General features: G+C 40.6%; 63 protein-coding genes, 1 other RNA gene and 1 riboswitch (2 of these 65 only partly in view). Of the genes, 17 read left to right on the forward strand and 47 right to left on the reverse strand.

What is annotated here, in order from left to right:
• From LS684_RS22825 to LS684_RS22870, 10 genes are all read right to left on the reverse strand, one after another.
• Nucleotides 1–309, reverse strand: partial view of an energy-coupling factor transporter transmembrane component T family protein gene (locus LS684_RS22825; protein WP_233811998.1) — the 5' end (the start) only. 486 nt of this gene lie to the left of the window's left edge; the window shows 309 of its 795 coding nt (coding positions 1–309); the start codon lies at nt 307–309; its stop codon lies beyond the left edge, outside the window.
• Complete coding sequence (locus LS684_RS22830; RefSeq protein ID WP_169215002.1) at nt 306–1,733, reverse strand: ABC transporter ATP-binding protein; 1,428 nt, start codon at nt 1,731–1,733, stop codon at nt 306–308. Before LS684_RS22830 ends, LS684_RS22825 begins: the two co-directional genes overlap by 4 nt.
• Nucleotides 1,734–1,748: 15 nt before the next feature.
• Nucleotides 1,749–2,333, reverse strand: coding sequence for an ECF transporter S component (locus tag LS684_RS22835; protein ID WP_432418843.1), 585 nt, complete (start codon nt 2,331–2,333; stop codon nt 1,749–1,751).
• Nucleotides 2,320–3,024 (reverse strand): thiaminase II, encoded by a 705-nt coding sequence (tenA, locus tag LS684_RS22840; RefSeq protein ID WP_169215004.1) that lies wholly within the window; start codon nt 3,022–3,024, stop codon nt 2,320–2,322. The genes LS684_RS22835 and tenA overlap by 14 nt, the downstream gene beginning before the upstream one ends.
• Nucleotides 3,025–3,141: 117 nt before the next feature.
• A riboswitch (TPP riboswitch) is annotated at nt 3,142–3,249 on the reverse strand.
• Between the two features lie 277 nt (nt 3,250–3,526).
• Complete coding sequence (locus LS684_RS22845) at nt 3,527–4,126, reverse strand: response regulator transcription factor (RefSeq protein WP_169215005.1); 600 nt, start codon at nt 4,124–4,126, stop codon at nt 3,527–3,529.
• Complete coding sequence (locus LS684_RS22850; RefSeq protein ID WP_233812149.1) at nt 4,123–5,259, reverse strand: sensor histidine kinase; 1,137 nt, start codon at nt 5,257–5,259, stop codon at nt 4,123–4,125. The genes LS684_RS22845 and LS684_RS22850 overlap by 4 nt, the downstream gene beginning before the upstream one ends.
• Nucleotides 5,260–5,474: 215 nt before the next feature.
• Nucleotides 5,475–5,672, reverse strand: coding sequence for a hypothetical protein (locus LS684_RS22855; RefSeq protein WP_225003293.1), 198 nt, complete (start codon nt 5,670–5,672; stop codon nt 5,475–5,477).
• A 162-nt stretch (nt 5,673–5,834) separates the two neighbouring features.
• Complete coding sequence (locus tag LS684_RS22860) at nt 5,835–7,901, reverse strand: cyanophycinase (RefSeq protein WP_233812150.1); 2,067 nt, start codon at nt 7,899–7,901, stop codon at nt 5,835–5,837.
• Between the two features lie 6 nt (nt 7,902–7,907).
• Nucleotides 7,908–8,363 (reverse strand): type 1 glutamine amidotransferase family protein, encoded by a 456-nt coding sequence (locus LS684_RS22865; RefSeq protein ID WP_233811999.1) that lies wholly within the window; start codon nt 8,361–8,363, stop codon nt 7,908–7,910.
• 193 nt (nt 8,364–8,556) lie between these two features.
• The gene (locus tag LS684_RS22870) at nt 8,557–8,838 is read right to left on the reverse strand and encodes a DUF6509 family protein (protein ID WP_169215010.1); all 282 of its coding nucleotides are present in this window, start codon (nt 8,836–8,838) and stop codon (nt 8,557–8,559) included.
• A 169-nt stretch (nt 8,839–9,007) separates the two neighbouring features.
• Here LS684_RS22870 and LS684_RS22875 point away from each other — a divergent pair, with 169 nt between their 5' ends.
• Complete coding sequence (locus LS684_RS22875; RefSeq protein ID WP_225003295.1) at nt 9,008–9,304, forward strand: protein YxiS; 297 nt, start codon at nt 9,008–9,010, stop codon at nt 9,302–9,304.
• A 141-nt stretch (nt 9,305–9,445) separates the two neighbouring features.
• On the opposite strand, the gene LS684_RS22880 is transcribed toward LS684_RS22875, so the two are convergent.
• The 6 genes from LS684_RS22880 to speD all read right to left on the reverse strand — a co-directional run bounded on the left by LS684_RS22880 (nt 9,446) and on the right by speD (nt 15,227).
• Nucleotides 9,446–9,802, reverse strand: coding sequence for a hypothetical protein (locus tag LS684_RS22880; RefSeq protein ID WP_233812000.1), 357 nt, complete (start codon nt 9,800–9,802; stop codon nt 9,446–9,448).
• 183 nt (nt 9,803–9,985) lie between these two features.
• On the reverse strand, nt 9,986–10,567 hold the full coding sequence (locus tag LS684_RS22885; protein ID WP_233812001.1) for a branched-chain amino acid aminotransferase: 582 nt from the start codon (nt 10,565–10,567) through the stop codon (nt 9,986–9,988).
• A 41-nt stretch (nt 10,568–10,608) separates the two neighbouring features.
• Nucleotides 10,609–11,358 carry an exodeoxyribonuclease III gene (locus LS684_RS22890; protein ID WP_225003298.1) on the reverse strand — a complete coding sequence of 250 codons (750 nt, stop codon included), beginning with the start codon at nt 11,356–11,358 and terminating at the stop codon, nt 10,609–10,611.
• An 830-nt stretch (nt 11,359–12,188) separates the two neighbouring features.
• The gene (locus LS684_RS22895) at nt 12,189–13,283 is read right to left on the reverse strand and encodes a PRK06851 family protein (RefSeq protein WP_225003299.1); all 1,095 of its coding nucleotides are present in this window, start codon (nt 13,281–13,283) and stop codon (nt 12,189–12,191) included.
• Between the two features lie 127 nt (nt 13,284–13,410).
• On the reverse strand, nt 13,411–14,211 hold the full coding sequence (locus LS684_RS22900) for a TIGR00266 family protein (RefSeq protein WP_169215014.1): 801 nt from the start codon (nt 14,209–14,211) through the stop codon (nt 13,411–13,413).
• Between the two features lie 203 nt (nt 14,212–14,414).
• Entirely contained in the window at nt 14,415–15,227 is an 813-nt protein-coding gene (gene speD, locus LS684_RS22905; protein WP_169215015.1) for an adenosylmethionine decarboxylase, read from the reverse strand.
• A 182-nt stretch (nt 15,228–15,409) separates the two neighbouring features.
• Here speD and LS684_RS22910 point away from each other — a divergent pair, with 182 nt between their 5' ends.
• On the forward strand, nt 15,410–16,552 hold the full coding sequence (locus tag LS684_RS22910) for a CAP domain-containing protein (protein WP_349293149.1): 1,143 nt from the start codon (nt 15,410–15,412) through the stop codon (nt 16,550–16,552).
• Between the two features lie 62 nt (nt 16,553–16,614).
• On the opposite strand, the gene LS684_RS22915 is transcribed toward LS684_RS22910, so the two are convergent.
• The 4 genes from LS684_RS22915 to LS684_RS22930 form a co-directional block, all read right to left on the reverse strand.
• Nucleotides 16,615–17,328, reverse strand: coding sequence for a DsbA family oxidoreductase (locus LS684_RS22915; protein ID WP_225003301.1), 714 nt, complete (start codon nt 17,326–17,328; stop codon nt 16,615–16,617).
• 83 nt (nt 17,329–17,411) lie between these two features.
• The gene (locus LS684_RS22920) at nt 17,412–19,994 is read right to left on the reverse strand and encodes a helicase-related protein (RefSeq protein WP_233812003.1); all 2,583 of its coding nucleotides are present in this window, start codon (nt 19,992–19,994) and stop codon (nt 17,412–17,414) included.
• A gap of 181 nt (nt 19,995–20,175) precedes the next feature.
• The gene (locus tag LS684_RS22925; RefSeq protein ID WP_169215020.1) at nt 20,176–20,625 is read right to left on the reverse strand and encodes an SRPBCC family protein; all 450 of its coding nucleotides are present in this window, start codon (nt 20,623–20,625) and stop codon (nt 20,176–20,178) included.
• Between the two features lie 109 nt (nt 20,626–20,734).
• The gene (locus LS684_RS22930) at nt 20,735–21,523 is read right to left on the reverse strand and encodes an HAD family hydrolase (RefSeq protein ID WP_233812004.1); all 789 of its coding nucleotides are present in this window, start codon (nt 21,521–21,523) and stop codon (nt 20,735–20,737) included.
• 155 nt (nt 21,524–21,678) lie between these two features.
• On the opposite strand from LS684_RS22930, the gene LS684_RS22935 reads away from it, so the two are divergent.
• Both LS684_RS22935 and LS684_RS22940 read left to right on the forward strand, forming a co-directional pair.
• On the forward strand, nt 21,679–21,975 hold the full coding sequence (locus LS684_RS22935; protein ID WP_169215022.1) for a DUF948 domain-containing protein: 297 nt from the start codon (nt 21,679–21,681) through the stop codon (nt 21,973–21,975).
• Nucleotides 21,976–22,120: 145 nt separating this feature from the next.
• On the forward strand, nt 22,121–22,771 hold the full coding sequence (locus LS684_RS22940; protein WP_169215023.1) for an MtnX-like HAD-IB family phosphatase: 651 nt from the start codon (nt 22,121–22,123) through the stop codon (nt 22,769–22,771).
• Nucleotides 22,772–22,988: 217 nt separating this feature from the next.
• Here LS684_RS22940 and ssrS read toward each other — a convergent pair.
• Nucleotides 22,989–23,177: non-coding RNA, 6S RNA (gene ssrS, locus LS684_RS22945), on the reverse strand.
• A 92-nt stretch (nt 23,178–23,269) separates the two neighbouring features.
• Nucleotides 23,270–23,707: a peptidylprolyl isomerase gene (locus tag LS684_RS22950; protein ID WP_169215024.1), complete on the reverse strand. Its 438-nt coding sequence runs from the start codon at nt 23,705–23,707 to the stop codon at nt 23,270–23,272.
• A 266-nt stretch (nt 23,708–23,973) separates the two neighbouring features.
• Between LS684_RS22950 and LS684_RS22955 the strand changes: the two genes are divergently transcribed.
• Nucleotides 23,974–24,270, forward strand: a complete 297-nt coding sequence (locus tag LS684_RS22955; RefSeq protein ID WP_233812005.1) for a phage holin family protein — start codon at nt 23,974–23,976, stop codon at nt 24,268–24,270.
• A 70-nt stretch (nt 24,271–24,340) separates the two neighbouring features.
• Here LS684_RS22955 and LS684_RS22960 read toward each other — a convergent pair whose 3' ends face one another.
• Both LS684_RS22960 and LS684_RS22965 read right to left on the reverse strand, forming a co-directional pair.
• On the reverse strand, nt 24,341–24,862 hold the full coding sequence (locus tag LS684_RS22960) for a type 1 glutamine amidotransferase domain-containing protein (protein ID WP_169215028.1): 522 nt from the start codon (nt 24,860–24,862) through the stop codon (nt 24,341–24,343).
• Nucleotides 24,863–24,931: 69 nt separating this feature from the next.
• Nucleotides 24,932–25,072: a hypothetical protein gene (locus LS684_RS22965; RefSeq protein ID WP_233812006.1), complete on the reverse strand. Its 141-nt coding sequence runs from the start codon at nt 25,070–25,072 to the stop codon at nt 24,932–24,934.
• A gap of 187 nt (nt 25,073–25,259) precedes the next feature.
• Here LS684_RS22965 and LS684_RS22970 point away from each other — a divergent pair, with 187 nt between their 5' ends.
• On the forward strand, nt 25,260–25,856 hold the full coding sequence (locus LS684_RS22970; RefSeq protein ID WP_225003809.1) for a peroxiredoxin: 597 nt from the start codon (nt 25,260–25,262) through the stop codon (nt 25,854–25,856).
• Between the two features lie 297 nt (nt 25,857–26,153).
• On the opposite strand, the gene LS684_RS22975 is transcribed toward LS684_RS22970, so the two are convergent.
• Nucleotides 26,154–27,047, reverse strand: a complete 894-nt coding sequence (locus LS684_RS22975) for an NAD(P)-dependent oxidoreductase (RefSeq protein WP_169215029.1) — start codon at nt 27,045–27,047, stop codon at nt 26,154–26,156.
• A 157-nt stretch (nt 27,048–27,204) separates the two neighbouring features.
• Between LS684_RS22975 and LS684_RS22980 the strand changes: the two genes are divergently transcribed.
• The gene (locus tag LS684_RS22980; protein ID WP_169215031.1) at nt 27,205–27,465 is read left to right on the forward strand and encodes a hypothetical protein; all 261 of its coding nucleotides are present in this window, start codon (nt 27,205–27,207) and stop codon (nt 27,463–27,465) included.
• 44 nt (nt 27,466–27,509) lie between these two features.
• On the opposite strand, the gene LS684_RS22985 is transcribed toward LS684_RS22980, so the two are convergent.
• The 5 genes from LS684_RS22985 to LS684_RS23005 all read right to left on the reverse strand — a co-directional run bounded on the left by LS684_RS22985 (nt 27,510) and on the right by LS684_RS23005 (nt 30,358).
• Nucleotides 27,510–27,866 (reverse strand): YidH family protein, encoded by a 357-nt coding sequence (locus LS684_RS22985; protein ID WP_225003308.1) that lies wholly within the window; start codon nt 27,864–27,866, stop codon nt 27,510–27,512.
• A gap of 108 nt (nt 27,867–27,974) precedes the next feature.
• A complete protein-coding gene (locus LS684_RS22990; RefSeq protein WP_169215299.1) occupies nt 27,975–29,099 on the reverse strand; it encodes an MBL fold metallo-hydrolase in 1,125 nt (374 codons plus the stop codon).
• A gap of 122 nt (nt 29,100–29,221) precedes the next feature.
• Nucleotides 29,222–29,518 carry a rhodanese-like domain-containing protein gene (locus LS684_RS22995; protein WP_225003309.1) on the reverse strand — a complete coding sequence of 99 codons (297 nt, stop codon included), beginning with the start codon at nt 29,516–29,518 and terminating at the stop codon, nt 29,222–29,224.
• A gap of 43 nt (nt 29,519–29,561) precedes the next feature.
• Nucleotides 29,562–29,921: a rhodanese-like domain-containing protein gene (locus LS684_RS23000; protein WP_205832347.1), complete on the reverse strand. Its 360-nt coding sequence runs from the start codon at nt 29,919–29,921 to the stop codon at nt 29,562–29,564.
• A gap of 179 nt (nt 29,922–30,100) precedes the next feature.
• The gene (locus LS684_RS23005) at nt 30,101–30,358 is read right to left on the reverse strand and encodes a hypothetical protein (RefSeq protein ID WP_169214917.1); all 258 of its coding nucleotides are present in this window, start codon (nt 30,356–30,358) and stop codon (nt 30,101–30,103) included.
• Nucleotides 30,359–30,755: 397 nt separating this feature from the next.
• Here LS684_RS23005 and LS684_RS23010 point away from each other — a divergent pair, with 397 nt between their 5' ends.
• Nucleotides 30,756–31,442, forward strand: coding sequence for a response regulator transcription factor (locus tag LS684_RS23010; protein ID WP_169215033.1), 687 nt, complete (start codon nt 30,756–30,758; stop codon nt 31,440–31,442).
• Nucleotides 31,439–32,842 (forward strand): sensor histidine kinase, encoded by a 1,404-nt coding sequence (locus LS684_RS23015; protein WP_169215035.1) that lies wholly within the window; start codon nt 31,439–31,441, stop codon nt 32,840–32,842. Before LS684_RS23010 ends, LS684_RS23015 begins: the two co-directional genes overlap by 4 nt.
• 55 nt (nt 32,843–32,897) lie before the next feature.
• On the opposite strand, the gene LS684_RS23020 is transcribed toward LS684_RS23015, so the two are convergent.
• The 13 genes from LS684_RS23020 to LS684_RS23080 all read right to left on the reverse strand — a co-directional run bounded on the left by LS684_RS23020 (nt 32,898) and on the right by LS684_RS23080 (nt 43,479).
• Nucleotides 32,898–33,818, reverse strand: a complete 921-nt coding sequence (locus LS684_RS23020; RefSeq protein ID WP_169215036.1) for a DUF1002 domain-containing protein — start codon at nt 33,816–33,818, stop codon at nt 32,898–32,900.
• Between the two features lie 295 nt (nt 33,819–34,113).
• Nucleotides 34,114–34,890 (reverse strand): sulfite exporter TauE/SafE family protein, encoded by a 777-nt coding sequence (locus LS684_RS23025; protein WP_169215037.1) that lies wholly within the window; start codon nt 34,888–34,890, stop codon nt 34,114–34,116.
• 75 nt (nt 34,891–34,965) lie between these two features.
• Entirely contained in the window at nt 34,966–36,093 is a 1,128-nt protein-coding gene (locus tag LS684_RS23030; RefSeq protein ID WP_233812007.1) for an MBL fold metallo-hydrolase, read from the reverse strand.
• A 45-nt stretch (nt 36,094–36,138) separates the two neighbouring features.
• A complete protein-coding gene (locus LS684_RS23035) occupies nt 36,139–36,711 on the reverse strand; it encodes a sulfurtransferase TusA family protein (protein WP_169215039.1) in 573 nt (190 codons plus the stop codon).
• 48 nt (nt 36,712–36,759) lie between these two features.
• Nucleotides 36,760–37,239: a DsrE/DsrF/DrsH-like family protein gene (locus LS684_RS23040; protein ID WP_169215040.1), complete on the reverse strand. Its 480-nt coding sequence runs from the start codon at nt 37,237–37,239 to the stop codon at nt 36,760–36,762.
• 49 nt (nt 37,240–37,288) lie between these two features.
• Complete coding sequence (locus tag LS684_RS23045; protein WP_169215301.1) at nt 37,289–37,516, reverse strand: sulfurtransferase TusA family protein; 228 nt, start codon at nt 37,514–37,516, stop codon at nt 37,289–37,291.
• 80 nt (nt 37,517–37,596) lie between these two features.
• A complete protein-coding gene (locus LS684_RS23050) occupies nt 37,597–37,857 on the reverse strand; it encodes a metal-sensitive transcriptional regulator (RefSeq protein WP_233812008.1) in 261 nt (86 codons plus the stop codon).
• 215 nt (nt 37,858–38,072) lie between these two features.
• The gene (locus tag LS684_RS23055; protein ID WP_225003311.1) at nt 38,073–39,326 is read right to left on the reverse strand and encodes a M24 family metallopeptidase; all 1,254 of its coding nucleotides are present in this window, start codon (nt 39,324–39,326) and stop codon (nt 38,073–38,075) included.
• A gap of 127 nt (nt 39,327–39,453) precedes the next feature.
• A complete protein-coding gene (locus LS684_RS23060; protein WP_233812009.1) occupies nt 39,454–40,413 on the reverse strand; it encodes an ArsA family ATPase in 960 nt (319 codons plus the stop codon).
• 22 nt (nt 40,414–40,435) lie between these two features.
• The gene (locus tag LS684_RS23065; RefSeq protein ID WP_432418844.1) at nt 40,436–40,705 is read right to left on the reverse strand and encodes a cory-CC-star protein; all 270 of its coding nucleotides are present in this window, start codon (nt 40,703–40,705) and stop codon (nt 40,436–40,438) included.
• Nucleotides 40,706–40,719: 14 nt separating this feature from the next.
• Nucleotides 40,720–41,007, reverse strand: a complete 288-nt coding sequence (locus tag LS684_RS23070; RefSeq protein ID WP_233812010.1) for a hypothetical protein — start codon at nt 41,005–41,007, stop codon at nt 40,720–40,722.
• Between the two features lie 148 nt (nt 41,008–41,155).
• A complete protein-coding gene (locus tag LS684_RS23075; RefSeq protein WP_233812011.1) occupies nt 41,156–42,895 on the reverse strand; it encodes a carbon starvation CstA family protein in 1,740 nt (579 codons plus the stop codon).
• Nucleotides 42,896–43,074: 179 nt separating this feature from the next.
• The gene (locus tag LS684_RS23080; RefSeq protein WP_169215046.1) at nt 43,075–43,479 is read right to left on the reverse strand and encodes a sporulation protein; all 405 of its coding nucleotides are present in this window, start codon (nt 43,477–43,479) and stop codon (nt 43,075–43,077) included.
• A 125-nt stretch (nt 43,480–43,604) separates the two neighbouring features.
• Here LS684_RS23080 and LS684_RS23085 point away from each other — a divergent pair, with 125 nt between their 5' ends.
• Nucleotides 43,605–43,943, forward strand: a complete 339-nt coding sequence (locus LS684_RS23085) for a YckD family protein (RefSeq protein ID WP_169215047.1) — start codon at nt 43,605–43,607, stop codon at nt 43,941–43,943.
• A 56-nt stretch (nt 43,944–43,999) separates the two neighbouring features.
• Here LS684_RS23085 and ltaE read toward each other — a convergent pair whose 3' ends face one another.
• Nucleotides 44,000–45,019 carry a low-specificity L-threonine aldolase gene (gene ltaE, locus LS684_RS23090; protein ID WP_233812012.1) on the reverse strand — a complete coding sequence of 340 codons (1,020 nt, stop codon included), beginning with the start codon at nt 45,017–45,019 and terminating at the stop codon, nt 44,000–44,002.
• A gap of 218 nt (nt 45,020–45,237) precedes the next feature.
• Between ltaE and LS684_RS23095 the strand changes: the two genes are divergently transcribed.
• The 7 genes from LS684_RS23095 to LS684_RS23125 all read left to right on the forward strand — a co-directional run bounded on the left by LS684_RS23095 (nt 45,238) and on the right by LS684_RS23125 (nt 54,125).
• Entirely contained in the window at nt 45,238–46,494 is a 1,257-nt protein-coding gene (locus LS684_RS23095; RefSeq protein ID WP_225003315.1) for a helix-turn-helix transcriptional regulator, read from the forward strand.
• Between the two features lie 452 nt (nt 46,495–46,946).
• Nucleotides 46,947–48,185, forward strand: coding sequence for an aminopeptidase (locus LS684_RS23100; RefSeq protein WP_233812013.1), 1,239 nt, complete (start codon nt 46,947–46,949; stop codon nt 48,183–48,185).
• Between the two features lie 206 nt (nt 48,186–48,391).
• The gene (locus tag LS684_RS23105; RefSeq protein WP_233812014.1) at nt 48,392–49,225 is read left to right on the forward strand and encodes an alpha/beta hydrolase; all 834 of its coding nucleotides are present in this window, start codon (nt 48,392–48,394) and stop codon (nt 49,223–49,225) included.
• Nucleotides 49,226–49,341: 116 nt separating this feature from the next.
• Nucleotides 49,342–50,532, forward strand: coding sequence for a class I SAM-dependent rRNA methyltransferase (locus tag LS684_RS23110; protein ID WP_233812015.1), 1,191 nt, complete (start codon nt 49,342–49,344; stop codon nt 50,530–50,532).
• Nucleotides 50,533–50,715: 183 nt separating this feature from the next.
• Nucleotides 50,716–51,246: a D-glycero-alpha-D-manno-heptose-1,7-bisphosphate 7-phosphatase gene (locus LS684_RS23115; RefSeq protein ID WP_169215053.1), complete on the forward strand. Its 531-nt coding sequence runs from the start codon at nt 50,716–50,718 to the stop codon at nt 51,244–51,246.
• A 207-nt stretch (nt 51,247–51,453) separates the two neighbouring features.
• Entirely contained in the window at nt 51,454–53,370 is a 1,917-nt protein-coding gene (locus tag LS684_RS23120) for a DUF294 nucleotidyltransferase-like domain-containing protein (RefSeq protein ID WP_169215303.1), read from the forward strand.
• Nucleotides 53,370–54,125, forward strand: coding sequence for a 3'-5' exonuclease (locus tag LS684_RS23125; RefSeq protein WP_233812016.1), 756 nt, complete (start codon nt 53,370–53,372; stop codon nt 54,123–54,125). The genes LS684_RS23120 and LS684_RS23125 overlap by 1 nt, the downstream gene beginning before the upstream one ends.
• A 107-nt stretch (nt 54,126–54,232) precedes the next feature.
• Here the strand turns inward: LS684_RS23125 and LS684_RS23130 are convergent, their stop codons facing one another.
• The 3 genes from LS684_RS23130 to proC form a co-directional block, all read right to left on the reverse strand.
• On the reverse strand, nt 54,233–55,495 hold the full coding sequence (locus tag LS684_RS23130; RefSeq protein ID WP_233812017.1) for a glutamate-5-semialdehyde dehydrogenase: 1,263 nt from the start codon (nt 55,493–55,495) through the stop codon (nt 54,233–54,235).
• 112 nt (nt 55,496–55,607) lie between these two features.
• Nucleotides 55,608–56,723 (reverse strand): glutamate 5-kinase, encoded by a 1,116-nt coding sequence (gene proB, locus LS684_RS23135; RefSeq protein WP_169215056.1) that lies wholly within the window; start codon nt 56,721–56,723, stop codon nt 55,608–55,610.
• Between the two features lie 119 nt (nt 56,724–56,842).
• A protein-coding gene (gene proC / locus LS684_RS23140) for a pyrroline-5-carboxylate reductase (protein ID WP_169215057.1) crosses the window boundary here: on the reverse strand, nt 56,843–57,671 show its 3' portion. It continues 17 nt past the right edge of the window; only the last 829 of its 846 coding nucleotides appear in the window; its start codon lies off the right edge, out of view; it ends in the stop codon at nt 56,843–56,845.

The raw sequence follows: 57,671 nt of genomic DNA on the forward strand, positions 1-57,671 counted from the left end.
AAAGCTTTCTTCCGTTACCTGTATCAATCCCCACTTCAGCCATATCGTCTCCCCTTTACCGAAAAGGATCATCGATGAAGAAGTGGAAAGAAAAACAAACAGAAATGGCAGGATCATAAGTATCATGATCCTTCTAGGAAGCCCTGAGAAGAACCAGAGCATGAAAGAAATAAGCAGGGTCAAATAAACCAGCCAGTTGAGGTGATGAACAAATAGAATGAAAAGAAACACTCCGCTCAAGGCCAATAACTTGAAGCTTGGATTTAAGTGATGCAGCCATGTATCCTTATAGTTGATTTCTAGATTCATAGTGCTTTTCTCCTAACAACTTCATTATCAAGATCTTGAACAAGCTTTCCTTTCTCAATCACCCATTTTCTTGTTGCATAGTGGTCCATAATCATCTGATCGTGCGTTACCATTAGAATGGTATATCCTTCTTTTTGGTATACCTGGAGCATGTCAAGGAGGGCGAATGTATTGCTGGCATCCTGACCGAAAGTTGGCTCATCCAACAATAAAATTCCTTTGTCCATGACGATGGATGCTGCGACGCTTAATCTCCGCTTTTGGCCCATGGATAAATGATAGGGATGGTGAAATTTATAAGATAAGAGCTTGAATCGTTTCAGAAGTCTGTGAACCTTTCTCTTGACAGTTTCTTCCTCCATCCCCTGTAATCGATAGGTATACGCCACCTCTTCAAAAACAGAGTTTGTGACGAACTGAAATTCAGGGTTCTGGAATACAAACGCACAATCTGGAGGCAAATCCCTTCCCCCTACCTGTATTCCATCCACTTCATAAGTTCCGGTCGTTCGAATAAAATGCATGAGACTATGCAGGAATGTTGACTTGCCTGCGCCGTTCTCCCCCTTGATGGCAATCCAGTCCCCAACATGGATTGTCGCTTTTGGGATATGTATTTTCACTTCTTTTTTCACATATCCCCTGAAGTCTTCCAAGTTTAATTTTATAGGTCCCGGAACCTTTAGCACCGAAGGGGGGCGGGATGACAAGTGGTCCTCCCACGCTTCGGGATACCAAACCCCGAGCTCCTTCAATGTGTCCCTGTATTTGGATAAAATGTTTTCCTTGGATCCATCCGCCAGGATATTCCCATGTTCATTGAACAGGATGATGCGATCAATGATTTCCAATACGTGATCCAGCTTGTGCTCAATGATAAGCAGTGTCTTATCCTGACATGTTTCCTTGACGATATCCCAAATGGATTTCGTACTTTCCACGTCTAACATCGAAGTGGGCTCATCTAGGAACAGAGTATCAGGCTCAAGGGCCAATACTGAGGCTATGGCCAATTTCTGCTTCATTCCTCCAGAGAGTGTGGAGATTTTCGTATGTGGATCTTGTAGCTTTAACTTTACGCTATCCAACAGCAAATCAATCTTCCCCGGCATTTCTTCACGGGGAACTTGTACATTTTCTAAAACAAAGGCGAGTTCCTCATCTGCATAAGGCATGCAAAATTGAGAGTCTGGATCTTGAAATACAAATCCCCATGAATCCGGATGTTCAATGGAAGAGCATTTCATCGGGACATCAACTGCTTGTGGGATTATTCCTGCCAATACATGAAGAAAGGTTGATTTCCCTGATCCAGATGGTCCTAAAAGCAAAACTTTTTCTCCACTGCGAATAGCCAAATCTAAATCGTTAAACAACAATTTTTCTGATTTTGGGAATTTCAAGCGCAAATTTTCCACATGCATTACATCATCTCTCCCTTATCCATCCAATGCATCGAACTCTTTCTGATCCGCTCTTCTGACCAGGTTTGTGACGCCTGTGTTCTCCAATGCCCTTACCAGATAATAGGAACCAATCCCCGCAATGACAATGGAGCCTATCAGTCTTGCAGCAATGAACAGGGATAAATTCCATACTGCCAAATCCCCCATATACCCTTTAAAGTAGTCCAAGAGTATGGAGCCGAAAGCAGAGCCCACGGCTGCAGCACAGATCACCAGAAGGTCATACCGTTTATAACGGGTCAATAGAAAGACCAATTCTGCAAACAACCCCTGTATCATGCCGAACAGGAGTACTTCAAGGCCCCATTCAGAACCCATCAAAAATTCTCCGGAAGACGCTGCAATCTCAGCTAATAGTGCCACACCGGGCTTTCTTAGGATCAAAAATGCGACAGTTGCGGCCATAAACCACATCCCGTAAATAAGTTGATCAGCATGTATCCCCAATGGTTTTAACACATTATAGAGAGGTCCCCAAAGCTTGTAAATAATCCCGAAACCAATTGAAATGACCACTGTTATTAAGATGTCCGTCAATTTTAATCTAGACATGTACATCACCTTCGCTTCCCGAAGTCAGTACAGATTGAAATGACCACTCTTCCATGGTGTATGCCATTTCCCAAAACTGCAGCTCATAGATGCTGCTTACGATAAAATTCTCTCTCATTCTTACTTTGTCTGATTCAGACATCGTTTCCGCTAATTCATCGAGTCGGATGATTTGCTCCTCCACCAATTCCCTGAACCACTCCCCGCCATAAGCTGCAATCCATTCCTGGTAGATGGTCTCTTCTGGAGTACACGCCTTCAGCCTTTCTCCTATTTCGTAATAGAGCCAGTAACAAGGAAGGATGGTGGCCAGTATGTCTGCGAGACCTCCAAGCTGTGCGGAACGATACATATGAGATGTGTATGCATAAGCCGTGGGAGAAGGTTTAAATTCCCTTTTTTCTACTTCCGTGATTCCTAATCGTTCAGAAAAATTCTTATGAAGGGAGAGCTCTGCTTCATTCGTTCCCACAGCATGTGCTGCCATTCGTGATGTAGTATGTAAATCCATTGCCTTCGCAGCTCCCAGAGCCTGCACTTTGGAAAAATGAGTGAGGTAATAGGCATCCTGCAGGATGTAGTATCTGAAGTTCTCAATGGGGAGTGTTCCGTCACCGATTCCTTTGACGAAGGGATGTTGAAAGCTTGCTTCCCAGATTTCTTTCACTTCATTTCTTAAAAACATAGAAAATGACATTGTCTCTTACTCCTTTTCCAGACGACCCGAACAGGCAATAAAAAAAGCCACTTCCCGCTATGCATACAGCATACAGAAAGTGGCTTGAGATCATAGGAATAAACGGATATTCTACGTGACCATCAAACACCACTTCCCTCCGCTGGTCTCAACCAGATCAGGTTCAAAGGGTCTTAAAGTCACACTTTAATCTCAGCCTTTTACAAGGCACCCCTAGTGGATCGTCCAATTAAATTTTGTATTCGAAGCTATCGTACCATGATTCTTTTACTTGTCAACACTTTTTATCTATCTCTCACTGATTGATCATGAGTAAAAACCCATTGATATCATAGAACAGACCAACAAAAAACCCTATTTAAAATCCATAAAAAAATTTCTTCAGCAAATAAATTCACGACTCTGAAAAAAATGTATAAATATAATAAATAATGAATTAAAATTGATGATTTCCATGCTAAAACAGGACGAACCTCCATCATCAAGGTTCGTCCCTGTCCCATTATTTAAACCATCCCTTTTCTCTTGATTGGGTGATGGCTTCGATTCGATTTTTGACTTCCAATTTGTCCAGGATGGTTGAGATGTAGTTACGGACGGTACCCGTTTTAAGGCTGAGTTCGTCGGCGATTTCCTTAGTGTTTTTTCCGTCGGCAACAAGTTCCAGCACTTCTTTTTCCCGGTCAGTCAGGGGGTTTTCTTCCCCATACACATCATCCATTAGTTCAGGGGCATATATACGCTTTCCGTCCATCACAAGTCGGATGGAATTGGCCAGTTCCTCACTTGGGCTATCTTTTAATAGATACCCTTTAACCCCACCCTTTAATGCACGCTGAAAATAACCTGACCGGGCAAAGGTGGTGAGGATAATGACTTTGCACTCTTCTCCCTTCAATTCCTCTGCTGCTTCGAGCCCCGTTTTTTCAGGCATTTCGATGTCCATGATACAGATATCGGGTTTAAGCTCGTGTACGAGAGCAATGGCTTCTTCACCATTGCCCGCTTTTCCGACAACCTCCATATCATCTTCCAGGCTCAGCAGCGAGCCCAGGGCACCTAACAGCATCCTCTGATCTTCAGCGATTACAATCCGAATCATTCCATTCCCTCCCTGTCAGTCTGTTTAATCACTTTAGGGACCCTCATAACCAAAGTGGTACCCTTATCTGAAATAATCTCCAAACTTCCATTCACAAACTCCAGCCGTTCCCTCATTCCGATCAGGCCGCTGCCTTTAGAGTGTGTATATTCTTCTCCAATCCCAACACCGTCATCCTTCACCACGATGGTCATCTCTTTGTCTGTTTCTTCGATGGTGAGCTCACAGTATGATGCCTTGCTGTGTTTAACCACATTTGTAACGGCTTCTTTTAGGCACATGCTTAAAATGTTTTCCAGAAACAGGGAAGTATGAGGAAAGATAAAGTCCTTTTCCACAACGAATTCGATTTCCGCGGCCTTTAACAACTGCCTGATACGGACGATTTCATCCTTCAGCCTAATCCCCCTCATTTGAGAAACCATTGTCCTGACTTCACTCAAGGCGGTTCTTGCCGTTTGTTGTACATCCTTTAATTCACTTCGGGCCTGCTCAGGATCTTTGTATACTAATTTCCGTGCCAAATCACTCTTCAAACCAATAAGAGAAAGCTTTTGCCCTAACGTATCATGCAGATCCCTGGCAATTCTCTGACGTTCCTCCTGCTTGACCAGGTCAGAAATGCGTTTATTTGCATCTTCCAACTGATCCTCCAGCAATACCTGTTTGTTCCGATTATAAATATTGAAGGGTAATAGAATGACACTGATCCAGATAATAAGAATAAATGGGAATTGTGATAAAAACAATTCATCCTGTAAGACGAAATTATAATTGATAGATGCCGTGGTCAGTACCAGATGAATGATATAGAGGGTTAGAAACGCAACCCTGTTTTTGATATTTCCATTGTAGTAAGCAATGTAAAAAGCAAAATAGATAAAATTAAACTGAATGGTCATAATGATGGATATCCCGATCAAGATCGAGGTCCATAAATACACCGGCCAATCTTTTGAAAGAAACGCAAATCGTAAAGAAATAAAAAATACGACTGTCAAGGATATCCCCACCACGATTTCAATCGTAGAGGAGGATTGAAAGATAAAATAAAAGGGGAGAATGCTGATGATGCTCCATATATATGGTGAGATTCCAGACCCTTTTTGGATATTGATTATTTTTTTCGGCATTTGCAAGACAAAACCCTCTTTTACATTCAGTATTTAAACAATGTTAGCTTTAGTATCACATAAAATCTCCCAACTTTCATTGAAAGCCATAAATTGTTCCGACCCAATTCTTCATGGAAGATCAAACCCTATGTAGGAGCGTACATTCAAATTCCTATCCTTGGCACTTCACAAGCTATCACTTAAATACACCGGATAAAAGGAAATGAAACAGGCTAATATTTCCTTTTTTGAATTGATTTTTGCTTCTGCATGACTTCATAGGATTTGTGAATAATGTCCGTCAAGACATCCCCTTTATAAACCCTTCCGATTTTCGTGTTTTGCTGATAGTATTCAACGATTTCATCCAATTTCTTTGATGTTTCCTTATCAACCCTTACATTAAGCTGCATTTTCCCTTGATCTGACAAGGTTCGCCCCCCTTTTCTATCAATATGTTATCATTTGCTAGCATATTATTATCACTAGTATATCAAATGCTACCTTTTATATATACCGGCAAATGGTCTAAATAGGCATATTCCCATGGAAAAAAGCCCGAGCGTTTATGGACCCAGGCTTTCCTTTCCATTCTATTGGTTTTTAATCGAGACTTTTACTGGTACGATATCCATTTTCACATTCAGATAAGAGTAATCATCTTTGTTCCCATCTTTATAACCCCAAAAGCCTTCCGTTTGATTTCCTTTTTTGAACGTCAATTCGAATCCTTCATCTTCAGCGAAACTATAACTCTTTACTTCTTCCTGCCCAAAGTTATCAAGGAGGCTGTAGCTTACATAATTTGCAAGGGACGGATGCGGCGTTAATACACCTGTATGAGGAAGAGCTTTATATTCATAGTATTCATAGTCTTTGGTAGAAACCTTATGATCACTGATGGAATATTCCATTGTATTTAAATTAAATTGATCACCAGAGGTAATCCATGATAAATGTATGTTTTTATACGTATGAGATGATGGTGACAGGTCTGACTGACTCAAATCCACTACTGAAACACCGCCTCTTCCCTTTATTTCAATGGTCTTAGCTTCGTTATCCACTATCATAGCCGTATCTTCATCGATTCCATAAGACCATTCATTGTCTTCCCCGTGTTCGGCGGTGGCTGCTATCAAACGTCCCAATCGTGCTTTTTTATCAAAATGCTGATCCACGATACCGTACGGGAAGAATCCTAATCCCTTCTCGAGATATCCAGGTCCGCCTTCTTGTTGGAACATTCCGTTATACGTATCTGTAAAGCCATTTGTCAGCGTGTCGAAGCTTCCACCTCCAGCAATCATCACATCGCTCATGATCGCAGCCCCTGCACTCGTTCCTCCGAGAACGGCTCCCTCTCGATAGATCTTCCAAATATTTTCAAGAGCCAATGATTTTGATCCATCTTGGTTTAACAATGACCGGGTGATATCTGTTTGATCTCCACCTACAAACCAAATGGCATCATAGTTCAAAATATTTTCTGCTACATCTGGATTATTTTTATTATTCATCCATTTAGACTCATCTTCTTCTGTTCCTTTAAAGTCATGATTCGATAGTGGAAGAATGTCAATATTTTCATCAGACACACCGTATGATGTCAGATCCACTTTAAATGCATGTGAAGACTTTAAGCTAGAACTTGCAGCCGGGATGATCCCTATCTTCCCGTTTACACCAGCCCTATTAATGAATTCGCTGTATACCTCTTCGTTACTACTCCCTAAAGCCCCCCCTGCGATTACCAGGCTTCCTTTGGTTTCGCTGTCAAAAGAACTTTCAGATACTTCTAATGAAGATGAATGAAAGTCTTTTGAAAGCTGACTATTCTTTTTAACATTCATTGATACAGGTGAGACATTCATTTCCACATGTAACAGGGAGTAAGAATCCTTTTGTCCATCCTGATAACCCCAATACCCGTTTGTTTCATCTGTCTGCCTGAACTTCAGTTCAAAACCATTTCCATTACTATCATATATATAACTGTAAACCTCTCTTACAGCCTCATTGTCCACAAGGGAATACGACAGGTAATGGGGTAATGTTCCATAGGATGATAGAACTCCAGTGGCGGGCAGTGGTTTGAAACGATAATATTCATAGCCTTTTGTTTCAACCTTATCCCCACTTATGTTGAATTCGTTCTCTTTCACATTAAGTACATCTCCGGGAGAGAGATAGCTGAGATCAATGTTCTTTATTTCTTTCCCTGTGAGGGCTGATCGGGATACATCCACTACCGTAATGTTGCTTCTGCCTACTACTGAAATGGTCTGTTTTTCATTGTTCACCACCATCGCCGTATCTTCATCAATTCCATAGGCAAAATGGGCTTTGTCCGTTTCATAGCTGATGGCTGATGCAGCCAGTCTGCCTAATCGTGATCTTTCATTAAAATGTTGATCTACGATTCCCCATTGAAAGAATCCCAGCCCTTTTTCAATGTAGACAGGTGCATATTCTTCATCCGGATCGGATACGTCTTCAGTGACAAACTGTTGACGAAGCCCTCCTAGACTGTCACCCCCTGTAATCATCACATCACTCATGATGGCCGCTCCGGCACTTGTCCCACCCAGGACGGCTCCCTTTCGATAAATATTCCACATCTCATTTAATGCTTTCGTGTTTTTCCCATTTTTCTTCACCAATGCCTATGTGATCTTAAGCTGGTCTCCTCCGACAAACCAAATTCCTGTCAGCTTCTTGATTCTTTCTGTTATTTCTTTCTTTTGAGCATTATTTTTCCATTTGCTTTCGTCTTCCTCTGAACCTGAGAAATCGTGAGCTGAAAGAGGAAGGATTTCAATCGATTCTTCATCTACACCATACGAAATCAAATCTCTTTTGAATTGATTTGATGATTTCAGAGAGCCTGAAGCAGAAGGAACGATACCAATTTTTGCTTTCTCTTTCCCTCCTGACAATTTGATGAATTCTTCGTAAACAGCCGCGTTACTGCTGCCTAAAGCTCCTCCTACAATCACTAGATTCCCCTTGATGCTACTCTTGTTTTCGTTGGCATATGCGCTGGTTGCCAAGCTGATGATAACTGTAAATACGGTCAGCATAATAAATAAATTCTTTGCTTTACCCCAATAATCATTCATCAATCTTTCCCCCTTCTATTAATCTGTCTTCCATTCATTATCATGCAATTTTCGTGCCAATTCTAAATTATCAGAATGATCGGCATTCCCAGAGACAAAGGGTTAATATGGGATATTTATGGTGAGATAAAAAATGAACCAATAAAAAAACCTCAACATTCGTAATGATACGAATGTTGAGGTTAAAACTCGTTTACCTGATATTTTCCATGCAATATGAAAGAAGGAGACTTTCTTCATCTTCTTCTAATTCAAAATCAAGATATGCTTCAGTGTTTCTTTCAACTATGGTCGACTGTACGATCCTGGAACCGCTCTCGTCACGAACAAAAATGGCTTTTATATATATACCCTGCTCGCTGTAAAGTTCATCATCCTCGGGTACTTCAATATCAAGTATAACTTCATAACGCTCTCCGCTAAGGATTCCGGTAGGATCTTTAAGTTCCTCTGCAGTATGCCTTGTAATGTTCATTTCTCTGACTTCCTTTCAATGTGAAACAAGTTTCGTTTATCACCCTATTATACACCTAAACCGGTGGATTTTAAAAACGTATTCCTCTCATCACTCTTAACCAAATGAATGGGCTTGCTGCATAATCTTCGTTATAATAGAAAGAGATACGATTTAAGGAGAGAATTCAATGAACTCTAAAGAAATGCAGGAAAAAATCATTCAAAATTATCAGAAGGACGAGCATATGATGATTCTCGTTTTCGCTCAGTGGTGCGTTAACCACGATCTTGATCCGGCTTTTCTCTACCGAAAGGCCTATCCCGATCAAGATGCTAATCCAGCCCTTTTGCAGGGGATCGACTTAACTGTACCTAAAGAAGAATCTGAAGAAATCCCTGATACGACCTTACTCGGTGTCCTCTCCCTGTTTGGAAACGATGATCTCGCACAGGTGGTGACAGAAGAGATCCGCAAACGGAAATGAGGGGGACCCTTTTAATCATTGAAACAGGCAGTATATGCGGTGAAACACTTTCTGTGTTCCACCGCCATTTTAGACCCTTCACTATTATTGCAGAAACTCACAGCTTCATAGCAGCAAGATGTATCATATTCCAGATTTCCTTTAGAAGAACATTCCGACACAATGCAACCCTGTTACTAAAAGGACAGCGCTTCCAGCGGTTACGATCAGCAACCCTCTCTTGAAATCCTCTTTCCATTCTTCTGCACCAATGAACACCAAGCCAAACCCCATCAAAACAAACGCAATGTATTTCAGGACATCAAAATCTAAAAAAAGCCCCATAAAAAGAACCATAATACCAATATAAACCAATGCAATCAAGAGAAGCGGGACTGGGTTCCTAAGCTCCTCTTTTAAATTCTCCTTCTCCACAGAAGACAAATTACGGTATGTTCTCATGATGTATAAAGACACTATTACCATACAAAAAAAGATAATTGAGAGTTTAATCGCCAACAAGCCCATCCTCCGACTCAAAAAAATTAGTAAATACATCTTTCTTTCTATTCATCATGATGTTCTTTCTTCATTGCATTTGCACATTCTACCAAATTTTCTCATTTTACTATACCATCTATCTCCACCGGTAAGAAGCAAAAAAAATCCCCTTCGTACACGGTAATACAAAGGGGGGGCATTTCACCCTGCATCCACTGACTCCAGAAGGTGAAAAAGGAAATCATATACGAGCTCATAGGCTGCCAGCATGGTTAATCCTTCATGAAAATCAGGGTGATCATTTAAGGTGAAGTTCAGATCCCACAACCCGTCCTCCCCATTGAATAACAAATCATAGGAAGTATTTCCGTTAAGCGTTTCATCAAGGTATTTCTCGATAGGATCACGTTGTTTTTTCTGTAACTTTAATCCAAGCATCGCATCATATGTTCCAAACACATCGTCCACTTCCAATGAAACAGCATCCACTCCGATCACTTCGAACCACGCTGATTCAAGGAAAATGAACTCGTCTATGTGTTCCTTCAGGTAACTGATCGATTGTTGTTCAATAAATTGGTAAGACTCAACGTTAATCAATTCTTCTGTTTCCTTATAGCTTCGCTCAATGTAAGCTTCCTCAAACCGCGAAGCAGACGACGGGGGATGAATCTTATCAGTTCCTGTTAACCCTTGCTTAACTGCATAATCTTTTTCCAGTTGAAATAATGCCACCTTACCATCCGACTCATCAATAAATTGCTGTAATCTTTTTGAAAGCATCCTTTACCCTCCATTATCATATGGTCTACTTCTTGTATGTACTACTCTAACTCTAAGTATACAGGACAATGATCGCTGCCGAGGATTTCCGAATGAATCTGAGCTTCCTTAATCATTGGGGAGATCCGGCTCGAAACGATAAAATAGTCGATTCTCCATCCTATATTCCGTTCACGGACATGATTCATATAAGACCACCAGCTAAATGCATCCTCCCTTTTAGGATGGACATGTCGGAAACTATCGACAAACCCCTCCCTGAGAAGAATGGTCATTTTCTCCCGCTCTTCATCCGTAAATCCTGAATTTCCTCGATTGGACTTGTCGTTTTTTAAGTCGATTTCAGCATGTGCGACATTCAAATCCCCACAGAGAACGACAGGTTTCTCCTTGTCCAATTTTAGAAGATACTCTCTTAACGCATCCTCCCACTCAAGACGTTCACCAATCCTTGAAAGATCTCTTTTGGAATTAGGGGTGTACACATTAACCAAATAAAAAGAATCAAATTCACATGTGATGATCCTCCCTTCAGGTTCAATATCACCGTTCATTCCATATGCAACCGACAATGGCTTTTTTTTAGTAAATACGGCTGTTCCAGAGTACCCTTTTCTTATCGCATAGTTCCAATATTGATGATAACCTTTTAAATCCAACGAAATTTGTCCGTCTTGGAGCTTTGTTTCTTGCAGGCAAAAAACATCTGCATCCACCCGTTGGAAATAATCCAAAAATCCTTTTTTCACACATGCTCTTATACCATTTACATTCCAGGACACCAGATTCATTTTGTCTTATTTAACCCCTTTTTATAAAACATTTCTCTTAATTATCGTACCATAAAGCTGCACCTGATCCTTTATTATCCTAAAATAATATGTCTTTTTTCGATTATTATTCTAAAATAGTTTCAAGTGCATTCCGACATTATCGCACAAAAAGAGGCTTGGACATAGCTTAAAAACCCTCACATTAACACAAACAATTCCAGTGAGGCGTCTTTATACCTCTAATGATTTCCCTGCAATACTCCGCTTTCCGCAGGTAGCCCGTGAGCCTCCTGATAGGGATGCGGAATGGCTTTGCTCAGAGGCTGATAAGGTCTCACATATGCTTCCCTTCCCGCAGGAGTATGCGTCTTGTACTCCAGTCAACCTCTGGATAGAATTGAAATCTTAAGTGTATTTCAATAAACGCAAAACCCGAACTATATTCCGTTTTTTGCAGGAATATTAGTTCGGGTTTTATTTAGGTATAAATCCTTCTGTCCCCAACCTCTTTCACTTTTTTTCTTTCGTTAGGGAGCAATTGATTTCAAAGGGAGTTTCTTTCATCTTATCCAGATGCAGTTTCTGTTGTGATTACAGATATTTTACTCTTTGTTGTAATGCTCATTTAGCTCTTTCACCTTTCACTCTTAAAGATGTTGAGGGGAACTTCGAATCACCAACTGATATACTGGCGTCCCGATCAAGAGCAGTTCCCCTCATCTTCGGGGAGAACGTACGTTAAAAAAACATCATTTTTGTGAAGAGAGCGTTTTGGAAATATATGAAATACAAGGGCAATAGCAAGCCCACTGTTCAGGTATCCTTGTTCTCTTACTGTTTTGACTTTTTTATCTATGAATAAATTCATTCATTCCCTGAAAAATGTCTTCTTTCAGGGAATTTACTTTTGAGAAGTCCATGGCATTTACATAGATGGATTCAAGTCGTTGACGCTGATTTTTCGCTTCTTTCAAATACGAGACGGCTTCTTTCATTTTATCCTTATAACCTTGTGTCGTCCGTTCAATTTCATCAGCATATTTCTCGTCTGTCCCTTTCGTGATGCATCTTTCATACATGTCGATGATTTCATCAGAATTCCGATCTGGAAAGTATTCATGGGGTGCGGTACTATCGAAAATGGCGATTCCTTTCTCCCGGATGATCAACATATCAAGACTATTCGGATCAAATCCACAATGATAGACCTCTACATCGAAACCTCTTTCTTCTCCGGCAGCAGCAATTTTCTTTAACATCGTCGACTTCCCTGAACCTGCTCTCCCTTTAATGAAGTAACGTTTGGGAACATCCTCTGTTAAGTTCTGAATGAAGTCTACTGCCCCTTCGGGTGTCGCCGCTCCTAAAAACCGATGTTTAACTGCCGGGCTTTTAGACAAGTTCTGATTATGAAAGAAGAGGGATATCAACTCATCTGTTAATTCGTTCGCTTCCTTGAAGTCCATATTGGAAATATATATATCCTCAATTTCGTCATGTGCTCTCAAGGACGCGGCAAAGCTTGTGTAAGCTTTGTTAAAAAGGGAGGCAATATGATCATTCAATTCAAGAATCACTTCTCTATGACGGGAAAGTTCCTCAGAGTCCCAGGCCACCCCTAAATTTACATATTCCTCGATGACTCCCGGAGCCTTCGGTTCTATCACATGAGGCGCTGTTCCATCAACAACTCCCACTCCAAACTCCGGAAGAAGGACACCATCGATGGATTGATTATCAGAAGCACAATGTAAATAGTCCACGTCTAATCCTTTTTCCTCAAAACGTTCTCCAATAGACTTCATCAAAGAGGATTTACCCGTACCCGGACCACCTTTTAATATATATAATCTTCCCAATCCTTCCAGAACGGAATCATAAAGACTGTAAAAACCTTTAGCCGTATTCCCTCCAGCATAATAATGCCGAACCTTTCCTGCCATGCAATCACCCTTTCTACATCATTTCTTTAACGTATGATGATGAATAGAAATAGGTGTATGCCTACTGCGAACCTGAATAAAAAAACACTTCCAAGGGATGGAAGTGTTTTATAAGCTATTCTGCTCTTTAATCGTCACCGTTTAGGAAGTCACCAATTCCCCCAAGTAAACTTCCTTCACCTGTGGAACGGCCCCCGCCCTGAGGTGCACTCGCATAAATCCTTTCTGCCAGTCGGCTGAATGGAAGTGACTGGATCCATACGGTCCCTGGGCCGCGAACCGTGGCGAAAAATAACCCTTCTCCCCCCAGGAAGGCTGATTTTATTTTTCCGACGTATTCGATGTTATAGTCGACATTTTTGGTCATAGCCACCAGGCACCCCGTATCGACCCGTAACAATTCTCCTGGCTGAAGTTCTTTCTTATGAATCGTTCCCCCAGCATGAAGAAAAGCTAACCCGTCTCCTTCAAGCTTCTGCATGATAAACCCTTCGCCTCCAAAGAAACCGGTACCTAACTTCTTTTGGAAATCGATTCCGACTGATACTCCCTTTGCTGCACAAAGAAAGGCATCCTTCTGACACACAACCTTCCCGCCTAACTCACTTAAGTCGACAGGAATAATCTTCCCAGGATAAGGGGCAGCAAAGGAGACATGCTTTTTCCCCATCCCCTCATTGGTGAACACGGTCATGAATAAACTTTCACCTGTTAATATGCGCTTTCCGGCACCCACAAGTTTACCTAAGAATCCTCCTGAACTGCCACCTTGTGAGCCGTCACCGAAAATGGTTTCCATCCCGATTCCGTCTTCCATCATCATCATTCCACCAGCTTCTGCTACAGCGCTTTCGCCGGGATCCAGCTCTATTTCAACAAATTGCATATCATCTCCATGCAATACATACTCAATTTCATGTGAATTCATCCCTTGTTACCTCCTCTTGAATTTCAAGTATATTTACCTATTCTTCATGACCAATGGGATTCCCTTCCCCAAATCTATATTCGCAATAATGAGAATATAGCATTTTTATCCCATAGGATGAGGGAAATCTGTTTATTATTGGAGACAACAATCAAAAAGAGCACCTCCCTCTTCATTTCGGTTGGGAGATGCTCATTTCAGTATCATGCTTTCGGAATGTTCTTACCATAAAAGATTTCGTCCATTTCCATTTTTACTTTATCTGTGATTTCATCTTTTTCACTTTCATCCAGTACATCCTTTGTATACCCAAATAAATAGTTGTTTAAATCGAACTCTTTCAATTTACATTTCGTATGGAAAATATTCTGCGGATACACATTGACATCAATCATGTCGTATTCATCTTTAATTTCTTCTGGAATATAATTCTGAATGGAATTGATATCATGGTCGATAAATAATTTTTTCCCATTAATATCACGCGTAAATCCCCTCACCCGATAATCCATGGTCATGATATCCGTGTCGAAGGAGTGAATAAGATAATTCAGTGCTTTCAGAGGAGAGATTTCCCCGCATGTCGAAACATCGATATCAGCCCTGAAAGTAGAGATCCCTTCATGTGGGTGATACTCAGGATACGTATGGACCGTAATATGGCTTTTATCCAGATGCATCGTAACGGCTGATGGTAATGGTCCGGGTGACTCATCAAAATGCTCGGTGGGAACTTCCACAATCGGCCCTTCTGAAACCAGGATTGTCACGCTTGCTCCCTGGGGCACATAGTCCTGCTTTGAAACATTCAATACATGGGCACCGATGATATCCGAAACATGTGTCAGTATCTTCGTTAACCTTTCTGCATTGTATTGCTCGTCAATATATTCGATATACGCCTCACGCTCTTCCCGGGTCTTTGTATAGCAAATATCATACATATTAAAACTTAAAGATTTCGTCAAATTATTGAATTCATGTAATTGAATGCGTTCTTCATGTGATAATTTCATCGTGTATTTCCCCTTATATGTAAGTTTGTCTTCTGAACCTTATGCTATTATGTTACCCAGAGCCGTCCATACTAAAACAGCTTCCTTGGCTTGAAATTGGCTCAGGTTGGGTACTATCTAGTGGATAAGCATTTCTCTTTTTACAAATGCACCAAATTGGATACAATGGAAAGTAGAATGGGGTGTCATCATTGAGACGATTATTTTTTATTATCCTATTGATTGGAATTGCCTATATATCCAAACCTGCTTGGGAAGAAAAAGTCCGTGCTACAGAATTCGAATCTGTACTTTTAAAATTAGAGGAAATCAAAAACAGTCCTAAAGTTCAAGACACGTTTGATCGAATCTATAATGAAGTAAGCCTTCTGCTTATTGAATTGGATGACTCATTCAGGGATCTGGAAACGCCATCTGATACATCAACTGAAGAGATTCCTAAAGAGAAGCCCCCTTTAAGTGTACCGACTGATCAAATGTTCTCTGTCCATAATATTGAATTGGGCGATCCAAAAGAGGCGGTTGAGAAGGAACTCGGTGAAGCAATGAGAAAGACGACGAATGAATATGGGGGAGCATGGTATGCTTATCATCAACAGTACCGTAATTTCCTTATGGTATCTTATGATGAAAATGATGCAGTGAATGGCCTTTATACAAATCAATCCCTCCTTTCTTCCTCATCAGGAATAAAGATGGGAGTTTCCAAACAGGTGGTACAGGATGAGCTTGGAAAGCCATTGACCACTATCCGGAAAGGGTTAACCCTTTTCCAGCTCCAGAACAATGGAGAACAGGAAGTCTTTCAAGTGGATGGAAGCTATGTGACGGTGTTTTATGACAAGCACGAAGATGATACCGTCACCGCCATTCAAATTATCGATGAACGCCTGGAATCCCGAAAGAAGAATTTATATTCAGAGGGTAGTACCGAGTTAAAAGAAGGGTTTGAATTCCAGCTTTTCGACCTGACCAATGCAGCCCGCGTGGAAAAAGGGTTGGGGATCCTAGCCTGGGACGATCAAGTGAAGGATACTGCCAGGAAACACAGTATGGATATGGCTGAACTGGACTACTTCAGTCATACAAATTTAAACGGGCAATCCCCCTTCGACCGCATGGAAGAAGATCAGATTGCTTTCCGTACAGCAGGGGAAAATCTAGCCTACGGTCAACTTAGTTCAATCTTTGCCCACGAGGGATTAATGAATTCAAAAGGTCACAGGGACAATATCCTCCAACCTCAATATGAGCAACTTGGTGTGGGAGTCGCATTTAACGAGAAAAATCAGCCATATTTCACAGAAAATTTCTTCAGCAATTAAAGCAAATCTATAAATATGAAAAAGCAAGTGAGGTCTTCACTTGCTTTTTCATTTATTAACCTTTACTTCTCAGGGATGTCGCATCCATTTTCATCACATGCCATACCATCCGTCCCAAGCTGCTGAAGGGATGAAGATTCATTTTCCTCTTCCCATACTTTTTGGATGGAATTTAAGAAAACGTCCTTAGGTTGAGCACCTGAAATCGCATATTTCCGATTGATCACAAAGAAAGGAACACCTTGCACACCAATTTGTCTCGCTTCTTCCTCATCGGATCGGACATCCTGGGAGAAATCACTTCCTTCAAGTACTGCTTTTGACTCTTCCCCGTCCAGACCAGCTTGTTTCGCTATCTCCACCAGGGTTTCCTTGTCACCTATATGCTTTGAAAGAGTAAAATGAGCGTGTAGCAGCAATTCGGTAAGCTTTTCCCCTTTTCCTTTTGTTTCCGCGTACTTTGTCAGGCGGTGAGAATCAAAGGTGTTTGTCGGTATACTGGTATCAAAGCGAAAATCGAGACCAACCGCTGCTGCTTGCTGCGTCATGCTATCGGTCATATTTTGGGCTTGTTCAAGGGAAGTTCTGTACTTCTTTGACAGAAGTTCCTGGATACTCATGTCCGTATCAACAGGCGCACTTGGGTCCAGTTCGAAGCTTCTAAACTCAATCTCCACTTGATCACGTTGAGGAAATTGCTCCAGTGCTTCCTCTAAACGGCGTTTTCCTATATAACAAAATGGACATACATAATCTGACCAAACTTCAATCTTCATTAATCGCACCTCTTTTACATTATTCACTCGTTAACGATCGTACCATAAATCCTCTCATCTTCCATATGATTTGCTCAAGGGAATCAGGAATGAGGCGGGTTCCTTCTTGTTCTTCTTTTCACCCTTGTCCGGTGGCATCGGTCACAAATGGGAAATCCAAAGCCAGGAGGCAAATTCTTTTGACATTGTTTACATGTCTGGGTCATGGAGGTGACCTCTGTTCTTAGGCTTTCATGTACTCCATCGGCGATTTCGCTTCGAATCCGCTCCCAATAATAAGCTTCTGTTTGTCTTCCCATGCGATAAAGGAATAAGAGATGCAGTCCCACAGCCTTATAGGAAACCTCTTTTTCTTCAAGGTTTCTGCTTTTTACAGGGGGATCAGGTAGTTCTTCTCTGTTTACAATGGCATACATACTCTCTAACCACTGCTCGGTTAGCTCAGGCTCTTTTTTGGAAAAAGGAAGATGTAAAAATCCGTACAGATCATTTAACGTAAGCTTAGCCTCAATATCGGTGCCGCGGATTAATTCATACAGCTCCCTTTCTTCCAACAGGGCCGCTTTCTCTGTTCCATAAGGACTTTCGAATTTCTCCCAAAAATAAAAAAACATGTCCAGGTCATGATAATATCGCTGAAAACGTTCAAATACACCACTTGTCGGGGCGATGGCAAACGTTTGAAGAGAAGGGTCCTGGAGATTTAACAGATGTTTCATGACTTTAATATCCTTCGTAAAAGCCACTTTTCCTTCATTATATATTCCTTTTCTGCCTGCACGGCCTGCAATCTGCTTTACTTCCTGTGATGTCAGTCTTCTCCTTCTCGTTCCGTCAAATTTATCTGTTTCAAGAAACACAATTCTTCGGATCGGCAGATTTAAACCCATTCCGATTGCATCTGTAGCTACAATCATATTGGTCTTCCCTTGAATGAATTGCATCATCTGCTTCTTCCTGGTCTCAGGTGGCATACTTCCATAGATCATGCTTACTTTGTGACCGTTATTCTGTAATCTTGAAGCCGTATCCAGGACCTTCTTACGTGAAAAGCAAACGAGTGCATCTCCTTTTTTGGCATGCCTGAGCTGAAATTCTTTCGATTCAACTTGAAGGGGGATATCCCTCTTATAATTATGGACCTGAACGTTTCCTTCTCCCAATAACTCCATCAGCAGGTCACGGACATTTTCACTCCCGATGATATGTACTTCTTTCGCCCTTGCTTTTGTAATGGCCCGGTACCAGGAGAAGCCTCTGTCCTGATCGGCCAGCATTTGAGCTTCGTCAATCACAATCACTTCATACTCGTGTTTTTCATAGAACATCTCAACGGTAGAAGACACATGTTTCGCTCCGGCAACTTCTTTTTCCTCTTCTCCGGTTTTCAGATGACAAGGTACTCCCTCTGCATTTAATGTGTCAAATATCTCCAGAGCCAGAAGCCTGAGTGGTGCCAGATACATCCCGGTGGCGGCTTCCTTCATCCTGCTGATGGCGCGATGGGTTTTGCCTGTATTGGTTTCGCCGATATGGAGGATATACTTGATATCTCCACGAAACGAAGGACTATACTCCCGTCCAAAAATATCTTCCATCATCCTCTGTTCTTCTTCTTCCTTCCGCTTTAATTCAGCTAACTCAGCAGCCTTTTTCTTCTCCCGTTCTTCTAGATCCCTTTTGTAGATGGTAACGTGTGTCTTTTCATCAAATGGCTTTTCGGCAAGTTCAAAAAGATCCGCAACATCTTCATTTTGTATTTTGGTGAAGAAAGCTGTTTTCAGAGTCAGGAGTGTGTGATGACTCAGCCTGCTTAAGCGCTCCTCTGATAAGGGTTGTCCGAATACAGTGACGTAATCGGACGATAATCGTTCCGGTATTTGATTTAGTAATGAACGATAAACAATTTGTTCTAAATGGTAGTAGACAAACCTCTCATAGGGATAAAGAAAGGTTTCATATTCCCATACAGGACCGTCCCAGTGCTCACTCTTCTTATGTATGGAACCGGTATATTCCTTAAGAAAATCAGAAACAGTTGTAAAGGATTCTCTTGTAAATTTTCCTTCTGCTTCTAATTTCTCTTCCAACATATATGGTTCTGTTTGACCATACTTTGTTTTCGTCGTCATATCATGTACGATTTTCTTCGAAAATAGATAGCGCAGCTCCACATACCACTGGAGCTCATGTTCTTCCAGCTCCTTGTTTATAAAGGCAAGAATATCTTTCCGGATTTCTTTTTGAAGGGCAGCCTGTTTTTTTTCTTCGTTTCTTTTCAGATAATTTTCCCTAACCCGTTTATGGCGTTCTTCCCAATCCCGGTCTGAAGGTTGATTTTCGTTAAGCCAATTTAGTATGTGGAACGGCTCATAATCTCTTATCTCGTTACGGAACAACTTATTAATCCATTTTTTGTCTGTTCCTTCGATATCGTAGCCTCTCTTTCTTAAGAAAGCCTTCTTATGGCTTCGAAGAACATCGTTCGTGACTTTGTTAAGCCAGATATTCGTCCAGATTTGATGAAAGAATGCGCTTCTTTCTGAAACATACTCATGAAAAGAAGGACAGTCGTCTCTTTTCTCTAAGAAACTGGTTATATCATCTTCTATTTTTTGTTTGGTTTCCTCTATTGCTTCTTCTTGAAGCAGGTGAAGATTTTGCATGGTAAGACCCCTTTAACCGTTTAGGCGATTTATACTTTGTACTCTATAGTGTATGTATCTTTACTTAAACTAACAATTCAGTTGCTTACAAATAGTTCATTATAGCATATTTAGCTGGCATGAATGACTGATGAATCGAAACTAAAGCCGGCATGCCATCAAGATGAAATGGGCATGCCGGTTATTTGTTGTTTCTCTGTATTGCATCAGCAACTGCTTCAGTCAATTCCTTTGTAAGATTATGAATCATTTTATCAAATAGTGATTCCAAGAAGCCTGCCAGGACACTTGTGGATTGAATCTTTAAATATCCCGTCATATCAGTGGTGGTGTTGCTTATTTTTTCTGCTTTAAAATACCCTTCACCCGTCAGTGTTTGATTCACACCCTTTAACTTGAATTTCACTTGAACAGGTTCCATCCATTCTGTAATCTCAACTTGAACATGTACCTTTTTTTTCACAACTCCATAATGAGCATTGAATTTCCACACTGATTGAGAAACTGAAAGGATTGTATGCTCAATATATCCAGGCACAAGATGAGCCCATGCATTCAGATCCCTGACGAATTCCCATACACGTGACTGGGGCGTATGAACACTTATTTGGTGTATTCCTATTCCATTCATCCTAACTCTCCTTCTTACGTGTCATCCGTGAATAGTATGAAAAGCGGCAGACGATTATGACTGTAGTGAATAGATAAGAGAAGAGGCTTCACTTTGAAGCCTCTCTAAATCAACCCACGTTATTTACAATTCCAAGAACTTCATGAAGCTCGGTAATCTCATAATCAGGGACAATTTCTTTAGAATTTTCCATGCGGCGGTTGATCCATACGGTTTTTATCCCGAGACTAGAAGCCCCAAGAATGTCTGTATGTAAATTATCACCTACCATGATGACCTCATCCCTTTCAAGATTCAGCCTTTCTAATGCATGGTGAAACATGGCCGCATCAGGCTTCCCTTTTCCAATATCACCTGAAATGATAATTTCTTCAAAGAAAGGGACGAGTTCCGGGGTCTTATCAAGTTTTGTCCTTTGTAAATGCGGTGACCCATTCGTCAAGAGCAATAGTTTAAATTTCCCTTTCACTTCATTTAATACTTGAAACGTATCTTCATACACAAAAGGTCTCTCTCTCCTTTCTTTGCGAAACCTTTCTGATAATTCTTCTCCAAGCTCTTCATTTATGATATTCAATGATTGCAATCCATCGGTCCAAGCCTTTTTCCGATAAGCAGGGACGATTTCTTTCATCAAACGGAATCCCTCATCATGCTCATCTAAAAAGTCCCCCCATAATCCCTCAAATGGATTAATCCCAATATTCCGGGTAAACTCATAAGTATCATAATTCGCATACAGCTTTCTCGCATTCTCCCTGACACTTTGCTCTAAAGCCCCCGGGTCAACTCCGACTTTCGTTTCAGCATAATGGCAGGTTACTTTAAAAGCTTCTTCAATACTTTTTGAGTCCCATAATAACGTATCATCCAGATCAAACATAATGGCCTTTATCATATCTATCACTCCCTATTCTAAATGGTTAAACTTATCTATTAGATTACTAGCTATGTAGAATATAGTAAACAGCAGGTGAAATTAATTTTCCCGCGTTATTTTCATCCCATTTAGGGAATATAACTAAAAACAAAGTATATTGAGGTGAAAGTGACATGTGGGTGGTTTATGCTAGTATTGCGTTAATGGTGATTGCTTTGGTCATGCTGGGGACAGCACTCATGAAGACAGTCAAGACAACGAGACCCGTCATAAATGAAATGAATCAAACGGTGGGTCGAATTCAAGCCGGTATGGATAAAATGACAGCGGAAGCAAATCAGTTACAAGAAACTCAGGGAGAAATTCAGGAAGATATAGAAAACAAAAAGACCACGATCAACCACGCAGTTGAAGAAGCGAAACGGACTCCAGAAGTACTGAAGGGGTTCATTTATAGTATGAAAAAATAATACCACATCACCTTGCATTACAGTGGGGTGATTTTTTCACCACCTAATAGTTTACATAATATTGTTATGGTTTATTAATAGACCCCTTCCTCCTCCGCATCTAACATGATACAATCGATTGGACTAGTCATGAGGAGGAGTCTGTATGAAAAGATGGGCATTTGTTTCTGATTTTGACGGGACGATTTCTAAAAAGGATTTTTATCATCTGGTATTGGAGAAATACTTTGCAGAGGGACAAGAATTATTCAAACAATGGAAAGCTGGAGACCTAAAGGATATCGATTTCTTACGGAGTGTTTTCACATCCATACACCAAGACGAGAAACAAATCATCGAAGACATCCATTCTCTCGAAATTGATGGACACGTCCCTTCCTTCATCCGTAAAGTTCAGGAGCAAGGTGGAGACTTTTACATTTTGAGTGCAGGGACAGATTACTATATTCATCATATCCTGCAGCAGCATGGAATCAAGGATGTTAAAGTGTATTCTAATCAAGGCTATTATAAGGAGAAGAATGTTCACTTGAATATTGATCCTCATCATCCACATCACTCTGAAAGATATGGGATAGACAAATCAAAGGTTCTTACCGATCTTAAACAGGAATATGAAACGATTTATTTTGCAGGAGATAGTGAACCCGACAGTCATCCTGCATTAGTGGCAGATGTCACATTTGCAATGAAAGCACTTCAGTCAATTTTGTCAGAGAAAGATATTCCTTTTGTTAAAGTTCATGATTTCACAGACATTGATGTGTACCTTACAAGGTATGGCGTTCTGAACTAATTCATTTTGCAAAATAGGATTCATCCGTGTTACACTATAACTGCCCCTCCCGAACATTCGCTTGTTGCGGGACACTTAACCATGTACGGACGGGAGGGGCCTCGATACATAATCAACAAACCGGATCTCCTTGAGATCCGGTCTTTTTAATGACCTCAACAGCATTTGGGCATATAAAAGCCAGCCCCCGATTGGGAACTGGCTTGAGATACTGCTATTAGGAGCCACATTTGCCGTAATGAGATATAAGAAAGTTTTAAACCACCACTCCTCAAAGTGGGTGTTTGCAGAAGGTTTCCTGTCGTCCTCATGTCGTGGAGGCTTGACATTCCAACTTCGATGTAAAACTCCCTATTACAGTTTAAAGGTTAAAACTTCGTTATGATTACGTACAACGTAGCCTGTATTAATATATTACAATATCGTCAAAGTCATTTCAACTATTGTTTTTGCTTGATCATGATCTTTTGACTGGAAATAAGGTCCGTCCCTCTTCCCTTAAGCGTCGAAAACTTCTACCTTCTCCATTACGTCGCCGTTTCGCATTGACTTAGCGATGTCGATTCCCGACGTCACTTTACCGAATACTGTATGAACACCGTTTAGGTGAGGCTGTGGCTCATGCACGATGAAGAATTGGCTTCCTCCGGTATCTTTCCCCGCATGTGCCATTGAAAGTGAACCTTCTTCATGTTTATGCGGATTCCCTTCTGTTTCACACTTAATCGTGTATCCAGGTCCACCCATTCCGTTTCCATTAGGGCATCCGCCTTGACTTACGAAACCAGGGATGACACGATGGAAACTTAAACCGTTGTAGAACCCTTCGTTTGCTAATTTTTCAAAATTCGCTACTGTTCCTGGTGCTTCATTAGGAAATAAATCAAATTCGATTTTTTCACCTGTCTGAAATTGTATGTATCCTTTTTTCGTCATTACTAACAGCTCCTTTTTATTATAGGTCAAACAATATAATATCATTGAAAAATTCTTATGTCACTTTAAAGGTATGATTTTCAAACAGAATATCGACTAGAAATGTTGAACCCCTCATTATCCTTTCCCTTCATCGCTCACTATGATAACTAGACAATTAACCTATACCATCACTTTCACTCATTTTTAATACAGGCTGTCATGAAACACTACCTGCTTCGAATAAGCTATAAGGAAGTCATATTTTTATTATAGGGGTGAGGTGTATGATAGAGAACTTCCTAAGCGGTATTTCCATTGATCCTCAAGTCACTGTGCTTGTTCCTGTATTATGGGTGCTGGGGTATGCATTGAAAAGAACCCCCCATGTTCCAGATTGGCTGATCATTTGGACCTTATTACTGGCGGGTGTAGCTGCCAGCGGTTGGACCCTTGGGTTTGATTTCAATGGTATCGCCAATGGGTTCATTGCAACAGGTGCAGCCATTACGACCCATCAATCTGTTAAGCAGACTTTTTTTGCTCGGGTGCACGACCGTAATAAAAGGGAAAAAAAGAAGTGAACGAAAAAAAGACCGGTACATGAGAAAAACAAAGAGTTTTTCCATCCCGGTCTTCGATAGGATGATTCTGCTAATTTCCCAGCACTTCAATGAATTCTCTCATATAATCCGGTAAATCAGGCGGCCTTCTGCTTGAAACGATATGCCCGTCTGTTACGACAGGTTCATTCACCCAGGTTGCACCGGCATTCTCCATGTCATCTTTAATACCGGGTGTGCTGGTTACATTAACACCCTGGAGGATTTTGGCTGAAATCAACACCCAGCCTGCATGACAGATTTGTCCAATCGGTTTCTTACTCTTGTCCATTGACTGGACCATTGAAATGACGTCCTCATAGCGACGCAGCTTATCAGGTGACCAACCACCTGGAACAAGGATTGCATCATAGTCTTTTGGATTGATATCTTTAAAGGCATAATCTGAAACAATTGGAACCCCATACTTCCCAATGTATTCTTCACCGGCCTTTTCACCTACTATATGTACAGTTGCTCCTTCTTCACGCAAACGCAAGACAGGGTACCACAGCTCCAAGTCTTCGAAATCTGCACTTACTAATTGAATCACTTTCTTACCCGTTAATTTCAACAGGACCACTCCTTATTCATTGTTAGTTTTATTGTCTAGGTTAAAGATAGATATTGCAACCAATAAACTTCAATTATATGGACTATATTTCTTAATGGCTTTAATAATTGATTTTGTCTGGTAAAAAGATACGAGAAACGCAATTACTGTCATAATTGAACCAAATGTATATATTACTGTTGAAAATTGCTTAAATGACTTTTTAGTCAAGAGATTCACCTTTCCTTCTAATTGGGAAGAATACTCCTTGTATTGTTCCCAATTAGAAGGCATGTATGTGATAGGAAACAACTTTAGACCGTAACATAAAGGCCGGGGAACGGACATATATGTTGTTAGTACTTTTAAAGAAAGGGGTGATTGAATGTATAACCCACCCTATCCTTTTAATCCTGAAATGAGAAATGACGTTAACTCCATGCCATTTTGTGCACAAACCAATGATCCTGCTCCTCTCTTTATTGCTGATGCGTACGATCATTCACAAAAGAAGATATACAGAATCAACCTGGAATCATATCGCGGTAAATGGGTCATTTTATTTTTCTATTCGAGTGATTTTACCTTTGTCTGACCAACAGAGCTGGCAGCGGTCGCTGCTATTCACCCCAGATTTAAAGAAAATCAAGCTGAAGTTCTCGGGATAAGTACTGACAGTGTATACTCTCACAAAGTGTTCACTGAAGTATCCCCTTCTGCATCTAAAGTGCAATTTCCTTTAGTGAGTGATCGAAATCATGAAATAAGTAAAGCCTATCGGGTGTTAAATGAACGAGCAGGCGCTACGTTCAGAGCCACCATCATCATCGACCCTGAAGGCATGATATCATCAAAAATGATCTATCCGCCTGAGGTCGGTCGGAATAGCTATGAGATATTAAGAGTGCTGGAAGCCATAAAATATGGAAGAAAAACAGGTGAAGGAGTCCCGGCCAATTGGCTTCCAAACCTATCTGGAATTCAGAAAAATCCTGACAATATAGGGAAGATTTAATAGAGGTTGGGACAAAAGCATGAATATCTAAAAAAACCCGAACTATATTACCTGCATATTGGAAATATAGTTCGGGTTTTATACTTTTTTAAATTTATCTCATTTTTGGAGTGAAAGCCGTAGACTCTTGGCCAATTTTGCAGGCACCTCCTATTGTTTTTGGGGTAAAACAGGGACAAGCTCACCGACTACCCCCGTAAAGCAGAGTCTTGCAAGGTAATCATTCCCTGTATCAAGAAAGTGCACTGAAATTGCTCGTGTTTATGTGAAGGTCTTTTTAGTTTTATTACAGCCTCTTTATTGTGTTTCCAATAATTTAATCAATGCATGGGTCCCGCTATTCCCCTCTCCGCTTTGAGCTAACTCTTCATATAATGAAAGGGCCAGTTCTAAACCAGGGGTTTTGATTTCCATCCCCTGGGCTGAATCAAGGGCGATTTTAAGATCTTTGATAAAATGCTTTACATAAAACCCTGGAGCAAAATCTTCATCAATCATCCGCGGGACCAGGTTACTCAGTGACCAGCTCCCAGCTGCTCCCGAGGTGATACTCTTCAGCACAGTTTCAGGATTCAAGCCTGAACGTTTGGCATAAAGCAGGGCTTCACTTACTCCCATCATATTCGAGGCAATTGTGATCTGATTACACATTTTCGTATGTTGACCTGCCCCGGCTTTTCCTTGATACACAACATTAGAACCCAGTAGATCCATCAGGGGGATCACGGCATCGAAAGCCCCCTTGTCTCCCCCCGCCATGATAGAAAGTCTTGCTTCTTTGGCACCTATGTCTCCCCCTGAAACAGGAGCATCCAAAGTGTAGATCCCTTTATCCCGAGCGAATAAGTTGATTTCCTCTGCTAATTTAGGAGAGGAAGTAGTCATGTCTATAGCAATACATCCTTTTTTCATATGATGAAGGAGACCGTTCTCACCTAAATATATCTCTTCTACATCTGAGGGGTAGCCTACCATTGTAATGATTGTATCTGAAACATCAGCCACTTCTTTTGGTGAGTCCGCCCATTTTGCACCAATTTCAATAAGCTTTAATGCTTTCTCTTTCGTTCGATTGTAAACGACCACGGGAAACCCTGCATGGAGTAGATGGCATGCCATGCTTTCTCCCATTACACCTGTCCCTATAAATCCAATGACGCTCTTACTTGTTATTCCTTTCAAATACCTCATCCTCCATTTCATACCGTCTAAGTTTATTTTTAACTAGAATGCTAGCATTGTCCACTCCTGGTTAGATATGAAATCGCCAGCCAGGTTTATTTTCATGTAAGCCGGGAAAAGGATGAACATACTATACAAACAATTATGATGATCAGGAGGAGTAAATATGAAACTCAATAAAACTTTACTTGTAGGTGCTACAGTCACGGCGGGTTCATTGGGATGGATTTTATCTTCGAAAGAGAAACGAAATCAGCTCCATAATGTTAAAGAAGGTTTAGTGACTAAATTTAAAAAGAGAAGAAAAGAAGACCTACCTGTTGAAAAAGGAGGCAACCCAGACCCTTCAAATATTGAAGATAATTCAATGGTAAGTGAAGGAGCCATGACATCTGTACAGTATTATAACGAGAAAAAACAAGATTAAAAAAGCTGAACGCGGGGATCAAACTCCACCTGCGTTCAGCTTTTTTACCTAAGAGAAAAAAAATAAACCGTGACGAATAAAAGAACAATTGTAGCCACAACAGCCATCATCTTTATGAAAGCATCTGCGGACACAAATGTTTGTGTGTTGATATGTTTTCTTGTCCGGTAATAATGTAAGGTTGATCCAATAATGACGGCTAAACCTATGACGATAGAAACGCCGCTGATGGTTAAAGCAATCTTATCTTGAACAGGATTTCCTTGAAGTGAGTTATAATGCAAGCTTGTTGTTAAAAAACCAATCCCGATAATGGCAATAGCCGTTCGAATCCAGGCCAGAAACGTACGTTCATTGGCTAAGTGCTGCTGTATATATTTAGATTCATTCGTCTCCTTCATGCCCTCGTCACCTCTGGTTGCTGCTGAATTCAAGAAATCATCCCTTCCAATCACTGGAGGGATGATTTTTGTCATTAAGAAAAAAATCGGCACCTATTCTTTCATTCTTTACCTAACGGCACAACGGTTTGGACCTGTTTCCATTTCGCGCTTTTCATCTTCTCCGGGATCCACCTTACCCATATTCGTTTCACGGATTTTTTCATAACTATTGGGTTGTGGAGGAAGGTTTTCGGTAACGGTTTTTCTAAATTCCTCTTTATCTTCAATGTTCAATCCATGATTTTCCTTATAAAGGTTACTTAGAGGATGGGAAACGGATCCATCTTCATTCATCTCGTCTATGGTCATGAAATGTGCAGGTAAGACCGTTAGATCAGGCTTAAGATCTTTGTATCTTGAATACAGTGTTTCTCTTAAATCCCCTACCCAATCTTCGGCTTTCCCTGCCAAATCTGGCCTTCCAATCGAATCAATAAAGAGAATGTCCCCCGTTAACAAATAACTGTCATCGACAATAAAAGATGTGCTGCCTATCGTGTGCCCCGGAGAATACAAAGCCTTTATCGTCGTATTGCCGATTTCAATGATTGTATCTTCATTTAACTCTGTATAGTGGTATTGAACTTCCGCTGCATCCTTGGGAGGTAAATAATATGGTGAATCGTAATCATTGCTTAAAGCTCTGCCCCCGGAAATATGATCTGCATGGAGGTGCGTGTCAAGGACTCCCATAACTGATACGTTATGCTCCCTAATAAATTCTTTATAAGGCTTCAAAAGGCGGCTGGGGTCAACGAAAGCTGCTTCTCCATTTGACACAATCGCATAAGATAAACATCCCTTGCCAATACGGACAAATTGATAAATCGCTCCGCCTGATACGTCACCAATTTTAATTGGTTCTAAATGTTCACTCCAAGCCTGCATACCACCCTTAACGGAATAGATGTTCTCCATTCCCGCTTCAACCAGCATTTCAGCTGTTTTGGTTGAAGAATGTCCTTTTGCACAAATAACATATATATCCTCATCACTTGGTAAAACTGATTGAACCGATTCAAGATTATCTTTCAGTTCCGAAAAGGGTTTATTGATGATTTTCACGTTCTCCCCTTCTACTTTCCAATCATCGAAAGCATCTTTGGGTCTAACATCCAGGATGAACATGCCCTCTCCGCTCATTATTTTTTTAGTTAGTTCTTTCGCTGTCAATTCTTTTACTGTAGAAATAATGAATTCCTCCCTTACATTTTTATATCCTGTCCTAAATACATTATCCTCATTTTATATTTTTTAAACCTACAGGGGTATTCGGATACATTCAACAACATTCAAGAGAGGAAGGAACACGTTTACTCTTCTTTTCCTTCCCATGAATTCATTCCGCCATTCATATTTGTTACATGGAAACCATGATACTCCAGGAACTTAACAGCTTGACTACTTCGTCCCCCTGATTGGCACACCACTATATATTCTTTATTCTTATCCAATTCATTCATACGAAATTCCAATAGCCCCAATGGAAAATTCATACTATTGGGGATTTTCCGGGACCTGAACTCTGCTGCTTCACGAACATCGATAATATTCACAACTTCTCCTGATGATATGCGTTTATTTAATTCAGCTGATGAAATTGTTTTCAAAATGACTGCCTCACTTTCAGATTTTTCGCGATGAGTGGTCATACTAGTACCAGGAATTCATACCACCCTTAACATTTGTGATCGATGTGAATCCTTTCTGTTTAAGCACTCGACAGGCGTTAGCACTTCTCATCCCGCTTTGACAGATTACGATGATTTCTTTATCTTTTGATAGTTTGTGGGCACTTTTCGATAATGACTGTAAAGGCATATTCTTAAACTGTCTAATATGATTTTGCTTGAATTCTCCAGGGGTCCGTACATCAATAAACTGCCTTGAGTTGTCATGTAATAAAGGCTTTAATTCCTGAATGGAGATTTGTTTAATATTTTTACCGGGTTTCTTAAACACCATGTACATAGAAACAAGTAGAACCAGTATAAGTAATCCAATATAATCCAAAAAAACACCTCATTTTAACTTTTTGGTTGTGATTGCTCACATTTTTCCGTATGCACCTATAATATACCCCATTAGGTATTTAGTCAAGATTTTTCTCTCACTCCACTACACCCTTCTTTAGGGAGAAAAGAATTTACAAAAAAAAAAAACGACCCTATCCAAGAGTCGGTTTCATTTATCTATAAATAGTAGAAGCAGCGTTTATACGGTCCCTTAAAACCTTTAAAAGGACTATTCACAATTTGTCCTCCAAGGAACCCAATCCCAAGACCGATTAACCCTGCGCCAAGTGGATTAATACCGAATCCATATCCACCTGCTGGACCATAAGGAGGTGGTCCATACCCTGCCTGTGGGAATCCAGGTGGTGGAGGATACCCCTGCTGACCGTATCCCACGGTGTTTGTTGCAGATGGAAACTGATTATAAGCCGCCACGGGACTGTTCCCCCCCTGCCCCCCCAATGGTGGCATTGACCCTAGATATCCATTAGGTAAACTGTTGTCATATCCAGTCCCAAGATTTGGAAGTCCGTTAGTGGAAGTTAATAAGCTCAATAAATTCTTTCTCTGTATGTTTCTCCTCTCATACATCTCTCTTTCACTCCTCTTTATTAGCCTATTAAAGACCGGATAAAAGGGAAGGGCTTATGTCCCTGTTTCGTGAAAAGTAGTGACTGTAATGGATTTATACGCAAACCTTTTTGCATCACTGTCTGAAACGAGTAAAGTCACTATGTGTGGTTAATGTATCTTATATCATAAAAAATTCACTTTTTTCGTCTATAATATAGCTGATGAGGTGTCTGTGCAGAATCGATAGGAGTGATTCAAGTTGAAAAAATGGAATGTCTTAATTGTTGACGATGAACCCGACATGAGACAACTGATCAAACTTTATTTGAATAATGAGCAGTACTTCTGCATCGATGCAGAAAACGGTCTTGATGCCCTTGATCAAATGAAAAAAACCCAAGTAGATATCATGGTTGTGGATATCATGATGCCCTTCATGGACGGTTATCAATTATTAAAAGAGGTCAGGGAAAGAAGTCAGGTTCCTTTTATCTTCCTGTCTGCAAAGGGAGATGATTTAGATAAAGTGAAAGGACTCAAGCTTGGAAGTGACGATTATATGGTTAAGCCATTTAACGCAGAAGAACTGGTTGCACGGATCGAAACGATCCTGAGAAGATCTTATGGAAATCAAACCAGTCACCATCCGATGATTGAACGGTATGGACCAGTATCGTTTAATTTGGCATCCAGGACCGTATCTGTAGATGACCTTTCTCCTCGCTTAACCTTAAAGGAATATGAACTCTTTCTTTTTCTTGCCCGTAATCATGGAAGAGTATATACACGTGAACAACTCCTTGATCAGGTTTGGGGCAGAGACTATGAAGGAAGCGACCGAACAGTAGACACACATATTAAAACGTTGCGGCTTAAATTAAAGAACTTCGGGCATTTGATTGTAACCGTGTGGGGCTTAGGTTATAAGTTCGAGGAATCGTCTTGAAAAATTCGAACCTGACACTTAATAAAAAAGTATCTCTACTTCTATTAAGCAGTTTGCTGTTAACGATCGTCTTCTCGTTTTTATTTATTCACTTTCTGTACAAGGATCTCTATATCGGTACCGTTAAAGAATCCCTCCTGTACCAAGGACAGAGAACAGCAGACCATTATCATTATGGAGACGTGAGCGGAAGTGTAAAGGATAAAATCCTCTGGTACAACGTCATTTCTCCTTACGAAGTAGCTGTTGTAGAGGACCTTGACGATTTAACGATCCGTTTTCCATACCTGATTGACCAGAAATCTTTAATCACTAACGAAGACAAACGAGAATTGGCCAAAGGGAACCGGATCATGAAGGAGGGGTATGTAGAGGAATTTAATCGCAACGTGATAGGTGCCATCTTCCCTCTGATGAATGAAGAGAAATTAATGGGATATTTGCTCATTTATATCCCTCTTGCTGAAATGACTGAGGTTTTTAGCAGAGGGATCCCTATTTTGGTACTCACAGGAGTCATGTTTTACTTTGTATTGTTCTTGGTCATTCAATCTTCTTTAGGGTCACTCTTCAAACCTATACGGGAAATGCAGCTGTTTTCGAATAAAGTGGCAAAGGGGGATTTTTCAGGCAGGCTCCATGTTCACTCTAAAGATGAAATGGCTGAGCTTGCGCTTACCTTCAACAGCATGGTCGAATCACTTCAACATCAAGAAGAACGAAAACGTCAGTTCCTAGCCAATGTTGCCCATGAACTAAGGACCCCGCTTACCTATATTGGAGGTTATGCTAAGGCATTGACCGACAGGGTGCAGACGAACCCTGAAGAAATGGAAGAAAGTCTTCATCTTATTCAAAAAGAATCAATCCGGATGCAGAGGTTGATCACTGAATTACTGGAATTGAATAAATTAGAAGATTCATCTTTTTCCTTAGATATCGAGCCCATCGTCCTTTCTCAGTTAATCATGGATACATTAACCCTTATATTCTCTCAGGCGAAAATGAAGAAAATCGAAATCAATCATCAGTTAAATGAAGAAAGTATTATTAATGGTGACCCTGACAGGGTCATGCAGGTTTTTTATAATGTTTTAGACAATGCCCTGAAATATTCCACTGAAAAAAGTCCCATCTTTATTCAATCCTATGAGGAAGATGGGATGGCCGTTGTGAAAATTCAGGATTCCGGGATCGGCATTCCTGAAGAATCACTTTCTCAGATCGGGGAAAGGTTCTACCGGTCGGATCTGTCCAGGACAAGGAATACTGGTGGATATGGTCTAGGTTTGTCCATTGCGAAAGAAATCATGCATAAGCACGGTGGCTCTTTTTCCATTCAAAGTTCTGAAGGGAAAGGAACAACTGTGTATCTTCTATTTCCATTACTTGATATATAAAAACAGACTGAGTCCCGGTATAGTGGACTCAGTCTGTTTTTTATAAAGGATTGAATTAGCTGAATATATTTTTAATCGATTTAAAGAAAGCAGCGATTGCTTCTACTAATCCTGTGAAGAAATCGGATACTTTCTGCCCAAAGCCCTCATCATTCACTAAATCCTTAATTGTCGTCTGGATCTCTTTCGTTAAGTCATCCAATTGTTGTTGCACATTATCAAAATCTATATCAAGTGACCTCATTTTTTCAAAGAGATCTATTAATAGTTGACGATCCTCTGGACTCAGTTCAATATTCAATGTCTTCAGCTTCTCTTCAACGATTTGTTCCACTTCTTCTTTCGTTGCGGGATCCTGCTCGGCAATCTCCTTCTTGATTTCAGTTAACAGCTTACTGACCTCTTCTTTATCAATGCCCGATTCCTTCGCAAGTTCTGTCGCGACATTCAATTCTTCATTTGCAACTTCCATCCGTACCGTATCAAGCTTCTCTCCGCTCACATCATATGCTTTATAAATTCCCACCAATGCAGAATGTCCACTCACTTTTTTTGGAGAAGCAACATCCACTACGGCGTTTTCAACTCCTGCAGTGAGGAGAGCATTGGAATACATTGAATTAGTCACTTCCGTAATATGATCCGGAGTAACGATATTCACTGTTAAACCTTCTCCTTTGTCTTTACGCGTGATCATGGCAGATGAGAACATTCGTGCATTTCGGTCTTCACCCTCAATGTATTTCACCAAGTCTTCTCCTGTCGCCGTGAACTCATCAACTTCTGTTCCTTCATCTAGTCCTAATTGCTTTTGAACCTCTTTCTTCTGTTCGGCAGTAAGAGTTTCTCCATATACGACGATAGGAAGTCCAAATTTTTCATTGATGCTTTCTTTATCATTATCTGCAGCAGATACTGGCTGAACGAAGAATCCCACCATGAGTGTAACAAGCAAAGCTATAGTCATTTTTCTCATAAAACCTTCTCCTTCTTTCTTTATGGATGGTAAAGCGATCATCCCATTCATCCATTGTACTTGTCATTATGAATAAGTTCATCCATCCAGAGGCTTATTTCCCCTTATCCATTAGACGATCAACACTTAAAAAAAGTTACATACAGCCTCTTACTACTCTATCATACATGCTTTGACCCCTGCTAAGTACTAATGATTAAAACATCTTACCATACAAAAAAAGTTTAGTTCCTTTCACTGCAACCTTCCTTATTAATAGAAGGTTTACACGTGATTAGAACTAAACTATATCTTTTTATAATATATCCAGCCAAATTTTAATAGCTGTAGCTAAAATCAACACAGCTAATATCATTTGAAGAATTTTTGTATTCATCTTCTTGCCTGCCATAGCCCCTAATGGAGATGCAATTAAACTGGCTATCACCATGATCATTGCCGGTATATATTCCACCTGACCAGTTGATATCTTACCTACTGTTGATCCAATTGAAGAAATCAACGTGATGGCAAGGGAGGAAGCGATTGTCATTCTTGTTGGAATCTTTAAAACCACCAACATAATCGGTACTAATAGGAATGCTCCTGCCGCTCCGACGATCCCTGCCCCAATTCCTACAATCAGTGCCAGTATCGCCGCTAACCACTTGTTAAAGGTTACATCTTCCATCTTTATATCATCTATGCCCTTTTTAGGAATGAACATCATGATAGCTGCTATTAATGCAAGAATTCCATACACAATATTGATTCCGGACTCACTCATGAATTTCGAACCATATCCACCTATGAAGCTGCCGATTAGAATACTTACACCCATGAAAGTGATGAGCGTTTTATTTAAATAGCCTCCTTTTCGGTAAGCCCAAACGCCACCAAGTGTGGCAAAGAATACTTGAACTGCGCTGATACCCGAGACTTCGTGAGCGCTGAAAGTTGCAACCCCAAGCAATGGCGGGATATAAAGAAGCATGGGGTATTTAATGATGCTGCCGCCAATGCCTACCATTCCTGATATATACGAGCCGACAAATCCGATTAGAAAGATTGTAATAATAAATGCCAAATCCATCGTGTTGTTCCTCCTCTTCTAATAAAACGGGAACCTCCTAGGTAGGTTCCCATTTGTTTATTTCTAAAGATTAGTTTATCGAACAGCACAACGGTTAGGTCCAATTTCCATTTCACGCTGTTTCTCTTCATCTGGTGTTACTTTACCCATATTCGTTTCGCGAATTTCTTGATAAGCATTTGGCTGAGGTGGAAGGTTTTCAGATACCAGTTTTCTAAATTCTTCTTCACTCTCAATATTTAACCCGTGGTTATTTGCAAACAATGTTCCCAGTTTTTCACCTACAGACCCATCTTCATTTATTTCTTCAATAATCATAAAGTGAGCGGGTAAAACCGTAAGCTCCATAGAGAGGTCTTTATACCGTTTGTAAAGACTTTCTCGTAGATCTGCAACCCAATCTTCTGCTTTCCCTGCAAGGTCTGGACGTCCGATGCTATCTACAAATAGGATGTCACCTGATAATAGATATTTCTCATCAATAACAAATGACGTTGATCCAATGGTATGCCCCGGAGAGTACAGAGCCGTTATCTCGATGGTTGTATTTCCAATCACTACTTTATTCCCGTCTTCTAGAGCAGCGTATTCAAAGGTAACTTCTTCAGCATCTTTTGGAGGCAACCAATAGGTAGCATTCGTTGCTTCTGCAATGTTACGCCCACCAGAAATGTGATCAGCATGTAAGTGAGTATCAAATAAATTTGTGATCGTTGCACCTTTTTCTTTTGCAAAGTCAATAAAGATATCAGTCATACGGGTAGCATCGACGATTGCTGCTTCACCTTTTGACACGACCATGTAGGATAGACACCCTTTACCTAATCGTACAAATTGATATAGCTCTCCGCCATTTGATAATTCTCCCACTTTGACAGGTTCCAAATGTTCGCTCCACGCTTTCATTCCGCCTTCAAGGTAAGAAACGTTTTTCCCTTCATCTGAGAGCATCTCCGCGACCATAATAGAAGAACCTTCTTTTGCACACACGACAAGAATGTCTTTATCTTCTGGTAATTTTTCCATTATTCCATCTACTCCATCTAAGAGATCGAAGTATGGGATGTTAAAATACTCAAATTTTTCACCTTCAATTTTCCAATCTTCAAAGGCATCCTCATTTCGGACATCCAAGATGAATAACTCTTCTCTATTCATGACTTTCTGAGCTACTTCTTTTGATTTCATTGCTTTAACCGTCATTGTTTTCCCCTCCTAAATTTTAAAATTCCTTATATAAGAACCACTTTATTTGATAGCAGATTCAACGTCTCCTGGCCAATCACTCATGCCTGGAATCACATTGATCACTTTTTCAAACCCTTTTTCAACAAGCAGCTGCGCTGCCATATCGCTTCTATTCCCAGTTCGGCAAACCACATAAATGTCCTTTTCTTTATCCAGTTCCCCTGCACGAGTCTCCAGCTCACCAAATGGGATAGAGACAGCGCCTGGAATATGCTTAAACGCATATTCGGCTTTTTCCCGGACATCCAATACGATAATATTTTCATCGCCAAGTTTAGCTGACAATGTCTCATTATCTGCCACATATTCATGTTTGCGCTCAACAGTCTCTTCACCACTTGATTTACGCACAAAATGTTTGAGGACGTCTCCTTCTTCAATCGTGCCCAGATAGTCATGTCCGGAACTTTTTGCCCACGCTTGAAGATCGGCCTTTGATCCTTTATCAGTTGCTTGAATTTCAATTACTTGGCCCGCTTCTAATTGATTCATGGCCTTTTTTGTTTTTACAATCGGCATGGGACATGCTAATCCCTTTGCATCTAATACGAAATTTGATTCAATCGTGTTCATTCATTAAACCTCCAATTACCTTATAGGGTATATTTAACTCCAAAAAAATTAAATGAATAAATTCACATTACCGTCTTCAGCATCAGCCAAATACGCTGCTACTCCGGCATATTCTATTTCTTCCAATAACTCGTCTTTGTGCAAGCCTAATAAATCCATTGTCATGGTACAAGCCACGAGTTTCACCTCTTGTTCCTTGGCCATATCTATTAAATCGGGCAATGGCATTACATTGTGCTTCTTCATGACTCCTTTGATCATTTTTGGACCCATGCCCATCATGTTCATGTTTGATAATCCCATTTTATCTGCACCACGGGGCATCATTTTCCCGAACATTTTTTCCATAAAGCCTTTTTTCACTGGTACCATTCCTTCTTTTCTTAGAGCATTCAATCCCCAGAATGTGTGAAATATCGTTACATCATGGTCGTAAGCCGCAGCTCCATTTGCAATGATATAGGCCGCCATCGCTTTATCATAATCTCCACTAAAGAGAATAATATTGGTTGTTTTTCTTTCTGACATTGTATCTCCTCCTATTTACCATAAGGGGTATAATTCCCCTTAAAAAAATTTATCCTTTTTTAATCCAGAATGTAAATACATCACTTTCTTCTTTTGAGTCAAGTAATTCATGTCCCGTAGATTTTGCCCAGGCCGTCAAATCACTTTTTGCTCCTTTATCTGTTGTCTGCACCTCTAAAATTTGACCGGAATCTATTTCTTTTATCGCCTTTCGTGTCTTCACGATCGGCATTGGGCAAGCTAACCCTTTTGCATCAAGTACTTTATCTGCATTCATCATTTCGTGATGCCTCCTCATTCTTTATATACCTATATGGGTATATTATGTGATATAAAAAAAGATGTCAACCTATTTTCTTATCGACTCTTCACTAATAAATTCACTGCTTCTTTTACAAGATCTTCTGTTCTTTCACCTGACTCCCTGGAATCCCTGACGCACTCGACAAGATTCATACTGACAATTAAGCCTGCCGAACGGTCTAGAGCTGTTTTGGCTGCTGAAAGCTGCGTCATAACATCTTTACAATCTTCACCTTGCTCCATCATTCTGACTATTCCCCGGAGCTGCCCTTCAACACGTCTAATCCGATTCTTAATTTGTGAGTTGTATTCCATCCAGACACCTCCTGTTGGCTTGTTGTTTTCTTGCTACATTCACTATATTATACCCCACTAGGTATAAAGTCAAGTGGTTTTCTTATTTTTTTTACGATGTATGCATCTTCATTAGATCTCTCATTCTGCTTACTGATGTTATAAAGCACAATTCTCTTTAGAAGGATACAGTTATATAAAAGAGTACAATCCTTCGATTGTACTCTTCACTCGGTTTATATAAGGTAGAATGATACTTGTCTCTTAGCCATGAATTCCAATCGCTCTTTTATGAATGCGACGGGTTCTTCAAGGTAGATAGGGACCGACTGGTTCCATTCAGGAACGTATTGCCTGATGTTAAACTCCATGGCATAACATGTATTGCATGTGATAGGCAGATCTCCTCTAATGGGAATATCCCTTTGTTGATCATACAACCCGATTAAAGCACCTGTTTCATGGCAGTGATTTCCTATTGGATGAGAATAAAGCATTGCTTCAATCCCTTCATCCCTCGCCTTTTTCATTGAACGGTGAAATACTTCGTTTCCTGTTCTGCCTACCTTCATTTCTTCGAATATAATGTCCTCGAACCTTAAAGCGGTTTGCAAGGCTGATTGAAGTCCTTCTGGTGCTTCCTCCTCACCAGGATAGCGAACGTAGGCAAGCTGCTGAGTATCTGTTGCTAATCCTAGATATCGGATACCAAAGTCCAGGTGCACGATGTCTCCACACCTGATGATTTCACCTTCCAACCGGTCCATATCTGCACCTTTTCGCTGCAAATCGACTGTAGGGTAAAAAGATGTTTCAAGTCCTAACCCCAAGACCCGTTGCCTGATCCAATCCACTACATCTTCAGTCGTTGTAATACCTGGATGAATGACTCCCTGGGATAAAGCTTCTCCTGCTATGGACCTCGCCAGCTCGGCTATGGAAGGATAGGCAGTAAGCTCTTTTGGAGTCCTTACCGACAGCCAGTCCACGATGATTTGCTGAGCTGACACAAACTTATGGGAATACTCATCCAACAGCATGCTAATATGTTCAAACAAAGAATGGCTTATTCCATCACATGCGGCAAAGGTGGATGAGTAATTTAATGCAATTGAATCAGGGTCATGACTTTCTACAAGTCTTTTGAGGCATTCCCATTGATCGTATTCTTCCGGTGACCAAATACGTTCATAAAATGGCTCAAAGCCCGGATTAGGGTGAAGCACCCATCTTTTCATTTGTTGATTTTCATCAAGATAAAACACGAGAATCGTCAATCTTCCCGAAGAATCAATAGTGGTGGGGAATAAAGTTTTAAGAATAGGATCTTCATTATATTCTCGTGAAGAGACAACCCACATGTCAACATCATGCTTTTTCATCAAGGACGGTAACAGAGTATTCAGTCTATGGAACAGCCATCGATTCTGCGTTTCTTCTCTCTTCTTCAACGGAAGAATTCCCGTTACTTGTTTCCAATCACTACTCATGGGTTTCACTCCCTCGTCCTTTTTGTTCACATTATCTTTTCGCCAAAAAAGGAAGGGATTCCTTCAGGAATGTAAAAATGACCATTAGAGCTCATTGCTTTACGATCATTTTGAGAAGGGAGACAACCTAAGTACAACCTTCTCCACTGAATATTTGTTCATCTAAATGGCCTACAAATTCATCCAGGTGATGGAGGGTACAGATATCTTCTTCTAGTAGAGGAATTTGATAAAATGACTGATTTGTAAACTTCTTCTTCATAAGTTGTAAGTAAAGCTTCTCCTGATCTTTCCTTTTCTGAAGAAACTCTCCATCCGCCAGACTCGGGAGGACCTTATTAACGATCAACCCGTCTATATTCAATCCATGTTTACCCATGGATTCAACAGCCTTTTCAGTTTCCAATATTGGAAGTCTTTCAGGTATGAGGACAAAAATGAATCCTGTCCTTTTGGAATCAAGGAGGATCTCCCTGACTTTTGAAAACTTCTCACGCCGTTTTTGGAGCACATCATAAATGGGATCTTCAACCGGTTCACCATCATTAAGTAGCTGTGAATAGTTTTTGTTTGTTTTCTTCCTTCTTTCCAGCATCCCGTCCATCCATACCCCCATCAGTTCCGGAAGAGATAGAAGCCTAATCGTATGACCGGTAGGTGCCGTGTCAAAGATGATTTTGTCGAAACCATTTGCTTCTTCCAGGATGATGGATACCATCCGGTCAAATAGTGCAGCTTCCTCCGCACCTGGTGCAGATGCAGCCATATCGATCTGACGGTGTACCTCATTGATCATATTTGATTTAACCATTCCCTTTAGATTCCTTTTAACGCCATCGATGTATCTCTGGGTTTCGGAAGTTGGGTTGATTTCTATTCCCCATAGATTTTCTTTCAATTGTGTTTTGTTCTCCTTGATTTCCCTATGAAATATATCCCCTAGATTATGAGCAGGATCAGTTGAAATGATTAACGTTTTCTCTCCCTTTTTAGCAAACATTAAGGCTAGAGCAGATGCAGAAGTTGATTTCCCTACTCCTCCTTTCCCCCCTACAAAAACAATTGATTGGTGCTGTACATCATGCATATTTGTCTCCCTTCCCTTTTTGTTAACAGCATCTTATGCCATCCAAAGGTGAGTGCTCCATTCCCATTCTTAAATGCCAATCGTGAAATTTTTCTACTATATATGGATAGAGTTCCAATGTGTAATAAAAGACAGGATTCGGCAAACCCAGCATGTCGGAATAGAGGAGCAATAAGAATAAATCTTCCTCATCCCTCAATTCCCGGGCAATCTCCGTCTTGTGAGGAAGGCGGATCATGTCATCGTACAGCTGTACGATTCTTTTGAACTTGTCTTTCATAGATACATCCATTGTTGATCATCCCCTTATAAATGTTTCTGAATGGCAGGGTGATACTCCCGTTTTTCTTTAAGAAAGTGACCATTGATAAAAATGGCCTCCCTTTTAATATGAAAGAGGATACTAAAAGCAACTTTATGGAGCGGCAACTTTTTTCGTCCCGCCTGCCTGATAAAATAAATAAAGATGGATAAGAAATTTCTAGGATCGCAATAGATAATCGATACCTTCTCTCCATAGGTATCGATAGATTCACGGTAAAGTTCTCCCAGTGAAACTCTTTCTTTCTGATGATGAGTAAAATCTTGCTCCATTGTGATGAACCCGTCACCACTGACTCCACCACATCAGCCCATCCCGACTTCAAGCTCTGAACGAATCATCATGATTTCCACCATTTTGAACCCTCCCTCTATATAAATAGAAAAAGGGGACCCGGTCCTGAGTCGCCCTTTCAATTGATTAAGCAGAGAACTGTGAGGGATCGTCCCCCTTTTTAGAAAGTGAAGCAGCAGCTGTTATGAGAATCCACATTGTGAAGATAAGAATGATACTGCCAAAGATGAATAGCAGCATATTTCCTTCTGAATCACCGGCACCTGACCATTCGAACACCACCTGGTGAATCATCGCCCACAGGGTCATGAACATTAGGAACAGCATGGGAATCAAGGTAGCGAAATAGTTCCTTCCTTGTCGTTTTAGCCAGATCGTAATGAGGAGTAAACTGATTCCCGCAAGTAGTTGATTCGATGTACCGAATAATGGCCAAAGCAGATATCCTCCTGAGCCGAATCCTTTAGGGCCTTGTGGCAATAATGTTAAAGCAGCACTTGAAACAACGGCAATCGTCGTCGCAACGTGAGCATTTGTCAGTGGATTGACCTTGTACTCTTCTCCGAGCTCAGCAATGATGTATCGCATGAGACGAACAGAGGAATCCAATGTCGTGGCAGCGAAACTCACTATGATGACTGATACAATCGTCGCGGCTATGTCGGCAGGGATGCCCACTCCTGTGGCAAGTTGTCCTGCCCCCTTGATGAAAACCCCCAATCCAGCTCCACTTGCTGCAGCGAAACCACTGTACGTCGCCTGAAACTCTTCCACATTCGGGAAAAATGTGATACATGCAATGATTGCAATCAAGGCAAGTGCTCCTTCACCCACTGCTCCAAGGTAACCGACAAATCGGGCATCCGTTTCTTTATCCAATTGTTTGGAAGATGTACCGGAAGATACAAGCCCATGAAATCCGGAAATGGCCCCGCATGCAATCGTGATAAATAATAAGGGGAACCATGAAACATCGGCAGCACTGTTTGTCATCGGTGCTGTGATCTCCGGGTTAGTGAACAGAAGACCCAGGTAAAGTAATCCGAGACCGACAATCAGTTGATGGGAATTGATATAATCACGCGGCTGTAAAAGCTTCCATACAGGCAAAGTGGAAGCTATGTAAACGTAAACCATCAGAACGACTATCCACACAAAGAAAGCCATGCTCGTAGAACTTAGTCCAAAAAATGCGGTTGCCTCTTGTCCACCTAAATACCGGACTAAATCAATTTGCAAAAACTCCACCCGGCTTGCAATGACGGCTGATGCATACATAACGGCAAGCGCTATGACTGATGGCAGAAGCATACTGCCATTGCGTTTATAAACCGAATACCCTATCCATACTGCCAACGGAATCTGTATGAACACAGAGATCACGCTAGCTGGGAAAGTAATGAATAAATTTGCAATGACCCAGGCAAACACTGCATTTACCATTAATACCAGAATGAGGATTATAAATAGGAAAAGTACTTTTGCTCTTTTGCCGATTAATTTGTTCGCAAGAGAACCGACAGATTGTCCTTTATTCCGAACCGATAGAACCAACGTTCCAAAGTCATGAACACTCGCAGCAAACACGGTCCCTAAAATGACCCACAAAAAAGCCGGAAGCCATCCCCAGTATACGGCGATTGCCGGCCCTACAATGGGAGCAGCACCAGCAACTGAAGTGAAGTGGTGACCCCAAAGGACATACCGATTGGTAGGTACAAAATCTACACCATCCTTGTACTGGTGTGCCGGCGTGACATAAGTCGGGTCCAGACGATACACACGCTCAGCTATGAGCTTGGAGTAATATTTATAGCCTAATAAAAATACGAGCCCCCCTATAACCGCTAACCATATTCCACCCATCGAATTCCTTCCTCTCCAATAAATTCACACACATTTAAATTCTGAATTTTTAGAATGTATACGCTTACTATATTTTACAGTGGGTTATGATGGATTTCAATGAGTAAAATATCTCTTTTTCACACTAAATGAAAAGAAGACAGATTCAACGCAGAATCTGTCTTCTTTTCTTTAAACTATTAACGTACGAATATACTATCTTCATCAGTCGGATCCACAGCTTGAGGTATATCTACCGTTGTTCTCAATATGGTTTTGTTTGTTTCCGTTGTTTTAGGATGTTCTGAAGATGTAGGAAACGAAAATGGAATCCTTTTTTCCTCACCTGCTCTAATTGTACCGATATCATTAAGAATAATGGTGTCTACATCTTTTTCATGGTAAGGGAAGTCGCTGTCTTCTTTGTCTTCCTCGTACTTCTCAAGCAGCAATAGATAAACTTCATTCACAGGCTGATCAGACATTCCTCCTACCAAAACGACTTCGCCTTCTATGAAATCTCCAGGTGAAATTTCGGTTTTATGCACGATTGTATCTACTTTAACATGCCCGATTCCAATACTGGACAAAAACTGTTTAATCATCCTTCATCCACCTTTCATATTCTTTGTTTCAAATATGTCATCACGATCGTTATTCTCTCATCCTTACATATTCTTCTAGTGTTCCGCAAACAATAGAAAAGAAAACTTGGAATGGAGGAATAATAATGAAAAAGATGATGGTATCTGTCTTGGTTGTCCTTATGATCAGCTTGAGTTTTGGTACATTTGCCGCTGCAGAAGGAGAGCCGGTGACACCTTCCGATCAAAAGGTGGAACTCACTGAAGAGCAAAAAGCAGAGCTTTCCAAATTGCATGAACAATTGTTTTCAACAAAGAAAGAACTTGTCAACAAATATGTTGAGTATGGCATCTTTTCAAAAGAACAAGGGAACAAGGTTCTTAAGATGATGGAAGCGAAACATCAAAAATTGAAAGAAAATGATTACATGATGAGGTGGCATCCGCAGCCTCATCACGGAAAAAAACTGGATCACAATGAGTAAGAAATTCGGAAGGGCAACAGCTCTTCCGTTCCTTATGTCAAGGTTTACCCTCTGTATTAAGAAAGGTTCCTCAATTTTTCAGTAACCCCCTTCATATCATTCATAGAAACATCATAGTGAGTGGTAAAACGAACAAGAGTAGGCCCAAATGTAACTGCCAGGATTCCATTTTCCTTTAACTTCTTAACATATTGATCCGACGTCATTCCCCTTTCCTTCACATCTGCAACCACGATATTAGTTTCCACATTATTGATGACCTCAATCCCTTCACAGGATTGAAGGGTTTCCCTCAATATTAATGCTTTTTCATGATCCTCCACCAACCTGTCCCTCATGGTTGTCAAGGCCACCAATCCTGGCGCGGCTACCATACCTGCCTGTCTCAAGCCGCCCCCTAACCTCTTTCTCCATTTTCGTGCACGCTTTATGAAGGTATGATCTCCGGCGATAATTGAACCTATAGGCGCACCCAACCCTTTAGACAGGCAGACTTGCACTGTATCACAGTGGTCGGTGAACTCACTGACATTCTTTCCGCTGGCAGACACAGCATTAAAGAGTCGTGCACCATCCATATGAACAGGGATAGAATGCTTTTTAGCCAGTGCGTGAATCGCCTTCATATTCTCTGGAGACACGATTGCTCCACCTGCACGATTATGCGTATTTTCTAAACAAATGAGCCCAGTTTCGGGAAAGTGCTGATCTTCTATACGTATGGACTCTTCTACCTCGACAGGATCCATCTCACCTCTGATTCCGTGGATGGTACGTGTCTGAACACCTGCCAAAGCAGCAACAGCACCTGACTCATAGTAAAATATATGTGAATTAGCTTCCAGTATAATTTCATTCCCGGGGCGGGTGTGTGTTAAAACAGCTATCTGATTTCCTTGAGTTCCGCTCGTTACAAATAAGGCGGCTTCTTTACCTAATAGATTCGCTGCTTCCTGTTCCAGCTTTTTCACTGTAGGATCTTCCCCATACACATCATCCCCGACTTCAGCTTCAAAAGCTGCCTTTCTCATCGCTTCCGTTGGCTTGGTTACTGTATCACTTCTTAAATCTATCAATGTGAACTACCTCCTCTTATCCTTTCACAGGATTTATTATACCAAAGGAAAGCCATCCATGAATCCTCCAACTGAGAGAATGAAACACAATCCAAAATACCTATAAAAAATATAATTATAGGAATATTCTAAACATTTTATCTTTTCATGTGTTACTATTTTAATATTCCATCATGAAAAAAATGGGTCATTTAAGAGAGTTAGAGGAGAAAGTTCTTATGACAATCGGTTCTAAAATCCGCTTTCACAGACAAAAAAAAAATCTGACACAAGAAGACCTATCAAAAGGGATTATCTCCGTATCATATCTTTCCAAACTGGAAAACAATCAAGTCACTCCTTCAAACGACATCATTAAGTTACTCTGTGACCGCTTGGGTGTGAACAATCTTCTTGACACCCCAGTCCACTTGAATAAACTCCTGGAGGATTGGAACCATGCCCTGTTGTGGAATAACACAGAAGAAGCAAATGCCCTCAATGAGGTTATCAAAAAGGATCTAGAACAAACGGACGATATCATTCCTCATCTATTTTATAAAATTCTCTGCTTTCGAGTTCAATTAATCCAAGGGGATTTTCAAAGAGCATTGGATCAAATGTTGCAGATCCACCCACATTATAAAGAGTTGTCAGATAAGCTGAAATTCTACTTTCACAAATATAAAGGCAACTACTATTACTTAGTGCATGAATATGAGAAAGCCCAGTTAGAATTAAAAGAAGCCGAATCTTTCTATGTTCTGGGAAATGTGATCAACGAGGAGGAACGGGCAGATTTATATTATCTATTCAGTTTGGTTTTGACTCGTTTAGGTAAGTACCGATTTGCCATCTTTTATGGTGAAAAGTCACTATCTATTTTCCAGGGGGTCTACTATCAAAAAAGATGCGCTGAAGTCCATTTGATTTTAGGGATTACCTACCGGCGAATACGGTATAACGAAGAGGCGAAGAAGCATTATGAATGGGCGAACTTCATCTCACATTCCATAAACTATACCTCTTTACATTCAAAGGTGGAGCAGAATCTGGGATATTTATATTCATGCATGAACAAAAGTGATGAAGCCATCAAACATTATTTGCGTAGTATCGAATTGAAAGATTCAAATGAGGAAGGCAAATTATTTTCCATTCTCTCCCTGGTCAAGGAATATTACAAGAAAAAACATTTTCCAGAAGTGAGATACTGGTTACCAAAAGGACTTGCGCTTTGTTCTAAAGAAAAGTTCCCTGAGAAATTCTATCAATTGTCCTATTATCAATACGCATTGAATGAATACCCGGAAGGTTTTGAAGCCTTTATGAAAGAACATACCCTACCCTTCTTTAAGAAGAACGGGTCTCATTTATTATATGCTGAGTATTCTAAATTTCTTGGTCAGTACTACCAGGGGGTTAGAAGATATAAATCTGCTGCATTTCACCTAAATGAAGCAAATGTCATTTATGAAGAAATGTTACGTTTATAGGAGGTGAAAGGATGAATACATTGAAAAAACTAATGCTGATCACAAGTATTACTGCCTTGGCCCTTTCGGGAATTGTCGTAATCAATGGCAACGAAGAAGAGTTCCCACCATTCTCAAGTAAATTATAATACAAACCGGGACCGGCCCTTTGTAGGAACGGTCCTCTTCTATTCATGTAAGCTTATTAGGTGTATCACTGTAAGGAGGAATGACTCTGTTCCAATCAAGATGACATCCCTTTCCACTCCCATCTGTGAAATGAACTTTCTGCCTACGATCCTTAAAGGAAAAGTCCCTACGACCACCGTGAGATCCTCTTCCCTAATAGGCTGATAACCATTACGGGACACCGTTTTAAACACAATATCACTTAATAGCAATAAATATTTACATGAAATTTTCTGAATAAAGAGATATAGTTATGGTTGAATACATATTAAGGGGGAATAAAAATGAATCCATCATTTGAACAAAATTTAGAAAGGTATGCAGACCTAATTATAAAGGTTGGACTGAACCTCCAAAAGAATCAGGAACTGCTGATTTCTGCACCCATTAGAGCGTATAAATTTGTTCGTCTTGTAACCGAAAAGGCATATGAAGAGGGAGCATTGAATGTTTTAACCGATTTCTACGATGAAGAGTTAAAGAAAATCCGTTTAGAAAAATCTCCTGAAGAAGGATTGAAGGCATTCCCACACTGGAAAGCAAAAGGCTATATCGAAATGGCGGAGAACAACGTAGCGCTCTTAAATTTAGTAGCACCGAATCCTGCGTTATTAAAGGATATCGACCCCAAAAAAGCCTCGATTTTGAACAAGGCTTCCGCCGAAGCCATGCAGGACTTTTCCGCATATATCGGAGGGGGTAAAATAAGCTGGCTTATAGCTGCATTTCCAACAGGAGAATGGGCTCGAACTGTTTTTTCGGAATTGTCACAAGATGAAGCAATCGATAAATTATGGGAAAATATATTCTACACAACGAGAACAGACAAAGAGAACACCGTTTCACTATGGGAATCTCATATTAGTGAGTTGAATAAAAACGCGAATCATTTAAATGAGAGAAATTACAAAAAGCTTCATTACAAAGGTCCTGGAACCGATCTTACCATTGAATTCCATCCACAAACCAAATGGATCAGTGCGCAGTTCGTGAATGATCAAGGAACTCCATTTGTCCCGAATCTTCCTACAGAAGAAGTGTTTACCATTCCTGAAAAATATGGTGTAAATGGAACTGTTTCAAGCACAAAACCGCTAAACTACAGTGGGACATTGATTAAAGACTTCTCACTGACGTTTAAAAACGGTAAAGTGGTGGAATTTTCAGCTGAGGAAGGTTATGAAACCCTGAAGAATCTCCTGGAAACAGATGAGGGCTCCTCCTATTTAGGTGAGGTAGCGTTGGTTCCACATCATTCACCTATCTCTAACACAAACATCATTTTCAACAACACACTTTTCGATGAAAATGCTTCATGTCATATTGCTCTCGGAAGGGCTTTACCTGTGTGTGTAAAAGATGGTAAAACGATGACGACTGAACAACTTAGGGAAATTGGATTTAATGAAAGCATGATTCATGTCGATTTCATGATAGGATCGGATCAGTTGGACATTGACGGCGAGAAGGAAGATGGTACCATCGAACCCATATTTAAATCCGGTGATTGGGTTAAAAACTGAAAACCTAAGGAAGAATAATCCCGAAGGCTTAAATGATTTCATTTAAGTCTTTTTTTATTGAAAGAAAATTTTCTTACACAGACCGAAGGATTCTTTAAATGGAAAAAATTACATTTAATATGACAAATAAATTTCTTTTTTAACATATTCAATACTTTACGATTCATTTACAATAGAAGCATAGCTTTTAATAAGGAGAGATTTTCTTGTCAATCAATCATAAACATCATTTTTTATGGAGTGGCATCATTCTCACTTTCTTTACTATATATATCATTTTCCGGACGACGAATGTACAGTCCAGTGAAAAGCCGTTAACCGCTGAAGAAAAATACCCTACCGTCTTTGTACACGGATACAAAGGTACCTATAATTCCTTCCGGACGATGTTGGCACGATTTGAAGACGAGCATGGCTGGGGCCAAAAAACGTTGGAGATCTATGTGTCTGAGAATGGGAGTGTGGACTATAAAGGATTCTTATCCACAACCCCTGCTTCTCCCCCACTCGTTCAAGTCGTATTTGAAGATAATCGTGCTTCATTGGAAAAGCAGGCAATCTGGCTTGAAAATGCCATGAAGCTATTACATCATCAATTTGACATATCAACAGTGAACATCATTGGGCACTCTATGGGAGGTCTTGCCACTGCGAAATACTTTGAAAATACGAAAGATCATTCCTTTGTACCTAAAACACATAAATTCATTTCGATTGCCACCCCCTTCCAGGGAGTGACGAAGGAATCTTATGATCAAATCAATACAGGCGCGGCCGTGATCGACTTGAAGCCTGACTCACGCGCTTTGAAGGAATTGTATAGGAACCGTCATTTCATACCTTCTCATATACAGGTATTATCCATTGCAGGTTCTGGTGATGATGTGGTAAATGTTCAAAGTGCTGTAGCCAGTCAATCACTTTTCGAAAAAAACCACTTTCAATCGAGGATTGTATACGATCCATCCATTTCCCATAGCGGTCTACACGAAACGATAAAGGTAGACCGGCTTGTTGGTGATTATTTATGGGGTAAATGACCCTCGTCCCTACTCAGACGCATCCAAATCTGTGTGGGGATTTATTGTGTAGTTGCGTAAACTTCCTATACGTTCTATACTACACAAGACTATACCTGAGGATGAGGATGAGTAAATTGACAAAAGAACGAATCATTAAGGCAAACCCTAAATACATACAACAATTCCGAAAAGGGCTCCCCCTCCTTAGTAAAGAAAATGTGACAACACCTATTGACCAATTACAAGAAGGAGACATTTTGAAGCTTGTCGACGATAAAAATGATTTTATCGGAAAAGGGTATTTCGGCATACAGAACAAAGGAATCGGCTGGCTCTTCAGCTTTAAGGAACAAGAAGCAATCGATAAGGACTTTATCTACAGAAAACTTCAAACTGCCATTAATCAACGCCTTCACTTCTTTTATGATGAAGATACAACTGCGTTTCGGCTTTTTAATGGAGAAGGAGACGGATTTGGGGGCATCACCATTGATTACTTTGACGGTTATTACCTCGTTCAATGGTATTCAAAAGGGGCATACTCCTTTAAGGAAGATTTCCTGCAATCGTTAAAGGAATTAACAGACTACAAAGGGATCTATCAGAAGAAACGTTTTGCACAGGAAGGCAAATATGTGGAAGAAGATGATTTCGTCGAAGGAACCCGGCCTACATTTCCCCTCCTTGTCAAAGAAAATGGCGTGCAATTTGCGGTCTATTTAAACGACGGGGCAATGGTGGGTGTATTCCTTGATCAGCGCGAAGTACGAAAACGGATCAGGGACTCTTATTCTGAAGGGAAACGTGTTTTGAATACTTTCTCTTACACTGGAGCATTCTCTGTTTTCGCTGCCCTTGGCGGTGCAGTCGAGACTACAAGTGTGGACCTTGCTAATCGCAGTTTAAGTAAAACAATTGAACAATTCAGTATTAACGGCATCGATTACGAAGCACAAAATATCATAGTCGAAGATGTTTTTAAATACTTTAAGTATGCAGTGAAGAAGGAACTTACCTTTGACCTTGTGATCCTTGATCCACCCAGCTTTGCCCGATCCAAGAAACATACGTTCAGTGCTGCAAAGGATTATAAAGATTTATTGAAAGAAGCCATTGCCATCACTGAAAAGAACGGAGTCATTGTGGCATCCACTAATTGCAGTACCTTCAATATGAAGAAGTTCAAGAACTTTATTGACACTGCCTTTAAAGAATCCAATGGAAAATACAAAATAGTAGAAGAATACACCCTTCCAGAAGACTTTAAAACCATCACTCAATACAAACAAAGTGATTACCTTAAAGTCGCCTTTATTAAAAAGTGATAACTGTGGGGGGACGACGGACCTTTGAAAGGTCCGTCCCTCCTGTCAAATCAGTAAGATCATTCAATACTGTGATCCTTTCTATAAATGACAGAATAATCTGTCATTATTTCCTCGGAAACCGCATAATACGACATACACTTATGATGATTGGTGAAATATATCGAATAAGGAGGTTTATTGATGAAAAAAGCTATTTTTCTTGACCGTGACGGAGTAATCAATGAGGTAAAAACGAAGAGAGTGACATTCGTTAATCGACCTGATCAATTTTATTTCCTGGATGGTGCTCTGGAAGCCATTAAATTACTGAGTGATTCCGGATATCTATTATTCATCGTTACCAATCAGGGTGGAGTCGGATTAGGGTATCTTTCACACGCACAACTCCAATCCATTCACGATCATATGGTGAACGAAATTCAAAGAGCCGGCGGTTTCATTCAGGAAGTTTCCTCCTGCACGCACAAACCACATGAGGGGTGTGAATGCAGAAAGCCTGAAGCGGGTATGCTTTTAAACCTGGCCGAAAAATATGATGTGGATTTCCACCATTCCTATATGATAGGTGACCGAGAGGTTGATATTGAAGCCGGCCGCAAAGCTGGATGCTTGACTATCTTATTGGGAGCCTCTTCCCCTCCTTCAAACAATGCCGATCACACATTTCTCAATTTATTGGAAGCTGCCGAATTCATCATCTCAAATCAGTAAGTCTTTCAGGAGCCTCATGGATATCCATGAGGCTCTTTCCTAATCCCATTCTGACGAAAAAAGGGTGCTACATTGAAGCGCAGGAGACTCTGAAATACTACAGCCTTAATAAGATGTTCATGTAACAGCAATGCCTGTTTGACCGTTTTCAATATGGGGAATTCTATGATAAAGTACTATGGGACGAATGAGCACGGGAGGTATTGGATGAACCAGCAGGAATTGTTACAAATTATACGGGATCACTATCCCTTCGATGTACTCACCACTGAACAATTGGATTACGTTATTTCCGGTTCTAAATACACAACCTTCAAAAAGGGTGAATTCCTTTTTCATGAAGATGAAACAGTAGAAGAACTTGATATTTATTTCCTTGTGTCGGGACTTGCGAAAAATGTACTGCATCGTTCCAGCGGGAAGCAATATTCCCTAAGGTTCTATTACCCTGGGGACTTGATCGGAATCATGATTATGCTTACAAGCGGGGAAATGACTTTCTCCGTACAGGCAATGGAAGATTGCACAGTATTCCGAATCCGAAAAGATCGACTATTGGAGATTATGACCAAGAATAATGACTTCTCAAAGATCATCTTCGAAAGCATCGGAAATCGGATGAAAACACTGTACGATGAAATCAAATCGAAATCTGCCACTGATAAGGACGACGAAAACATCAGTCTGTTTCGTACCAAGGTCCATACATTAATGGATCGCCCCACTTTCATCCATGAGGATGCAACGGTTCTTGATGCAGCAAAGAAAATGAAGGAAGAAGATACATATGGTCTAGTCGTAGTCGATCATAAGAATAAAATGCACGGCATTCTTACTCAGCGAGAAATCCTTTCTTATGTTGGAAATCCCAGTTTCAGTGAGTCAGTCAAGGACTGGATGAAGAAAAAACCTTTTTGGATCCGTGATGAATCCTTTGCCTATGAAGCACTTTCTTACTTTAAACATGAAGAGGTGGATTTCGTACCGATCATCCGAAATGATGTGGTTGTGGGCGTTCTCACCAGTACATCGTTTCTTAACATTCAGGACTCCAATTATCTGGACCTGTCTTACCGGATTCAAAAGGCTGTTAGCAACGATGAACTCGTAGAGCTTGCCACGGTGAAAAGCATCACCTTTCAACAGTTCATCCACGATCTGCTCCTGCAGGATAGTTTCGGCTACGATATTTGTGAAGTGATATCAAACTATAATGATCGCCTTCATCGCAAGATCATTCAACTGACGGAAAGAGAAATGCGCCAGGAAGGCCTTGGTTCCGCTCCCATCAATTATTGCTTCATCGTTATGGGCAGTCAAGGTAGAAGTGAACAAGGCTTCCATACCGATCAGGATAATGGCATCATACTCGATGATTATAATCACTTGTCAGACCTTAATAGAGTCGACGCCTATTTCCAGGCATTTACAGAAAAACTGAATTATAAGCTTTCAGCATGCGGTTTTCCAGAATGCACAGGGGGAATCATGGCCAAAGAGCAGAAATGGAAACGATCCTATACAGATTGGAAAAAAGCAATCGATGAGTGGCTTTATGAAATGGATGCCCAGGAGGTACAAAACATCACCATGTTTTATGATTTCCGTCCTATTTATGGAGATTACTCCATTGCTGAAGAAATCAGGTCGTATTTAGCGGAAAAATCGAAACGGTCCCTTAATATGCAACAGTTATTAAGAAAAGACGCCCTACGTTTCAAACTCCCTGTCGGTCCACTCGGACGGGTAAATCTAAAACCAAGGAATCATTTGTTCAATATTAAAAAATCGGGACTCCTTCAAATCGTCAATATGATTCGAATCCATTCCGTGAAGTACGGAATCAAGGAAGTCAATACCATTAAGAGGGTCCAGGCATTAAAGAAGATGCAGGCCTTCCATCCAAGAGATGCTGAAAATGTGAAAACAGCCATGCATATTCTCCTCACTCTCAGGACAAAACAGAACCTTCTTGAACTGAAAGAAGGAAAGCCCTTAACGAACGATATTGATGTGCGCACCCTTTCGAAAGAGGATCGTCAAAAGTTAAAGGAATCCATACAAATCGCGAACCGACTTCAGCAGGTGATGGAAATCAGTTTTAACAGGAACCGGGTGGTTTGATGAATAATATTGGAATCAATGTGGGGTACCGCATTTTGAAATATTACTTATGGCAGCAATTCATTTTTCGCTTCCAGGTTAAAAAAGAAAAAGAGAAACTCTCGTATCATAAATTATCCCGGACACTTAAGGAATTCGAAGAGGAAAAACCAACACTTCAACAAAAACATTTGTTTGATTGTACCTTTACCATCTTTGATTTAGAGACAACCGGCTTTTTTCCAGAGGTCGGAGATGAAATCATCTCCATTGGTGCAATCAAGGTTAAAGAAGGAGAGGTTCAGAGTCAGGACACATTCTATCAGGTGATCGACCCCCTTCAAACTGTTTCCGGACATACGAAGCGGTTTACGGGCCTTAGGCGCAAAGACTTTATGAATGGAGTTACCCTTCCGGTTGGACTGGAGCGCTTTTTAGAATTCAGTAAAGGAACGATCCTTGTTGCCCATCCTGCGAGTTTTGATATTAACTTTCTTCAAAAGCGGATCGACAAATGGCAGCTGTCTTCATTTAACCCTGAGTATGTAGACTCTTTTTCACTTGCCAATGGATTAATGGGCAAGGATGATTGTTATTTGGACGTGCTTGTAAAGATGTTCGACATTGACCATAGGGCTAGGCATCATGCTCTGAATGATGCCATCATGACAGCAGAAATTTTTGAAAAACTATTGAAAATCTGTTATAAGCAGGAAGTTCACACCATTCGGGGATTGAAAGAATTTATTGGGGAAGAAATACATCCCGGACCATAAATGGTACGAAAAAAACGCTTGAGGACTTGGTCCTTACCCCCGAAAGTTAGATTTTTAACTCTAACTTTCGGGGGTCGGTACCCTTCCTCAAGCGTTTATTAATAATATTATCTCGTTTGGCCTGTTCCGTGCATCATATATTTGATGGTTGTTAATGAAGGTAGGCCCATCGGTCCTCTCGCATGCAATTTCTGGGTGGAAATACCAATCTCAGCTCCGAATCCTAATGCTCCACCATCCGTAAAACGGGTAGACGCATTATGATATAGAGCGGCAGCATCCACAAGCATCATGAATTTTTTCGCCGTGTCATGGTTTTCTGTCACAATGGCTTCAGAGTGCTTTGTACCGTATTGTTCAATATGATCAACAGCTTCATCCAATGAAGAAACTACTTTCACAGCAATATCCAGACTGAGATATTCATTTGCCCAGTCCTCTTCTCCAGCAAGCTTCGCGTCTTGTATGGCTTCAACTACACTTGCATCTCCATGAATGGACACGTTGAACTCTTTAAGCTTTTCGACAAAAGCATGCTTATTTTCATTAAACCAGTCTTCATGAAGAATAACCGTTTCAGCAGCATTACATACAGCTGGGCGGTCTGTCTTGGCATTGATGAGGATATTCAGTGCTTTTTCCACCTGTGCCTCTTTGTCAATATATATATGACAGTTGCCTACTCCCGTCTCCAGTACCGGTACAGTCGCATGATTGACAACTGCATTGATCAATGCCCCACCACCCCTCGGGATTAAGACATCGATATACTCTTTCATAGTAAATAGTTGACTTGTTGCTTCCCTGTCTGTCGTATTGATAAATTGTACTGCTTCTTTCGGGATATCTGTCTTTTCCAATGCTTCATGCATGACGTCAACAATGGCTTTGTTGGATGTAATGGCATTTGAACCACCTTTTAAGACAATGGCATTTCCTGATTTCAGAGCCAACCCTGTTGCATCAACCGTTACATTCGGGCGGGCTTCATAGATCATACCAATGACACCAAGTGGAACCGTCACTTTTTGCACTTGAAGTTGATTCTCAAGAGTCCAATCAGATACGATTTTTCCGGTAGGATCATCTAATTCAGCCACTTGACGCAGACCATCTGCAAAATCCTTAATCCGTTCTTTACTTAAGGACAATCGATCCATAAATGCTGCTTCAAAACCTTTTCCCCGGCCTCTTTCAAGGTCTTTTTCATTTTGCTCCAGAATATATTCATAATTTCCTTCTAAATGATCGGCAAGGATATGAAGAGCCTTATTTTTTTGAGCCGTCGTCAGCATACTTAGAGTTCTTGCCGCATTCTTGGCTAGTATTGCTTGCTTTTTCACATCAGTTTTCTCAATAGTTAAAGTCATCAAATACCTCCTGATTATTTTCAAAGTCAAAATCGACGTTTTCAAACCTTTTATCGAATATATTTACCATTCATCCTTGAACGGAATGATACAAAAAAGAAAATTTCTTGTATTATACACCTACTGGAATCGGAACTTCTACGTGGCACACTAAGTGATCAATTTCAACTGCAATTTGATCGGACTTAATGTTAGTTGGATTTTTGAGGTTCCCAGAGCGGAAATTGACCATGCCCAACCCGATTTCTTCGTTTTGATGATCAAGAATTCTTACAACCGCACCTTTATCGAATCGACCATTTACTGCATAGATGTCTTCTATCGTCAGGCTTTCCTTTTGTTCTAAAATACGTTCTTTCGCACTTGCATCAATGGTGATTTCACCTTCTGGGCCTGAATTGAATGCGATCCACTGCTTTTTCGAATCAAGATTAACGGAATCTTCTTCGGATTCAAAGTAGGTCCCTTTGGCTGTATGTTGAACAGCGTCATAAATAATATTGCTGTTTCCTGACTTCCCAAGAAATGCGGGGATGCCTGAGGCCATCGTAATCTTGAATGCATCGATCTTAGACCTCATCCCACCGGTTCCAACGGCACTTCCCGGTTCCCCTGCCATATCTTCGATCTCTTCGGTAATCTCCGTTACACATTCCAGCAGTTTAGCATCTGGATTTTTCCTTGGATCCGAATCATATAAACCATCGATATCAGACAGAATGATGAGTTGATCAGCATCCACCAATGCAGCAACTTTTGCAGAAAGGGTATCATTATCTCCAAATTTCAGTCGGTCAATTGTTACTGTATCATTTTCATTTACAATTGGAATGATTCCTCTTTCAAGAAGGACATTAATGGTGTTTCTTGCATTGTTGTATCGGTCTTCATCTGAAAAATCACTACGAGTGATGAGAATTTGTGAAGCTACGTATCCGTTTGAGATTAACAGATCGGAATATGCTTCAATCAATAGTCCTTGACCGATAGCTGCAGCTGCCTGCTTCTCTGGCAGGGAGCTTGGACGTGTCAAGCAACCCAGTTTACGATAGCCGGCAGCCACGGCCCCTGATGAAACCAGTAGTACTTCATGGCCGTCATCCTTTAAACGGACTACTTCATCAACCAGGCGCTCAAGCTTTCGGCGACTCATCTCTCCATGTAAACTTGTTAATGAACTGCTTCCAATCTTAATGACGATACGTTTCTTCTGATTATTTTGGGACATTCAATCACTCCTAGTAAAAAGGTCCGTCCCTCGTCCCTCTTTCTTTATCAAGGGACGGACTTAAATTTCTTGCAGGTTTGGTATTGTTTAGTTGAGGTGTTTTTAAATCGATGTGTGTATTAGCTTGTGACTAATTGTTTGGACTGTAAGGAAGAGCTGATTTCCTTGGATCGTTTTTCTGCTCCCTTGACAGCTTCAGAGATAGCCTTACCTCCGCCGAACTCTGCCAGTGCATCGAGTCCAGCAGCTGTAGTACCATTTGGGGACGTTACATTTTTTCTTAGTTGAGTTGGTGATTCTTCTCGTTCCAGCATCATTTTCGCTGCTCCAAATATGGTCTGAGCCCCGATCTTACGAGCTAATGCAGGATCTAATCCGGCTTCTGCGCCTGTTTTTTCTATATGTTCCATTAAATAATAGAAGTAAGCAGGACCGCTTCCAGCGATTCCAGTGAAAATGTCCATTTGGCTTTCATTAATCACGAACACTTCACCAATACTCGATAATAACTCTTCAGCATTCTCCATGTCTTCCCTTGAGGTAAACCGTCCTGCACTTATAGCAGTAGCCGATTCTTTCAGCATACTTGAAGTATTGGGCATGACCCTGATAACAGGCTGACCGGCTGGCAATTGCTCTTCCATATGGGAAGTGGTGATTCCTGCCAGAACCGACATAATGACTGTATCTTTTCTTACAAGATGATTGATTGAATCCAATGCCTTATCGATATCTTTAGGCTTCATGGCCAGGATAAGGATATCTATTTCATCAAAGGGTAGATCATTTTTTGTTAAAGCTGAGATACCGTATTTCGATTTCATTTCATGAAGTCTTTCATGATTGCTCCTGTTAGAAACAATTATTTGGCCAGCTGGGATTTTCCCGCTTTGGACTGTCCCCGAAATCATGGCTTCCGCCATATTTCCTGCACCTAAAAAAGCAATC

The sequence above is a fragment of the Cytobacillus spongiae genome (genome assembly GCF_021390075.1).

Bases quoted from the DNA above. Each gene is read 5' to 3' on its own strand.
- LS684_RS22865 (WP_233811999.1), bottom strand. From the start codon at position 8,363: ATGAATGATTATTGGGGTAAAGCAAAGAATTTATTTATTATGCTGACC.
- LS684_RS23075 (WP_233812011.1), bottom strand. From the start codon at position 42,895: ATGGGTGGAATATGGTTAGCGGTTATAGGGGGGCTCGTATTTTTATTA.
- LS684_RS22925 (WP_169215020.1), bottom strand. From the start codon at position 20,625: ATGAATGGAATAGGAATACACCAAATAAGTGTTCATACGCCCCAGTCA.
- LS684_RS22875 (WP_225003295.1), top strand. From the start codon at position 9,008: ATGAACTCTAAAGAAATGCAGGAAAAAATCATTCAAAATTATCAGAAG.
- speD (WP_169215015.1), bottom strand. From the start codon at position 15,227: ATGAAATTATCACATGAAGAACGCATTCAATTACATGAATTCAATAAT.
- LS684_RS22920 (WP_233812003.1), bottom strand. From the start codon at position 19,994: ATGCAAAATCTTCACCTGCTTCAAGAAGAAGCAATAGAGGAAACCAAA.
- LS684_RS23065 (WP_432418844.1), bottom strand. From the start codon at position 40,705: ATGGATGTATCTATGAAAGACAAGTTCAAAAGAATCGTACAGCTGTAC.
- LS684_RS23040 (WP_169215040.1), bottom strand. From the start codon at position 37,239: ATGTCAGAAAGAAAAACAACCAATATTATTCTCTTTAGTGGAGATTAT.
- LS684_RS22940 (WP_169215023.1), top strand. From the start codon at position 22,121: ATGAAAAGATGGGCATTTGTTTCTGATTTTGACGGGACGATTTCTAAA.
- LS684_RS23050 (WP_233812008.1), bottom strand. From the start codon at position 37,857: ATGGAATACAACTCACAAATTAAGAATCGGATTAGACGTGTTGAAGGG.
- LS684_RS23055 (WP_225003311.1), bottom strand. From the start codon at position 39,326: ATGAGTAGTGATTGGAAACAAGTAACGGGAATTCTTCCGTTGAAGAAG.
- LS684_RS22850 (WP_233812149.1), bottom strand. From the start codon at position 5,259: ATGCCGAAAAAAATAATCAATATCCAAAAAGGGTCTGGAATCTCACCA.
- LS684_RS23125 (WP_233812016.1), top strand. From the start codon at position 53,370: ATGAATAATATTGGAATCAATGTGGGGTACCGCATTTTGAAATATTAC.
- LS684_RS23045 (WP_169215301.1), bottom strand. From the start codon at position 37,516: ATGAATGCAGATAAAGTACTTGATGCAAAAGGGTTAGCTTGCCCAATG.
- LS684_RS23095 (WP_225003315.1), top strand. From the start codon at position 45,238: ATGACAATCGGTTCTAAAATCCGCTTTCACAGACAAAAAAAAAATCTG.
- LS684_RS23030 (WP_233812007.1), bottom strand. From the start codon at position 36,093: ATGACGGTTAAAGCAATGAAATCAAAAGAAGTAGCTCAGAAAGTCATG.
- LS684_RS22955 (WP_233812005.1), top strand. From the start codon at position 23,974: ATGATAGAGAACTTCCTAAGCGGTATTTCCATTGATCCTCAAGTCACT.
- LS684_RS23025 (WP_169215037.1), bottom strand. From the start codon at position 34,890: ATGGATTTGGCATTTATTATTACAATCTTTCTAATCGGATTTGTCGGC.
- LS684_RS23085 (WP_169215047.1), top strand. From the start codon at position 43,605: ATGAAAAAGATGATGGTATCTGTCTTGGTTGTCCTTATGATCAGCTTG.
- LS684_RS22835 (WP_432418843.1), bottom strand. From the start codon at position 2,333: ATGTACATGTCTAGATTAAAATTGACGGACATCTTAATAACAGTGGTC.
- LS684_RS23060 (WP_233812009.1), bottom strand. From the start codon at position 40,413: ATGCATGATGTACAGCACCAATCAATTGTTTTTGTAGGGGGGAAAGGA.
- LS684_RS22950 (WP_169215024.1), bottom strand. From the start codon at position 23,707: ATGACGAAAAAAGGATACATACAATTTCAGACAGGTGAAAAAATCGAA.
- LS684_RS23130 (WP_233812017.1), bottom strand. From the start codon at position 55,495: ATGACTTTAACTATTGAGAAAACTGATGTGAAAAAGCAAGCAATACTA.
- LS684_RS22830 (WP_169215002.1), bottom strand. From the start codon at position 1,733: ATGCATGTGGAAAATTTGCGCTTGAAATTCCCAAAATCAGAAAAATTG.
- LS684_RS22975 (WP_169215029.1), bottom strand. From the start codon at position 27,047: ATGAGGTATTTGAAAGGAATAACAAGTAAGAGCGTCATTGGATTTATA.
- LS684_RS22985 (WP_225003308.1), bottom strand. From the start codon at position 27,866: ATGAAGGAGACGAATGAATCTAAATATATACAGCAGCACTTAGCCAAT.
- LS684_RS23100 (WP_233812013.1), top strand. From the start codon at position 46,947: ATGAATCCATCATTTGAACAAAATTTAGAAAGGTATGCAGACCTAATT.
- LS684_RS22935 (WP_169215022.1), top strand. From the start codon at position 21,679: ATGTGGGTGGTTTATGCTAGTATTGCGTTAATGGTGATTGCTTTGGTC.
- LS684_RS22885 (WP_233812001.1), bottom strand. From the start codon at position 10,567: ATGCTTTCAAAAAGATTACAGCAATTTATTGATGAGTCGGATGGTAAG.
- proB (WP_169215056.1), bottom strand. From the start codon at position 56,723: ATGTCCCAAAATAATCAGAAGAAACGTATCGTCATTAAGATTGGAAGC.
- LS684_RS23020 (WP_169215036.1), bottom strand. From the start codon at position 33,818: ATGAGAAAAATGACTATAGCTTTGCTTGTTACACTCATGGTGGGATTC.
- LS684_RS23120 (WP_169215303.1), top strand. From the start codon at position 51,454: ATGAACCAGCAGGAATTGTTACAAATTATACGGGATCACTATCCCTTC.
- tenA (WP_169215004.1), bottom strand. From the start codon at position 3,024: ATGTCATTTTCTATGTTTTTAAGAAATGAAGTGAAAGAAATCTGGGAA.
- LS684_RS23080 (WP_169215046.1), bottom strand. From the start codon at position 43,479: ATGATTAAACAGTTTTTGTCCAGTATTGGAATCGGGCATGTTAAAGTA.
- LS684_RS22915 (WP_225003301.1), bottom strand. From the start codon at position 17,328: ATGAAGATTGAAGTTTGGTCAGATTATGTATGTCCATTTTGTTATATA.
- LS684_RS22900 (WP_169215014.1), bottom strand. From the start codon at position 14,211: ATGAATTCACATGAAATTGAGTATGTATTGCATGGAGATGATATGCAA.
- LS684_RS22870 (WP_169215010.1), bottom strand. From the start codon at position 8,838: ATGAACATTACAAGGCATACTGCAGAGGAACTTAAAGATCCTACCGGA.
- LS684_RS22890 (WP_225003298.1), bottom strand. From the start codon at position 11,358: ATGAATCTGGTGTCCTGGAATGTAAATGGTATAAGAGCATGTGTGAAA.
- LS684_RS23115 (WP_169215053.1), top strand. From the start codon at position 50,716: ATGAAAAAAGCTATTTTTCTTGACCGTGACGGAGTAATCAATGAGGTA.
- LS684_RS22980 (WP_169215031.1), top strand. From the start codon at position 27,205: ATGAAACTCAATAAAACTTTACTTGTAGGTGCTACAGTCACGGCGGGT.
- LS684_RS22845 (WP_169215005.1), bottom strand. From the start codon at position 4,126: ATGATTCGGATTGTAATCGCTGAAGATCAGAGGATGCTGTTAGGTGCC.
- LS684_RS22930 (WP_233812004.1), bottom strand. From the start codon at position 21,523: ATGATAAAGGCCATTATGTTTGATCTGGATGATACGTTATTATGGGAC.
- LS684_RS22895 (WP_225003299.1), bottom strand. From the start codon at position 13,283: ATGGCAGGAAAGGTTCGGCATTATTATGCTGGAGGGAATACGGCTAAA.
- LS684_RS23035 (WP_169215039.1), bottom strand. From the start codon at position 36,711: ATGAACACGATTGAATCAAATTTCGTATTAGATGCAAAGGGATTAGCA.
- LS684_RS23070 (WP_233812010.1), bottom strand. From the start codon at position 41,007: ATGGAGCAAGATTTTACTCATCATCAGAAAGAAAGAGTTTCACTGGGA.